The organism is Pseudoxanthomonas sp. LH2527, from assembly GCF_022539275.1.
Taxonomy (GTDB): Bacteria; Pseudomonadota; Gammaproteobacteria; order Xanthomonadales; family Xanthomonadaceae; genus Pseudoxanthomonas_A.
Genome location: NZ_JAKZBW010000024.1, coordinates 1 through 53527, shown reverse-complemented (window position 1 = coordinate 53527; position 53527 = coordinate 1). Strand labels below are relative to the sequence as shown.

The window sequence follows — 53527 nt, the reverse complement described above, 5'->3', positions numbered from 1 at the left end:
TGCCCGATGGCAGTGGGGCGACCCTGTTGCAGCAGCTGCGCGCCTCCGGCGCCTCGACGTGCGCGCTGGCGCATACCGCCGACACCGGCCTGGCCATGCGCGCGCACCTGTTGCAGGCGGGCTTTGCCGATGTGCTGGTCAAGCCGCTCTCGGCCCAGTCATTGCGGGACGCGGTACGTGCGGCGCTGGCCGGGGCCGGAAAAAACCTGCCGTCGGCGCCCCCGGACTGGGACGACGCCGCGGCGCTCGCCGCCTTGGCCGGCAACCGGGAGCACGTGGCGACACTGCGGCAACTGTTCCTCTCCGAGCTGCCGGCGACGCGTAACGCCTGCCTGGAGGCGTTCGCCCGCACAGACGAGGCGACGCTGCGCGCCCAGCTTCACCGGCTGCAGGCCAGCTGCGGCTTCGCCGGCGCCACGGCCCTGGCGGACATCGCTTCGCGCTGGCATGCCGCGCCGACCGACGCGAACTTGCACAAGGCATTCGTGGCCGCCTGCGAACGCCTGCTCGCGCCGCCGCCCTGACAGCTTTAATCGGTCGCCTTGTCTGGGCGCTTCAGCCGGCCCAGTTCACCGATCATTTCCCACGATTTCAGTCCGCGCGGTCCCAGGTGGTGGGCCAGCACCGACCGCATCGGCAGCCGCAGGCTCGCCAGGTCGTCGGGCGGGGGCAGCACGTCTTCGGCCAAGGCCAGCAGCGCACGGCCGGTCGCCGCCTGGCTGCGCTCTTCGTGGCCGCGATCGCTGCGCAGCCGTCGCGGCCCGTGCTCGGGATCCAGCCGGTAGCGCGCCGCCGGATCGATAGGGTCGCCGTCGCCATCGCAATCGAGCGCGAAGCCGAACCCCAGCGCTTCGACCAGGTCGCGCTCGAAGAGGCGTAGCGACCACGCCAGTCCCTCACGCTGCCGCAGCTGCTCGCGTGCACGCGCGTAGGCATCGAACAGGTCGGGCACGGGATCGTGGCGCGGCGCCAGACGCAGCACCAGTTCGTTGAGATAGAACGCGGCCAGCATGGCGTCGCCGGCGGGCTGGGGCGCGGCATCGAGCGCTTCGGCGCCGACCAGTCGTGCCAGTTCACCACGCAGATCGCCATCGAGGCGGATCAGCTGCAGCGGCTGCAGGGCTGCGCGCAGGACGTGCTTCTTCGGTCCCTGCACGCCGCGCGCGATCAGGCCAAGCCGGCCGTGCTCGCGGCCCAGCACTTCCACCAGCAGGCTGGTCTCGCGCCAGGGGCGCGCATGCAGGACAAAGGCGGTGTCGCTCAGGCGCATGCAACCGGGCCCGACCGGTGGCTCACTCGTACCCGAAGGCCTTCAGCGCGGTCTCGTCATCGGACCAGCCCTCGCGCACGCGCACCCAGGTCTCCAGGAAGACCTTGCGGCCGAACAGATGCTCCATCTGCTGGCGCGACTTGCTGCCGATCTCCTTCAGCCGTGCGCCGCCCTTGCCGATCACGATGGCCTTCTGGCTCTCGCGCTCCACCCAGATCACCGCACCGATGCGGGCCAGTTCGCCCTTGGGCGACGCCTCAGTGGTGAAGTTCTCGATCTCGACGGTGGTGGCGTACGGCAGTTCCGCGCCGAGCTGGCGCATCAGTTGCTCGCGCACCAGTTCGGCGGCGAGGAAACGCTCGCTGCGGTCGGTGATCTCGTCCTCGCCGAACATCGGCGGCTGCTCCGGCAGCAACGCCAGGATGTCCTTCACCAGCGCCTCCAGACCGTTGCGCTTCAGCGCCGACACCGGATGCACCGCCGCGAACGCGCGGTCCTGCCCGACCTCCGCCAGGAAGGGCAGCATGGCTGCCTTCTCCTTGATGCGGTCGACCTTGTTGACCACCAGCACCACCGGGATGCCGGCATCGCGCAACACGTTGTAGGCCAGCGTGTCCTCCTCGTCCCAGCGACCGGCTTCGACCACCATCAGGGCGGCGTCGACCTCCTCCAGTGCGCCACGGGCGGCCCGGTTCATCACCCGGCTCATCGCCGAGGCGGAGAACTTGCCCTGCTGTTTGTGCAGGCCGGGCGTGTCGACCAGCACGATCTGCCCGGCCGGCCGGTCCTTGCCCGCCGCGAACGTCGCGATGCCGAGCAGGCGATGCCGCGTGGTCTGCGGCCGGTTGGAGGTGATGCTGACCTTGGCGCCGACCAGGGCGTTGGTCAGGGTGGACTTGCCCACGTTGGGGCGACCGATGACGGCGACACTGCCGCTGCGGTAGGAGGGGGATTTACTCACGGGGGGGACTCACTTCGAGATATCGAGCTTGTCGAGCAGCGCCGCGGCGGCGACCTGCTCGGCGTTGCGGCGCGAGGTGCCCTCGCCGTCGGCCGCCAGCGGCGGATCCAGCGTGGTGCAGCGCGCGAGGAAGAGTTTGGCGTGGTCGTCGCCGCTTTCCGACACCAGTTCGTACACCGGCAGCGGACGCTGGCGTCCCTGCAGCCATTCCTGCAGCCGGGTCTTGGCGTCCTTCTCGGGGCGCCCGACCGGCAGCGCCGCCAGCGATTCCTCGAACCACGGCAGCACCACGGCGCGGCAGACCTCGAAACTGCTGTCCAGGTAGATCGCCGCGACCACGGCTTCCAGCGCGTCGGCCAGGATCGAGTCGCGGCGGTGGCCGCCGGATTTCATCTCGCCCGGCCCCATCGTCAGGCGCTCGCCCAGTTGCAGGTGGCGCGCGATGGTCGCCAGCGAGGCTTCGCGCACCAGTTCGGCGCGCGCGCGGGTCAGGGCGCCTTCGTCGGCCTTGGGCCAGCGTTGGAACAGGGTCTCGGCGACCAGGAAGTTGACGATGCTGTCGCCGAGGAATTCCAGGCGCTCGTTATGCGGTGCCCCCGCACTGCGATGGGTCAGGGCCTGCGCAAGCAGGCCCTGGTCCGCGAACACATGACCGATGCGGTCAACCGCCAAGCCCTTAGTCCGCGCCGCGACGCGTCATCGCCTGCTCGGCGTTGAAGTTGCCCACCACGTCGAGGTTGCCCACCAGCGGGCGACGCACTTCATAGGCGACCTTCATGCTCCAGCCGCCTTCCATGCGCTCGATCTTCACGTCCGCGGGCTTGATGCTGTTCGAGTAGTTCATGTTCAGCCGACGGAAGAACAGCTCCTTCATCCGCGCCGGGTCCATGTCGGCCACGCCCTGCTCGTTGGCCAATCCCTTCAGCGAGGACTTGACCGCGTAGTACTCCTGGTACATCGGGAACAGCCGCATCGCGACGTAGGCGGTGAAACCCACCACGCCCAGCACCACCACAAAGCTCAACAACGTCATGCCACTCTGCTTGCGCTTCATCGTCATCCCCCGTCCGTCCCCGTTAGCGTTGATCGATCACTCGATGCCGTTGCCGATGCGCGAAGCATCGAAGCCATTCTTGCAGAACCAGCCCTCGCAGTTCAGCCAGACCAGGAAAGCCTTCCCGCGCAGGTTCTGCTCGGGCAGGAAATGGGTCTGGGTCCAGAAGCGGCTGTCCTCGCTATTATCCCGATTGTCGCCCATGACGAAATACTGGCCCTGCGGGACCACCCAGTCACCCTGCCCCTCCGGACGGCTGCGGTCCAGCCATTCCAGCACGGTATGCGGGCGCCCGGGCAGGTTTTCGCGCAGCAGGGCGGCCCCGGTCTCGCCAGCGCCACTACCATGCCCCACGTAGCTGCCCATCTTCTCGTAGGTCAGCGGCTGGCCGTTGATGTACACCGTATCGCCATGGAAACCCACGCGGTCGCCCGGCAGGCCGATCACGCGCTTGATCCAGTTGTTCTCCGGGTCGTGCGGCGGCTTGAACACCACCACGTCGCCGCGCTTGGGCTCGCCGATGGCCAGGAACTTGCGGTTGTTGATCGGCAGGCGCAGGCCGTAGGAGAACTTGTTGACCAGGATGAAGTCGCCGATCAGCAGGTTCGGCATCATCGAACTGGACGGGATCTTGTAGGGCTCGGCGATGAAGCTGCGCAGCACCAGCACCACGGCCAGCACCGGGAAGAACGCGCGCGAGTAGTCGACCAGCACGGGCTCCTCGTCCAGCAGCCCTCCCCTGGCCTGGCGGCGCTTGGCCAGGAACAGCCTGTCGGCCAGCCACACCACGCCGGTGAGCAGCGTCAGCACTACGAGGATCGTTTCAAACCAGACCATCTGTGTTCCTTCGGAACGGGATTCGATATTAGGGAGTCGGGATTCGCAAAAGCGGGGCCGGAGCGGCTGTTCCGAATCCCGAATCCCGAATCCCCATTCCCGGCTTCACTACTTGCTATCCACCTGCAGCACCGCGAGGAAGGCCTCCTGCGGAATCTCCACGCGGCCCACCTGCTTCATCCGCTTCTTGCCCTCTTTCTGCTTCTCGAGGAGCTTCTTCTTGCGGGTGATGTCGCCACCATAGCACTTGGCCAACACGTTCTTGCGCATGGCCTTGACCGTGCTGCGGGCGATGATCTGCGAGCCCACGGCGGCCTGGATCGCCACGTCGAACATCTGCCGCGGGATCAGCTCCTTCATCTTCTCGCACAGCTCGCGCCCGCGCCGGTCGGCGTGGCTGCGATGCACGATCAGACTCAGGGCATCGACCTTGTCGCCGTTGATCAGCGTATCCAGACGTACGAACGGACCGGGCTGGAAGCGCAGGAACGAATAGTCCAGCGACGCATAGCCGCGGCTGACCGACTTCAGCTTGTCGAAGAAATCCAGCACCACTTCGGCCATCGGCAGCTCGTAGCTGATCTGCACCTGGCTGGCCAGGTACTGGATGCCGATCTGCGCGCCGCGCTTTTCCTCGCACAGCTTGATGATCGCGCCGATGTAGGTTTCCGGGGTGAGGATGTTGGCGCGGATGATGGGCTCGCGCACCTCTTCGATCAGGTTGGATTGCGGCAGTTTGGCCGGATTGTCCAGCGAGAGCACCGTGCCATCGGTCCTGAGGACTTCATACACCACGGTCGGGGCGGTGCTGATCAGGTCCAGGTCGTACTCGCGCTCCAGGCGCTCCTGCACGATCTCCATGTGCAGCATACCGAGGAAGCCGCAGCGGAAGCCAAAGCCCATGGCCTCGGAGCTTTCCGGCTCGAACCGCAGCGCGGCATCGTTCAGGCGCAGCTTCTCCAGCGCCTCACGCAGCGCCGGGTAGTCCTCGGCGTTGACCGGGAACAGGCCGGCGAACACGCGCGGCTGCATTTCCTGGAAACCCGGCAGCGGACCCGGGGCGGGGTCGCCGGCCAGCGTCAGCGTGTCGCCGACCGGGGCGCCATGGACGTCCTTGATGGAGGCGGTGATCCAGCCCACTTCGCCGGCACCGAGCTTCTTCAGCTCCTTGCGCTTGGGGGTGAACACGCCGACCTTGTCCACCTCGTGGGTGCGGCCGGTGGACATCACCAGGATCTTGCTCTTCGGCCCGATCTCGCCCTGCATCACGCGCACCAGCGAGACCACGCCCAGGTAGTTGTCGAACCACGAGTCGATGATCAGCGCCTGCAGCTTGTCGGTGTCGCGCGGCTGCGGCGGCGGGATGCGCTGGACGATGGCTTCCAGCACCAGGTCGACGTTGAGGCCGGTCTTGGCGCTGACGGCGACGGCATCGTCGGCGTCGATGCCGATGACGGCCTCGATTTCCCGCTTGGCACGTTCGATGTCGGCGGTCGGCAGGTCGATCTTGTTGAGCACCGGCACCACTTCCAGGCCCTGCTCCACCGCGGTGTAGCAGTTGGCGACCGACTGGGCTTCCACGCCCTGGGCGGCGTCCACGACCAGCAGCGCGCCCTCGCAGGCGGCCAGCGAGCGGCTGACTTCGTAGCTGAAGTCGACGTGGCCGGGGGTGTCGATGAAGTTGAGCTGGTAGACCTGCCCGTCCTTGGCCTTGTACGGCAGGGAGACGGACTGGGCCTTGATGGTGATGCCGCGCTCGCGCTCGATGGGATTGGAGTCGAGCACCTGCGCTTCCATCTCGCGCGCCTCGAGGCCGCCACAGAGCTGGATGATGCGGTCGGCCAGGGTCGACTTGCCGTGGTCGACGTGCGCGATGATGGAGAAGTTGCGGATATTCCGCATGGAATCGGAAGACATGGGGAGTGCGCGGCGGCCTGTGCGGTCGTCAGGAATAACGGGACATTATCGCACGGACGGCGGGCGGGCTTGCCGATCCATATCCCGGACCGGGAAACGCCGTCGCCCCGCTCAGGCGGGGCGACGGGGGTCACTCAAGATCGCGAGGTGGTTCAGCCTTTTTCAACCGTCACCGCAATGAAGCGGGTCACGCCCCGATGACGCACAAGCAGCATCACCGTATCTCCCGGCTTGGCGGCCGCCAGCTCCCGGTCCAGCGCCGCGGGGCTGTCGACCTTGGTGCGGCCTACCTGCAGGATCACCATGCCCGGCGCCAGACCCGCCTCCCGGGCAGCGGCGCTGTCCACGCGCGCCACCAGGACGCCGTCGGTTCCCTCCACACCCAGTTGCCTGCGGGCGCTCGCGTCCAGCGACTGGGTCTGGATGCCCAGCGCGTTGCGCCCGGCCGGAGCGGCCGGGCTGTCGGGCGAGGCCGGAGCGACGCTCGCACCCGCCTCACCTTCGTCCAGTTCACTGAGCGTCACCGTCAGGTCACGCGGCTTGCCATCGCGCAGCACACTCAGGGTGACCTTGGTCCCGGGCGCCATCGCACCGATGATCGGCGGCAAATCGCTCGAATCGTTGATCGCGCGACCATTGACCGAGCGGATGACGTCCCCGGGACCGATGCCGGCCTTCGCCGCAGGACTGCCGACCACCACGTCGTTGACCAGCGCACCCCGGTTGTCGGGAAGCCCAAAGCCCTTGACAGCATCGGAGGTCACCGCGCCCACCTGCACGCCCAGCTGCCCACGACTGACCTTGCCGGTGGTCTTGAGCTGCTCCACAGCCCCCATCGCCAGGTCGATCGGGATCGCGAAGCTGATGCCCATGTACCCGCCGGACACCGAGAAGATCTGCGAATTGATGCCGACCACTTCGCCGCGCGTGTTGAGGAGCGGACCGCCGGAATTGCCCTGGTTGATCGCCACGTCGGTCTGGATGAACGGCACGTAGCGCTGTTCGGGGGACGCGCTGCGACCGACGGCACTGACGATGCCTGCCGTGACGGAATGGTCGAGCCCCAGCGGCGACCCGATCGCCACCACCCACTGGCCCGGCTTGAGCGTGGTCGAGTTGCCGATGCGCACGGTCGGCAGCCCCTTGGCGTCCACCTTCAGCAGCGCCACGTCGTACTGCTGGTCGCTGCCGACCACCTTGGCGGTCAGCTCGCGGCGGTCCGGCAGGGTCACCTTGACCTCGTCGGCACCGTCGACGACGTGATGATTGGTCAGTACGTAGCCGTCGGCGGAAATGATGAAGCCCGAGCCCATCGAGGTACCGCGACGCTGCGGGCCCTGCTGGCCGGGACCCGGCATCTGGAAGCCCGGCGGCAGCATGCGGCGGAAGATTTCGGGAATCTCGACCTCTTCATCGGCCTGCGCGCTGCGGCGCGAGCCGACGGTCGCCTCCACGTTCACCACGCCCGGGCCGACCTGTTCCACCAGCTGGGTGAAATCGGGCAGTCCGGTGACCAGTTGCGGCGCGGTCGATTGCGCCACGGCGGGAGCGGCGGACGCCACGGGCGCGGGCGCGTCGGCCTGCTGCGCGCAGGCGGCCAGCGGCGTGGTGAGCATCAGCAGGGCCAACAGGGGGTGACGGACGTGGGGAGTCATCGAATGCATGCCTCGATCAGAAAAGGAACAAGGAAGTCGCGCGCGTCCGCACCGGGGCCGGACGCGCGGAGGTCAGTCGCGCGGGGCGTCGACCGGCGCCGCGATCGGCGCGCTGGAAGGCAGACGGGGCTCGAACGGATAGAACGTCCGCGCCGCCGAATCCGCGCTGTAGCCGGTGGCCAGGCTGCCGCTGGCCGACGGATAGGCCGACAGTGCGGAGCGTGGCCAGGGGCGTGATGCCACGACACCGGCCTCCTGCGGGCGATGCGAGAACGGATTGGACGCCGCCGCCGGCACCGGCGCGGCAGCCACCAGCGTCGTGGCATCCACACCCCGTGGCGCGCCTTGCGCCGTGCCGTTCGCCCGCGCGGGGACGTCGGCACGGGCCACACGTTGCGCACTGCGCGCCGCCTGCTGGCTGCGGGTCGCACTGCGGCGTGCCGCCTCCTGCCGGCGCGGCACGCTCGCCGCCACGGCCACCGCCGCGGCGGCATAGGCTTCGGCGTCAGGGGCCGGCGCGGGCGGCGCTTCCGGCCTCACCTCGGGCGATGTCGCCTGGGTCGACGCCATCTGCGTGCCCTCGCCCACCGGCATGTCCTGCGGCGATTGCTGGCGCGCCATGAACAAGGCCACCAACGCCACCGAGGCCGCCAGCGCACCGCCGCCCCAGCGGGCAAGCAGGTTGCGCGGACGCGTGGCCTGCGCGTGCGGCGCCGAGCTCGCAGCAGGGGCCGACGATTCGGCCGCGATCGCCTGCGCCACGCGCTCGGCGAAACCGGCGGGTGCGGGGGCATGGCCCTTTCCGCGCAGCACGTCACCGCACAGCTGCCAACGCTCCCAGCGACCGGCCAGTTCGTGGTCATGCTGCAGGCGGCGTAGCAGGAAGCGCGCTTCGTCGGCGGCCAGTTCGCCGTCCACCAGGGCGGACAGCTGCTGGCGGTGATGGATGTCGAGCTTGTCGATGGTCGGTGTCTCGTTGCGGGCGGTCATGAGCGGGCACGCTCCCGGGTTGCACTGTCGGTGTCCAGCAAGGGACGCAGTTGTTCGTCGATGGCTTCGCGCGCACGGAAGATGCGCGAACGCACGGTGCCGATCGGGCAGTCCATCTTCTGCGCGATCTCCTCGTAGCTGAGGCCTTCGACCTCGCGCAAGGTGATCGCGGTCCGCAGTTCCTCGGGCAGGCCGTCCACCGCGCGCATCACCGTCGCCTCCATTTCCTGGCGCATCAGTTCGCGCTCGGGGGTGTCGGTGTCGCGCAGCCGCGCGCCGATGTCGTACTGCTCGGCGTCGGCGGCGTCGACGTCCGCGGTGGGCGGACGCCGGTTGTGCGCGACCAGGTGGTTCTTGGCGGTATTCACGGCGATACGGTGCAGCCACGTATAGAACTGGGAATCGCCCCGGAAATTGCCCAGCGCGCGGTATGCGCGCAGGAAGGTTTCCTGGGCCACGTCCTGGCACTCGCTCCAGTCATGGATGTAACGCCCGATCAGCGCCACCACGCGATGCTGGTACTTGCGCACCAGCAGGTCGAAGGCCGCGCTGTCGCCGCGTTGCACGCGCCTGACCAGCTCGAGGTCCAGCTCCTGGGTTGGATCAACTTCGGCCATGCCGGGCCGCACTCCTGTCGGCTCGGCGTTGGCCGGGCCCTGTGACCGCGCTAGCGGAGGAAAGTTCAACGCCTTGTCCAAACCGTTGCCCTATCAAGAATTTAACCGGCGCAGCGGGAACATCCCCTGCTGCCGGTCACGCCCGTGACGACGTTCACCCGGATATGTGGATTTGACGGGGATGAAACAACCTCGGGATGATAGCGGCCTTATCCATACGTGAACGGATGGTCCCCTGCATGGCCACGAACTTCGATGGGCTGCGATTCAGTCATTGGCAGACCGAGCTGCGCGACGACGGTATCGTCGTGCTGGCCTTCGACCGTCAGGGCGCCAGCGTCAACGCGTTCTCGCAGGATGTGCTGATCGAACTGGCCGACATCATCGAGCGCCTGTCCATCGATCCACCGAAGGGCGTGGTGCTGCGCTCGGCCAAGAGCAGCGGCTTCATCGCCGGCGCGGACCTGAAGGAGTTCCAGGAATTCGACCGCAAGGGCACCGTCAACGACGCCATCCGGCGTGGCCAGAGCGTGTTCCAGAAACTGGCCGAGCTGCCCTGCCCCACGGTGTCCGCGATCCACGGCTTCTGCATGGGCGGCGGCACCGAGATCTCGCTGGCCTGCGATTACCGCGTGGCCAGCAGCGATCCGTCCACGCGGATCGGCCTGCCCGAGGTGAAGCTGGGCATCTTCCCCGGCTGGGGCGGCAGCGCGCGCCTGCCGCGGCTGGTGGGCTCGCCGAAGGCGATGGACATGATGCTCACCGGCCGCACGCTGTCGGCGAGTTCGGCCAAGGCGATGGGCCTGGTGGACAAGGTGGTGGAACCGGCCGTGCTGGTCGACGCCGCCGTCGCACTGATCGGCGCGCGGCCGCAGCGCGCGTTCAAGCAGCGCTTCACCGGCTGGATCAGCAACAGCTGGCTCGCCCGCCAGATCCTGGCGCCGCAGATGACCAAGCAGGTCGCGCGCAAGGCACCGAAGGCGCACTACCCCGCGCCGTATGCGCTCATCAACGTGTGGAAGATCGCCGGCGGCAAGGGCATCCAGGCCCGCCTGGACGCCGAGCGCAGGGCGGTGGTGAAGCTGGCCGGCACGCCGACCGCGCGCAACCTGATCCGCATCTTCTTCCTCACCGAACGTCTCAAGGGCCTGGGTGGGAAAGACCACGGCATCGCGAACGTGCACGTCGTCGGTGCCGGCGTGATGGGTGGCGACATCGCGGCGTGGTCGGCCTACAAGGGCTTCAACGTCACCCTGCAGGACCGCGAGCAGCGCTTCATCGATGGCGCCCTGACGCGCGCGCAGGAGCTGTTCGCCAAGAAAGTTAGGGACGAGAGCAAGCGTCCAGCCGTGGCCGCGCGCCTGAAGGGCGACCTGGCCGGCGACGGCGTGCCGCAGGCCGACCTGGTGATCGAGGCGATCATCGAGAACCCCGAGGCCAAGCGCGACCTCTACCAGACCGTCGAGCCGCGCCTGAAGGCCGATGCCTTGCTGACCACCAACACCTCCTCGATCCCGCTGACCGAGCTGCGCGAGCACATCCAGCGTCCGGCGCAGTTCGCCGGCCTGCACTACTTCAACCCGGTGGCGATGATGCCGCTGGTGGAGATCGTGCAGCACGACGCGCTGGACGAGGCCAACGTCAAGCGCCTGGCTGCGTTCTGCAAGGCGCTGGACAAGTTCCCGGTGCCGGTCGCCGGCACGCCGGGCTTCCTGGTCAACCGCGTGCTGTTCCCGTACATGCTGGAAGCGGCGACCGCCTACGCCGAAGGCATTCCCGGCCCGGTGATCGACAAGGCAGCAGTGAAGTTCGGCATGCCGATGGGTCCCATCGAGCTGATCGACACCGTCGGCCTGGACGTGGCGCAGGGCGTGGGCGCGGAACTCTCGCCCTTCCTGGGCCTGACGTTGCCGGCGGCGCTGGCGACGGTGGAACCCGGCAAGCGCGGCAAGAAGGACGGCCAGGGCCTGTACAAGTGGGAAAACGGCAAGGCGGTGAAACCGCAGGTCCCGCAGGACTACAAGGCGCCGGACGACCTGGAGGACCGCCTGATCCTGCCGCTGCTCAACGAAGCCGTGGCCTGCCTGCACGATGGCGTGGTGGCCGATGCCGACCTGCTGGATGCCGGCGTGATCTTCGGTACCGGCTTCGCCCCGTTCCGCGGCGGCCCGATCGAACACGTCAAGGCGGTCGGTCCCGACGTGCTGCTGGAGAAACTGAAGTCGCTGCAGGCCCGCCACGGCGACCGCTTCGCGCCGCGTCCCGGCTGGGACAACCCGGTGCTCCGACAGCCGACGGTGTGACCCGCGCACGAAAAAGGCCGCTCTCAGAGCGGCCTTCTTTTTCCCGCGCCCCGCGCCTGTGCGCGGGCGTCAGCCCTCCGGCAATGCCTGCGTCATGACCCAGTCTTCCTTCGGATCGTCGCCGATGTAGAAGATCGAGCGACCGACGCTCTGGAACCCGTGCTTGCGCCAGAAGCGGATCGCCTGCGGGGCTTCCTGCCAGACGGTGAGCCATGCCGAACGCGAGCCGCGCAGCTTGGCCGCGGCCAGCAGGTGCGAGACCAGCACGGCGGCGATGCCCTTGCCGTGGAAGGCCTCGTCCAGATAGATGCGCGCCAGTTCCACCGTGGGCCGCAGCACGACTTCGGTCGGCGGCACCGTGGCCCAGCGCAGTTGCGCATAGCCGGCCCAAACGCCGTCCTGCTCGACGATCAGGGTCAGCGTATCGGGGTCGCGGATCTCTTCGGCCTGGCGTTCGGGCGAATACATCGCCGCCACGTGCGCGGCCACGTTCTCGGGCGTGCTGCAGTGGCCGTTGGTGGCCAGGAAGGTGCGCCGCATCATCGCGGACAGGGCGGCGGCTTCGGAGGGACGTGCGGGGCGGACAGTGATACCGGCTTTCATGCCGTAAGTCTTGCCTGTTTCCATGCACAAGACAACGCAGACGCGCGCGCGAAGAGGTCAGCGCACCCTCACGATGCCCTGCCAAGGTCGCGCAGGACCGCGCGCTAGCGTCGTGCGAACACGTCCGGCGGCGCGCGCACCGGGCTGCGCTCGGCGGCGAGGTCGGCCATCACGCCGAGCTGCGCGGAGAAGTCGGTCAGCCGTGCCCAGACGTAGGGCTGCAGGTCGTCGGGCGCGCGGTCGTAGACCTGCCGCCACAAGGCGTCCATGAACTCGCGCGGGTCCTCGCGCAGCGCACCGCGTTCGATGCGCTGTCCGGCGGCGGCCAGGATGGCCCGGATGTCAGCCAAGGTGTCCATGCGGCGAGCCTAAGCCGCCTGGATGCCCATCGTGTGACACGAGACGTCGATTTCCGACGATCGGTGCGGTTCTGTGAAGCCGGTTACGGATCGCGCCCGGCGATGCCTCCGCATCGCGACCGCGGCACGCCTGCATGACGCGCTGCGCCACGCCGGGGCATCGCGGTCACGGCGTAGGGATGTCCTCGCGGAACAGCCACAGCATTGCGCGCCGGTAGGTTTCCCCGATCGTCGCCGCATGGGTGCCGTCCTGGAGCATCAGCAGGGTCACCTGCCATGGCGCATCCATCGACGCTGCGGACCAGTGCGTGGTCCAGTCGCGCGCGATGCGCTGGCGCTCGGCGGTGTCGCGCGTGCCGCTGGCGACCGCCACGCGCAGGTCGGTGCGCGTATGCGGGCGCGCTGCGACAAACAGCGCGTCGCGCGCCGGCCCGGGTGAAGGATTGCTGGCGATCCGTCCCCAGAACAGGTCCGGATCCTGCAATGCGGACCACAGCACGAAGTAGCCGGCGCGCGACTGTCCCACCAGCACGCGCCGCGTGGGGTCGGCGGCATAGCGACGCTCGACTTCGGGCACCAGCTGCGCGCGCAGGAACGCGAGGAAGCCCGGCGCTCCACCCTGCTCTGCGGCGGTGTCGCTGCCCGGCGCAGTGAAATCGACATGGCGCTTGTTGATGGCCGGATCAAAACCACCGTAGGCGATGCCGACGATGATCGCTTCCGGCAATCGCTCGTCGTAATGCAGGAACAGGTGCGTCGGCGCCAGCAGCGGAAACAGGCTGTCGCCGTCCAGCACGTACACCACCGGGTAGCGCGTGGCCGACCGGGCGTCGTAGCCCTCCGGATAGCGGACGTAGACGTGGTGCACGCGACCGGAACCCGGATCGGTCAGCGGAAAGTAGTCGCCCTTCAAGGCCGGCAGGTGTTCCAGCGGAGTCGCCGCGGGATGGGACGCGGCCGCGGGAGGCGCTGCGCGGGCCGTCGACACCGCCAGCGTCAGCAGCCCTGCAAACAGGAGGATCGTGCAGCGGATCATGCGGAATCTCCATCACGGCCGGGTCCTGCCGCGGCGCCCATTATGGCGACCGCCGACCGCTTCGAGCGACCACGAGGAGCGGGCAGACTATGCGCAGCCATCACGTCTGACCACCCTCGCCTCGTGACGACCCGCAGGAGCATGTTGCCCGTGACCCAGAGCCCAGAACTGCTGCGCCGGCTGTTGCGCGCCAGGGACCGGATGGATGCCTTCCCCGACCAGCCGTGGCCGGTCGAGCGGCTGGCGGAGGTCAGCGCCGTCTCGCCCGCGCACTTCGCGCGTTCGTTCAAGCAGGCCTTCGGCCTGCCCCCGCACCGCTACCTGCTGACGCGGCGCATCGAACGCGCGGCGTCCCTGCTGCGCGATACCGACGCACCGGTCATCGACATCGCCCTGAAGACCGGCTGGACCAGCATCGGCACCTTCGGCCGCATCTTCCGCGACATCACCGGTGAAAGCCCGCGCGCGTGCCGCCAGCGCGCACGCGCATCCGCCACCCTGGCCGGCGCCATCCCCGAGTGCGTGCTGCGCGCAGCCGAACGTCCGGACCTGAAGACCGCAGTTTTGGAGAAGCGCAGGCAGGCCGCCGCGGCTACGGTGGCGCCACCAACGAAGGAGATCCCATGATCCAGGGCATCGATGTGATCGGCGTGTACGTCCGCGACCAGGACGAGGCGCTGGCGTTCTACGTGGACAAGCTCGGCTTCCGTGTGCAGGCGGACGTGCGCAACGGCGACTACCGCTGGCTGACGGTGCAGCATCCCGAACAGCCCTCGGTGCAGCTCGGTCTGTTCAAGCCAGGCCCGCCCATGCACGACGCCGCCACCACCACCGCGCTGGACAGTCTGGTCGCCAAGGGCGCGATGCCGCCGCTGGTGCTGACGGTGAAGGACTGCAAGGCCGCCTACGAAGCGCTGAGCGCGAACGGCGTCGAGTTCATCCAGGCGCCCATCGGCCGCTACGGCCAGGTCGACGCGGGCTTCCGCGATCCGTCCGGCAACGGCTGGAAGATGATCGAAGGCCAGCACAAGGAGAGGCCGTGAGCATCGCGCGTCTTTCCCGCCGGAGCCATCGCGGGCTGTCCATCGTGTTCACCCTGACTGTCGTGCTCAACTTCGCCTGGCGCGCGGCGGTGGCGGGCGAACCGCCGGCATGGGTGACGTACTCGCCCCTGCCGCCGTTGTTCCTGCAGTTGATCACCGGGCTTTACCTGTTCGCCCTGCCCTGGCTGGGCAACGAACGCGCGAGCGCCGCGGGGCGGTGACGAGGGCAGTCAGGCGTCAAGCGCAAAGCCGCTGGTGAAACAGCGCTCGATACCACGGACGGGATCGACGAACGCAAGCCGCTCGGCCAGCAGCTGCAAGGGCGCCGCATGGTCGCCGGCAGCGCGATGACGCAACGACGGATACAACGGATCACCGGCGATCGGCGCGCCCAATGCCGCCATGTGCACGCGCAGCTGGTGCTTGCGGCCGCTGACCGGCGTCAGCGCATAGCGCCAGCGATCGCCGACGCGCGCGATGACATCGATCCGGGTTTCGCTGTTCGCCACCCCTTCGACTTCCTGCATGCGGAAGAACGGTTCGCCGGCGACGATCCGGCTGGTGCGAGCGCAGGGGAACACGAGGTGCGGCAGCGCCGGCGCCGTCGCCTGGTAGCGCTTTTCGATCCGCCGCTCGTGGAACAGCGCCTGGTAGTGCGCGCGGCTGTCGGGGTTGGTCGAGAACATCACCAGTCCGGCGGTCTCCCGATCGATCCGGTGCAGCGGCGCCAACACCGGGTTGCCGGTGCGGCGGATCAACCGCCCCAGCAGGGTTTCATGGACGTGGACGCCCGTCGGCGTCACCGGCAAAAAATGCGGCTTGTCGGCCACCAGCAGGTCGGCATCCAGGTGGAGGATGGTTTCCTCGAACGGAATCCGTGGTTCGTCCATGACTTCGCGGAAGTAATGGATGTCCAGCCCGACGCGATACGGCGATGCGGGCGTCACCGCATGTCCGGCGCCGTCCACGACCCGGCCGCGCGCCATCCGCTCGATCCATTGCGCGCGGGGGACCGACGGAAACCGCGCGCACAGGCCGTCCAGCACCGTCGGCCAGGCGCCGGGCGGCAACTGCAGTGTGCTGGCCGCCAGTCCATCGACGTGCGGCGGACGGATGCGGGTGGAACGGCGCGAACCGCTTCCGCGCATCGCGCCGGCTTACTTGGTCAGGCCCGCGACGACTTCCGACACGCTCAGCCCCAGTTCGAGCTGCAGGCGCACGTATTCGCGCTCCTTGCGCGACAGGGCGCGGCCCAGGGCGATGCGCACGTCTTCGGCCTCCAGGATGCGCAGGATCCTCGGCATGGCCGAGCCGATGGCGTCCTGCCCGTAACCGGCTTCGCGCAGGGCGGCACTCAAAAGGTCTTCAATCTCCATGCGACATCCCGATCTGTTCAATGGTGCATTGTGCACCGGCACGGGAACGGGCGAAGAACATTCGTATCCGAGCCGTCAATACGCGCGTCATCCGCAGCCGCAGCCTCTTCAACATCCCATCGGCGGCAGGAACGTCACCGTCGACACCACCACCCACGATCCCTGCCGCAACACCTCCACCCGTACACGTACCGCGCTGATCGCCACGAACGGCAACACCGTGCCCAGCGCGTCACCCTGGCCGATGCGCGGAATCCATGCGTCGGCCTGCGCCGCGTCCCCTTGCGCCGCCGTGTGCGCACGCACCGCCGCGTCCAGTTCCGCTCGCGTGTAATCGGGGAAGCAGGCGTGCTGCTGCGCTGACGGCGTCGGCAGCACGAACGACACCGCGTCCAGCGCCGTGGCGGTCTGCCAGTCGGAGCGGCAATGCTTCCAGTCGGTCAGGTCCAGGTGCGGACCTTCCGCACTCAGGCCCAGGCTGGTTTCGTACTGCACGCGCACGCGCCAGTGTTCGCCCGCCACGGCCGGCTGCAGTTGCAGCGTTGCCCCGTAGACCTCGTCGCCCAGGTCCAGCGGCACTTCCAGCGATGCCGGCGCCTCGCCTTCGTGCGTCCATCCGGTGAACGAATACTCGGTCCCCACGTGCGGCAGCACGCGGATGCCGGACAGGGCCTGCGCCTGCAGCGGTGCGCACAGGAGGAGCAGCCACAGCAGCACGACCGCGCGCCGCATCGACGTGATTCCCTGCATTTTCTCCATCCCCGCGTCCCCGGAGTCCGACACCCCGGCGCAATGGTAGCGCCGCGTCGAGAAGATCGCGTGCGCCGACGCCGCATCCTGAACACATCACTGCCGCAGACGGACCGGCTTCACGGCCGCGTGACTCCGCGCGCTCTAGCGTCGCCTCGACGACATGCGCGCGAAGCGCGGAGGAACACGATGACGATGATCAGACTGCGGGCCACCGGCCCGCGCAGCGGATTCGACGCCCTGCTGGCGGCCCTGCACGGGGTGGACGGCGTGGAGCACGTGGAGGAGGTCGCCGACCTGATGCCGCACATGGACGACGACGATTCCAGTTCCGCCGGCCTGTCCGATGCCATGCCCGGCGGCGATGTCCTTGCCGTGGAAGTGGAAGCCGCCTCGGCGCGTACCGACAGCGTGCGCGAGGCCGCCGACGATATCGCCGCCCGCTACGGGCTGGTGATCGAATACGTCGATGCCTTCTGAGTCGCCTTGGCCGGCCTGCACTACACCTCCGATGCGATGCCCGGCCTGCGCCGGCAGCGTCGCGGACGCGGCTTCGCCTACCTCGATGCGCGCGGCCGGCCCGTCCGCAACGCGACCACCCTTGCCCGCATCCGCCAACTGGCCATTCCGCCGGCCTACACCGACGTGTGGATCTGCGCCGACGCACGCGGCCACCTGCAGGCCACCGGTCGCGATGCGCGCGGTCGCAAGCAGTACCGCTACCACACCGCGTGGCAGGCCGAGCGCGGCGCCCGCAAGTACGACCGCCTGATCGCCTTCGCCGAAGCCCTGCCCCGCCTGCGCCGGCAGGTGCGCGCCGACCTCGCCTTGCCCGGCTTCCCGCGCCCGAAGGTGGTCGCGATGGTGGTGGCGCTGCTCGGCCACACGCTGCTGCGCGTCGGCAATGCGAGCTACCAGAAGGAGAACGGCTCGTACGGCCTGACCACGCTGCGCAACGTGCATGCGCGCTTCGTGGCCGGCAGCGAGGTGCGCTTCGCCTTCCGCGGCAAGGGCGGCAAGGCGCTCGAATCCCGCGTGTCCGACGCGCGCCTGGTGCGGCTGGTGCGCCAGTGCCGGCAACTGCCCGGACAGGCGCTGTTCCAGTACCGCGAGGACGGGACCGTCCACCGCATCACCTCCGGCGACGTCAACGCGTACCTGCAGCAGCACATGCAAGGCCCGTATACCGCGAAGGACTTCCGCACATTCGGGGCCACCCTGCTCGCCTTCCGCACGCTGGCCGGCGCGGCGCCTCCCGCCGAAGGCGACGACGCGCAACGCACGCAGGTGAAGCTGGCGGTGCTGCGCGCCGCCGCCGACCTGCTGGGCAACACCCCGCGCATCTGCGAGAAAAACTACGTGGACCCGCGCGTCTTCGCCGGCTGGGAAGCCGGCCTGCTGCAGCGTGCCGCGCGCGGCGCCAGCGGACCGCGGCAATGGGAGAACGCCGCGATCCGCTACCTGCGGCGGGCCCGGAGCGGCGCCCTGCCCCGTCCCTGACGGCCGCGATGCGGCACGCGCGGGACAGCCGGGCCGACCCGTCGTGTCAGCGGGGTCGGGCTGTCCGCCTTGAAAGTGGCCTGACAGTGGCGGCGGCACCTGCGTGCCCCATGGCCACCGGTGACCCCGATGGCGCGCCCCGGCGCCGCGCGCAGCGCCCAAGGGGAGGCGCCTCGTGTCACATTAATAAAGTGACCTGCGTTGTCGTGAAATGGGAATTTCACTACGATATGTGACGCATAGCGTCATTCCTGTCCGCGACTCATCACTGTTGCATCCGCCTGACAGGCCGTTACGTAACCACGATTCTTTGGCACGGTTCCTGCTCGAGCAGGAGCCAACAGGAGAGTACGCCTTGCACACCGCCACCGTAGAGAAGGTTCTCAGCGTCATGGGTGACAGAAGCCGCGAAGTGCCGCCGGTCGACAAGGACGTGCTGCTGCAGGAGTTCCGTCGTGCCAAGGAACGTACCCCCGGCATTTCGATGCTGCTGCTGACCACCGCCGACGGCAGGGCCCTGGCCGAGCTCGATGAGCGCGGAAGCGACCCGCGCCGGCTGGCCGCGATGACCAACTCGTTCCTCACTCTGGGCGAAACCGTGGCCAAGGAGCTCGGCCTGGCCTCGGCCGACTACGCGACCATCGCCACCCGCCAGGGCAACATGGTGCTGATCCGCATGGACCACGCCAAGCCGATGACGCTGGCCGCGCTCGGCACCTTCGACACCAACGTGGCCACCCTGCTGTTCGCCGCGCGCGAATGCGCCACCCGCATCTCGGCCCTGCTGCCGAACTGATTCGCTTCATCCGCACGACCCTTCCGGTGTGCCGGGAGGTCCCTTCATTTACCCCAAGGAAAGAAGAACGATGTCGAAGTTGAATCTTGAAGGCCTGAGCCAGATCGCCGGTTTCGTGGGCGTTGCCCTCGTGGACAGCGACAGCGGCATGGCGATGGCCACGCTCGGCGGCGGCAATCTCAATCTGGACGTCGCTGCCGCCGGCAACAGCGATGTCGTGCGCAGCAAGCGTCGCGTCGCCGAACAGCTGGCGCTGGACGACACCATCGAGGACATCCTGATCTCGCTGAGCAAGCAGTACCACATCATCCGTCCGCTGGAGAGCAACCCCACGCTGTTCCTCTACGTGGTGCTGGACCGCGCGCGCGCCAACCTGGCGATGGCCCGCCACGAACTGAAGAGCTTCGAGAAGACGCTGGATTTCAGCTGATCCTCCGCCCCCCACCGGTCGCCATGGCGGCCGGTGGACAGGCTTGTCGCACACCCGCTGCACCCCCTCCCCCTGTCTTCCCGATGCTGCCCTCCTCTCCCTCCGATGTCACCGTCGCGATGGCCGGCCTGGAGTTGTTGCCTGCCACACGCCTGAAGATGGCGTGCTCGCTGCTGGCGGCCGACCGCCTCACTGTCCGCCTCATCGAATGGGGCGCCGAACCGGCGACGCTGCTGGTGGCCGACGAAACCAGCTACGCGGGTCGCCATGCGATCCAGTCGGCGCAGCAGGACCGTGTCCCCTCGATCCGCTTGAATGGCGCGCCGCACGCGTCCGCTGCCATGCCGGTGCTGCCGCGGCTGGCGACCGTCCGCGAATTCGTCGACGCCCTCAAGGCGAGCCTGCAGGACGGCCCCACCGCCGCGCCTGAAACGGCAACGGCCTGGGACGCACCGCTGCCCTATCCGATGCTCGAACAGCTGCGCCTGGATCGCCGCCGCGATACCCGGGTGCTGCTTGAACTGGGCCTGTTCCGGGTGGTCAGCGACACCCGCAGCGGACAACTGCACATGCTGCGCCGGATGCCGCTGGAGGAATTGCTGGAGCGCGCGTTCAAGCCCGACTGGCGGGTCACCGAGGTATCGGACAGGGAATGGCAGTCGGTGTACCAGCCCGATGTCACCCGCAGCTACGCCATCGAAACCCTGTGGTGGCGCCTGCCGCTCGACGCCCAGGACGAGGACCTGCCGCGCATGGCCGACACGTCGCGCCTGCGTACCTGGCCGGATCTCGATGCGGGCGCGACGCCTGCCTCCTGGCCGCTGGTGCTGGCTTACATGGCCAGCCGCTCCTGGCGTGCGGAGGCACTGGCGGCCGCCACGGCGGCGCCGATGGACGATGTCCAGCGGGTCATGGCACGGGTGCGCCTGAGCGGCCTGGAAGCATCGTTGTCCGATCCCCCCACCGGCGTTCGCGCCTCCGCCACGCGTCACGCCGGCACCCTGCTGAAAATGGCAAAGCGCTTCGGCCTGAAACTGTTTGGAAAGGCTCATGGATAACTACGGCAACAAGCTGGTCTTCGTCGGCGGCATGGGAGCGGGCAAGACCACCGCGATCCGGGCGATCTCTGACACCGAACCGGTGAGCACCGACATGCCGTTGAGCAGCGACGCCACCGAGGAAAAGTCGCTGACCACCGTGGCGCTCGACTACAGCAGCGTGGACCTGGACGAAGGCGAACTGCTGCATGTCTACGGCGTGCCCGGCCAGAAGTACCTGAACTTCATGTGGCCGATGGTGTGCACGGGTGCGATCGGCATCATCGTGCTGGTCAACGCCTGCCAGGACGATGCGGTCGACAGCACGGCGGAACTGCTGAAGGACTTCGGCGTGCTCGCGCCGGACGCCAGCTTCGTGGTCGGCGTCACCAAGAGCGACCTGGCGCCGGACTTCCAGCTCACCACGTTCCGCGACGCACTCAATGCCAGCGGCTACCAGGCGCCGGTGATGAAGGTGGACGCGCGCGTGACCACGCAGGTGGAATTCCTGATCAAGACGCTGCTGTCGTACCAGCATGCAGGATCGCAGTTGGCGCAGGTCCACGCCGTCTGACGGCGTAGCGCCCGACAACGGGTGGCCTCGCCTCGCCGGCGAGGATGACCGCTACGTGCGCGGGGTATACAGCGACACCGCCGCGAGGCCGAGGCCGAACAGCACCCGTGCCACGCCGTAGCCCTGCACCGTCCGCTTGCCGGCTGCTTCCACGTGCATGCGCCGCGGGAACGATCCGGCATGGCTCGGAGAATTGGAATGCACCAGTACCCGCGGTTCGGCGGTGACGAACACCGCCGACACGAACAGGCCCGGCACGCCGGGCTGCAGTCGTTTCATGGGGACGGCCGCCGGCAGCAAGGCCGGGACGTCGGACGGGCGCGGCCTGCGGCCGTCGCGTGCCTCACATCGTATGCGTGGGCTTCTCGCCGCCGAGGCTGCCGGCCAGCATGGTTTCGATGCGGTTCTTGATGGCTTCGCCTTCGCCATTGTCGGCGAACTGCACGCCGATGCCGGCGGCGCGGTTGCCCTGCGCGCCGACCGGCGTCACCCACACCACCTTGCCGGCCACCGGCAGGCGGTCGCTGGATTCGGGCAGGGTGAGCAGCAGGAACACTTCATCGCCCAGGAAATAGCGCTTCGGCGTGGGCACGAAGATGCCGCCGCCTTTCACGAACGGCATGTAGGCGTTGTACAGCGCGGCCTTGTCCTTCACTGCCAGCGACAGGATGCCCTGCCGTCCACCTGCTGCATTCATTCCCGTCTCCGTGTTTCGGTCATCGGCGCGCCCCGACAGCGCGTCCGCGATCGCTGCCGGCCCAGGCCAGCAGCAGTTCCACCATGGCCAGGTCGCCGCGTACCGTGGTCCGCAACAGGTCGCGGGTGCGGTTGGCGGCGTCGAACCAGGTAGCCAGCTTGTTCAATCGGGCTGGATCGGTCAAGCCAACGGTGCCGGCCTGCGCCAGCGCGAGGTCCGCCGCATGGCGCAGGCGCGCATCGGCCAGTTCGTCGTTGGCCCAGCGCTGCGCGGTCTCGACGACGCCGATCTCGCCCTTCTCCAAACGCTGCAAATCACGTGCCACGGCTTCGCGCAAGGCGAGTCCGTCGTTGCGCAGCCAGTCGTCCGCCAGCCCGGGATGACCGCGTGCGGCCTCCAGCGCGCGTGATGCATCGGCGGCGGCATAGCCCTGCGCCTGCAGCCAGGCCAGTGCTTCGTCGCGCGGCGGCAGGCGGAACTCGATGCGCTGGCAACGGCTGCGGATGGTGGCGGGCAGGCGCGCAGGCTGCGCGCTGACCAGCCAGAGGTAGCGGTCCGGCGCGGGTTCTTCCAGCGTCTTCAGCAAGGCGTTGCAGGCCGAGCGGTTGATCGCATCGGCCGGGTCGATCAAGGCGACCTGCGCACCGCCGTACTGCGGCGTCAACGCCAGCTTCTGCGAGACCTCGCGGATCTGGTCGATGACGATCTCGGTGCGCAGCTTGCTGCCGTCCTTGGTGGCGACGAACGAGATGACCTGCAGGTCCGGATGCGTGCCCGCATCGATCAGTCGCGTGCTGCGGTCGCCGGGCGCCGGTTCGCCGTCCGCGTCGCGCTGCTGCGCCAGCACGCGTCGCGCCAGGCGATCCAGCACGGCACGCTTGCCGAGACCGGCAGGACCGCAGACCAGCAGGCCGTGGCCAAGGCGACCCGACGCCAGCGCCGCGACCGCGTGGTCATAGGCGCGCTGCTGCCAGGGCGAGAACACGGTGCTCATGCCAGGTCGCTGTCGGTCAGCGTGCGCAGGTAGGCGCTGATCGCCGTGTCGACCGCCGCGCCCACGTCCGCGGGCGGCTGCGCGGCATCGATCACGCGGAAGCGCTGCGGTTCGGCGGCGGCGCGCGCACGGAAACCGGCACGCACGCGCTCGAAGAAATCGTCCTGCTCGCTTTCAATGCGGTCCGGCCACAGGTCGCGGCCGGCAGTCCGCGCGCGCCCTTCGCGCACGTCGAGATCGAGCAGCAAGGTCAGACCGGGCTTCAGGCCGACCGCACGGCGCTCCAGCGCGGCGATCCACTCGGGATCCAGTCCGCGGCCGGCGCCCTGGTAGGCATAGCTGGAATCGGTGAAGCGGTCGCTGATGACGAACGCACCGCGCCGCAGCGCAGGACGCACCACTTCGCGCACATGCTGCGCGCGCGAGGCGAACATCAGCAGCAGCTCGCTCTCGGCGGCGAGCGGCTCGTCCTGTGCGCCCAGCAGCAGCTCGCGGATGCGCTCGGCCAGCGGCGTGCCACCGGGCTCGCGGGTCAGCACCACCTCGTGGCCCGCGGCCAGCAGGCGGTCGCGGATGGCGGCGAGGGCGCTGGTCTTGCCCGCACCTTCGCCGCCTTCCAGGGTGATCAGGCGCGGCTGCGACAGCAGGGCTTCGCTCATGGCGCTTCCGCCTTGCGCAGCGTCTCGCGGCGCGTGACCAGGTAACGCGCCACCGCCGCGTTGTGCTCGGCCAGCGTGGTCGAGAAGATGTGCCGTCCGCTGCCATCGCCCACTGCGACGAAGTACAGCGCGGTGCCGTCGGCCGGATTCACCGCCGCCTTCAGCGCGTCCACGCCGGGCATGGCGATGGGGGTCGGCGTCAGGCCGCGGCGGGTGTAGGTGTTGTAGGGCGTGTCGGTGGTCAGGTCGCGACGGCGGATGTTGCCGTCGTAGCTGCTGCCGATGCCGTAGATGACGGTGGGATCGGTCTGCAGCGGCATGCCGATCTTCAGGCGCCGCGCGAACACGCCGGCAATGGCCGGACGTTCTTCGGCGATCCCGGTTTCCTTCTCGATGATCGACGCCAGGATCAGCGCCTCTTCAGCCGATTGCAGCGGAATGTCCTGCGCACGCGCCTGCCAGGCGGCATCGACCGCCTTCTCCATCGCCGCGTAGGCGCGCTTGAGCACGTCCAGGTCGGTTTCGCTGCGCGTGTAGACGTAGGTCTCGGGCAGGAAGCGGCCTTCCGGATGCTGTCCGGCATGGCCGAGCGCCGCCATCAGTTCCACATCGCTGAGATCGGCGGTCTTCTGCTGCAGCGGCGTGGCGTTGCGCAAGGCAGCTCGCAGCTGGCGGATGTTCCAGCCTTCGACGATGGTGAAGCGGTACTGCAGCGTGCGGCCCTCGCGCATGCGCTGCAGCAATTCGCGCGGGGTCAGGGCAGGATCCAGCGCGTACTCGCCTACCTTGAGCTGGCTGGCGGTACCGGTCTGGCGGGCCAGCAGGCGCCATTGCAGGTCGGTGCCGTGCGACACGCCCGTCTCGCGCAGCTTGCGCAGCACGGTCGGGAAGGCATCGCCACTCACCACCTCGACGGTGGCGTCGGCCGCCACGCCGCCGATCGGCATGTCCGCGAACCCGCGATGGCCCTGCCACAGCCAGAACGCCGCGCCGGCCGCCAGGGCCAGCAGCAGGAAGAAGGTGATGACGATGAAGCGGCAACCGCGCTTGAGAGCTGACGCCACGTAGTCCTCGGTGCTTGAAGCAGGCCGTGCAGGATACCCGGTCGCCGTCTCAGGCTGTAGGCGCGCGCCTGACCTCCCGGCGGACGCACGCCCCAACCTGCGCCCCGAAGGAGCCACCCTCGCCAGGAGCGGATTCAGCGGCAGCGGTGCGGTCAAAAAAAATCCCAAGACACGGATCACGGCAGATCAACGCAGATCAGACATGTAGCGCGCACGGAGCTTCTGTGTGCGATCCGCTTTTTTCGCCTTTATCCGTGTCAAACCGCTGCTCGAAGGCGCTTGCAAACCCGTGACGGCGGCTGGACGCCGTTCCAGGCGGGGCCTCAGCCTTCCAGCGCCCGCAGCACGCCGCGGGCCTTGGCGCGGGTCTCGTCCAGTTCCTTGTCGGGGATCGAATCGGCGACGATCCCGGCCCCGGTGCGGAAGCGGGCCACGCTGCCGGCGCCGTCGGCCACGACCTCGGCGCTGCGGATCAGGATGTTCAGGTCCAGGTCGCCGTCGCGGTTGAGCCAGCCGAAGGCGCCGGTGTAGGCGCCGCGCGGCACCTGTTCCAGCTCGGCGATGATCTGCATGCAGCGCACCTTCGGACAGCCGGTGATGGTGCCGCCGGGGAACGTGGCGCGGATCACCTCGCCCGGGGTCGCATCGCTGCGCAGATGGCCGCGCACGTTGCTGACGATATGGTGTACGTGCGCGTAACTCTCGACCGTCATCAGTTCGTCCACCTGCACGCTGCCGGGCGTGCAGACGCGGCCCAGGTCATTGCGCTCCAGGTCGATCAGCATGACGTGCTCGGCGCGCTCCTTCGGATGACCGACCAGTTCGCGGATGCGGGCGGCATCGTCATCGCCCTCGAAGCGCGGGCGCGTGCCGGCGATGGGGCGGGTTTCGACCACCTCGCCGCGCACCGACACCAGCCGTTCCGGTGACGAACTCACCACCGTCCAGTCCGGCGTGGCGAACAGGCCCGCGAACGGCGCGGGATTGGCCGTGCGCAGGCGTGCGTACAGCGCGGCCGGATCCAGCGGCGCGTCGAACCGCGCCTGCCACGCGCGCGACAGGTTCACCTGGAAGATGTCGCCGGCACGCAGGTAGTCGAGGATGCGCTCGACGCCGTCGGTGAAGCGCTGCGGCGCGTCTTCGTCGATGCGCGCAGGCGGTTGCCAGGCGGGCAGCGGTGGCATGTCGGCGACGCGTGCGACATCGGCCGCGGTGCGCACGATCAGCGCGCCCTGCCCCGCTTCCGCCACGATCACGCAATCGCCCGTGCTGCGGTCGCGCAGTACCGCGGCGGGACAGCGCAATGCGAGCGCGACGGGGTGCGCCGCCGACCCGCGGGGCAGCTGCAACACCGGTTCCACCTGCTGCGCCAGCTCGTAGGCCAACAGCAGGGCCCAGCCACCGCGGAACGGCCAGCGCGGCTCCTCGCGCGTGATGCGCTGCGCCTGCCAGTGGCGGTCGAGCACGGCGAGGAAATCGCCGGGCTCCACGTTGCCGCGCAGATCGCGTGTGATGCCATCGGCATCCAGACGAATGCCGGTGCCGTCGGCGACCAGCAGGAAATCCCACCGGCCTTGCGCGGTCCCCGACGCGACCGATTCCAGCAGCACCGGATAGCGCTGCGGATCCTGCCGGTGCAGGGCCAGCAGGTCGGTATCGGGAGGAAGCGCGCGGGTTTCGATCATGGTGTTCCTGGCCCCTCTCCCGCCGGGAGAGGGGTTGGGGTGAGGGTGCGGAGAAGATGCAATGGTTCAGGGACCGATGATTCCGCCGCACCCTCATCCGGCGCTACGCGCCACCTTCTCCCGAAGGGAGAAGGATGCATCGTCAGATCCGCTTGAACACCCGCGTGCCGTCGGTGCCACCGATGCAGCACCGGATAGCGCTGCGGATCCTGCCGATGCAGGGCCAGCAGGTCGGTATCGGGAGGAAGCGCGCGGGTTTCGATCATGGTGTTCCTGGCCCCTCTCCCACCGGGAGAGGGGGTGGGGTGAGAGTGCGGAGAAGATGCAATGGTTCAGGGGCCGATGATTCCGCCGCATCCTCATCCGGCGCTACGCGCCACCTTCTCCCGAAGGAGAAGGATGCATCGTCAGATCCGCTTGAACACCAGCGTGCCGTTGGTGCCACCGAAGCCGAAGCCGTTGGAGACGGCCACATCGATCTTCTTCTCGCGCGCCGTGTGCGGCACGTAGTCCAGATCGCAGCCTTCGCCCGGTTCGTCCAGGTTGATGGTCGGCGGAATGATGCCGTGATGGATGGCCAGCACGGAGAAGATCGCCTCCGCGCCGCCCGCCGCACCCAGCAGGTGGCCGGTCATCGACTTGGTAGAGCTGACCATGATCTTGTATGCGTGGTCGCCGAGCGCGCGCTTCATCGCCAGCGTTTCGGCCAGGTCGCCCAGCGGCGTGGAGGTGCCGTGCGCGTTGAGGTATTCCACCTGGTCCGCATTCAGACCGGCGTCCTTCAGCGCGGACAGCATGCAGCGCGACGGGCCTTCGCCGTTCTCGCTGGGCGCGGTCATGTGGTATGCGTCCTGCGATGCGCCGAAGCCGGCCAGTTCGCAGTAGATGCGCGCGCCACGCGCCTTGGCGTGCTCGTACTCTTCCAGCACCAGGATGCCGGCACCGTCGCCCAGCACGAAACCGTCGCGGTCCTTGTCCCAGGGACGCGAGGCGCGCGCCGGATCGTCGTTGCGGGTGGACATGGCTTTCATCGCGCAGAAGCCGCCCACCGACGTCGGCGACGACCCGCGCTCGGCGCCACCGGCGACCATCACGTCGGCGTCGCCGTACTGGATGCTGCGCATGGCGATGCCGATCGAGTGGTTCGAGGTGGCGCAGGCCGACACCGCCGAATAGCCGGGGCCTTTCAGGCCCTTCATGATGCTCAGGTGGCCCGGCAGCATGTTGATGATGGTGCTGGGGATGTAGAACGGGGAAATCTTGCGCGGACCGCCTTCGTGCAGCTTCACCGCGGTCTCCTCGATGCCGAGGATGCCGCCGATGCCTGCGCCGATGATGGCGCCGATGCGCTCGGCATTGGCTTCGGTCACTTCCAGCCCGGCGTCGTCCATCGCCATCAGCGACGCGGCCAAGCCGTAGTGGATGAACGAATCCATCTTCTTCACGTCCTTCGGCGGTACGAAGGCGGTGGGATCGAAACCGCGGATCTCGCCCGCGATCTTGGTGCTGTAGCCCTCGGTATCGAAGGTGGTGATCGGACCCAGGCCCGACCGACCGTTGACGATGCCGTCCCAGCTGCTGGCCATGTCATTGCCCAGGGGGGACACCAGGCCCATGCCGGTGATGACGACGCGACGACGCTGGCTCATATCGGATTCCTCGTGGATCTTGGCGGCCCTGCCCGCGGTGCGCGGGCGCAGGCGGGCCGGATACGCGCGGGGCCGCATGCGCGGCCCCGACACGGTTTGCTGCAACTGCCGCCGTTACGCCTTGACGTGCGCCTTGACGTAGTCGATGGCCTGCTGCACCGAAGTGATCTTCTCGGCTTCCTCGTCCGGAATTTCGCATTCGAACTCTTCTTCCAGCGCCATCACCAGTTCAACGGTGTCCAGCGAGTCGGCGCCCAGGTCATCGACGAACGATGCGCTGGTGGTGACTTCTTCTTCTTTCACGCCGAGTTGTTCGACGACGATTTTCTTGACGCGTTCTTCGATGCTGCTCATGGATTCGCTCCAGACGGAGATGGGTGACTTGTTGGATTCTGCCGACGCGGGGCGAAGGCAAACCGGGGATAGTGTAGTGGAAACCGGCGACGGCGGGCAGGTATCGCCAAACGCCACCGAATCAACCACTTACAGCTAATTCTTTAGGGCATGTACATGCCGCCGTTGACGTGCAGGGTTTCGCCGGTGATGTAGCCGGCAGCGGGGCCGGCGAGGAAGGCCACCGCGTTCGCGATATCGGCCGGCTCGCCCAGGCGGCCCAGCGCGATCTGTTCGCCGAGCGCCTTCTTGGTCTCTTCGGGCAGGTCCTTGGTCATGTCGGTGGCGATGAAGCCCGGGGCGACCACGTTGACGGTCACGCCCCGGCTGCCGATTTCCTTCGCCAGCGACTTGGAGAACGCGATGATGCCGGCCTTGGCGGCGGCGTAGTTGGCCTGCCCCGCATTGCCGGTGACGCCGATCACCGAGGCGATGTTGATGATGCGGCCCTTGCGCGCCTTCATCATGCCGCGCATGACCGCCTTGGACGTGCGGTAGACGCTGGTGAGGTTGGTGTCGAGGATGGCCTGCCAGTCCTCGTCCTTCATCCGCATCAGCAGGTTGTCGCGGGTGATGCCGGCATTGTTGACCAGGATCGAGATGGCGCCGAATTCCTTGGCGATGCCATCGATCAGCGCATCGACCGCGGCCGAATCGGTGACATTCAGTTCGCGGCCGTGGCCGCCCGCGGCGGCCAGCCGCTCGCCGATGGCCTGTGCACCGGAAGCGCTGGTCGCGGTACCGATCACCGTCGCGCCCTGGGCGGCCAGCTCATCGGCGATGGCGGCGCCAATGCCGCGGCTGGCGCCGGTGACCAGCGCGATTTCACCCTGCAGGGGCTTGCTCATGATGATGTCCTCGGAACGGTTCGGCATGCAGCGGATCAGGATAAGCGAACGGACGCAGCGTGCGTCAGGCCTGCCAGTCCGCGAGTGCACCCTGGAAATCGCCCACGCCACCGATGGCGCGCACATCCAGGCCCTTGTCGATGCGCTTCACCAGACCGGCCAACACCTTGCCGGGGCCGCATTCGGCGATGCGCGTGGCGCCGTTCGATGCCAGCACCTGCACGCAATCGGTCCAGCGCACGGGCAGGTACAGCTGGCGCACCAGCGCGTCGCGGATCGCATCCACGCCGTCGTGCACCTGGGCGTCGACGTTCTGCACGACCGGCAGCGACGGTGCATGCCATGACAGACCGGCCATGACCTCCGCCAACCGGTTGGCGGCTTCGCGCATCAGCGGCGTGTGCGACGGCACGCTGACCGCCAGTTTCACCACCTTGCGGATGCCGCGTTCGGTGAGCATCGCAATCGCGCGATCGACCGCGTCGGCGTCGCCGCCGATCACGATCTGGCCCGGCGAGTTGTAGTTGGCGGGCACGACGACCTTGCTGTCGGATGCCTGCGTGCAGACCTCCGCCACCATCGCATCCTCGGCACCCAGCACGGCCGCCATCGCGCCGACACCCGCAGGCGCGGCGTCCTGCATCAGCTGCCCGCGCAGGCGCACGAGGTGGGCGCCATCCTTCAGCGACAGCGCGCCTGCGGCGACCAGCGCGGTGTACTCGCCGAGACTGTGGCCGGCCAGCTGCGAAGGCTGCGCGCCGCCCTGCTGCTGCCATGCACGCCAGGTGGCGATGCCGGCCGCGAGCAACGCGGGCTGCGTGTATTCGGTGCGGTTGAGCATCTCCTCGGGGCCGCCCTGCGACAACGCCCAGAGGTCGACGCCGGCGCCTTCCGATGCTTCGGCGAACGTCTCGCGCACGATCGGATGCAGTTCGGACAGTTCGGCCAGCATGCCGACGGACTGCGACCCCTGGCCCGGAAAAACGAAAGCGAGTTGCGTGGAAGTCACTCGGACACCCTGCCTGAAATCAGGCGGCGATGATACGGGCGAACGCGCCGGATTGTCTGTACCGGGGCGTATGCCCTGCAACGCGATGTCGCCGTCACATGCACGTGGATTCTCGCGGTATCGAAGCACGAGGCCTGAAACGAAGAAAGCGATGCTTCGCAGCATCGCCTTCCGTCGGTTCCGCCACGCGGCACTCAGTAGCGCAGCAGCACCGAGCCCCAGGTGAAGCCGCCGCCGAAGGCTTCCAGCAGCAGCAGCTGGCCACGCTCCACGCGACCGGAGCGCACGGCGGTATCCAGCGCCAGCGGCACCGAGCCGGACGACGTGTTGCCATGCTTGTCGACGGTCACGATGACCTGGTCCATCGACATGTCCAGCCGCTTCGCGGTGGCTTCGATGATGCGCAGGTTGGCCTGGTGGGGAATCAGCCAGTCCAGGTCGTGCTTGTCCAGGCCGTTGGCGTCGAGCGTCTCGTCGACCACGCTGTCGAGGGCCTTCACGGCGTACTTGAAGACGTCGTTGCCCTTCATGTGGATGCGGATGCCGTTGTTCGGCTCGTCCGGGTTGAACCCCTTGGACACGCCGACGGGATTCCACAGCAGTTCCTTCTTGCTGCCGTCGGCATGCAGATGGGTGCTGAGGATGCCGGTCTCGCTGTCGGCCTTGAGCACGGCCGCACCGGCGCCGTCGCCGAACAGCACGCAGGTGGTGCGCTCGGTCCAGTCGACGATCCGGCTGAGGGTTTCGGTGCCGATGACCAGCGCGGTCCTGGCATCGCCGCAGCGGATGAACTTCTCCGCCACGCTCAACGCATAGATGAAGCCCGAGCAGGCGGCATTGACGTCCATCGCGGCGCAGCCGGCCGCGCCCAGGCGCGCCTGGATCAGGCAGGCGGTGGACGGGAAAATGAGGTCGGGCGTGGTGGTACCCACCACGATGAGGTCGATCTCGGAGGCATCGACGCCGGCGGCCTCGAGTGCGCGGAGCGCGGCCTGGTAGCCCAGATCGCCGGCGGTTTCACCCTCGGCGGCGATGTGGCGCTCACGGATGCCGGTGCGGGACTGGATCCATTCGTCGCTGGTATCGACCAGCTTCGACAGGTCTTCGTTGGTCAGCACCTTTTCGGGCAGATAGCTGCCCGTACCGGCGATGCGCGCATAAATGCGCCCCTTGTTACCCGGCTCGCTCATGCATGCTCCCATTGCCGGCCCAACGAAGGGCCCTGATTGTCATTGATCATGCGGGAAGCGCGCCCTGCGGGAGGGCGCGCCGCACGGATCAATCTTCCTCGACGGCCGTCGTCTTGGTGGCGATGACCTTCTTGCCACGGTAGTAACCGTCGGCGGTCACGTGATGGCGCAGGTGGATCTCGCCCGTGGTCGGGTCGGTCGACAGCTGCTTGGCGGTCAGCGCGTCGTGCGAACGACGCTGGCCACGACGGGACGGGGTGACGCGGGATTTCTGCACAGCCATGGGATTGCTCCAGCTCTTGTATCTGTTGGTGAACCTTGCGGTTCGTGTTGCCAGACCGCGGTAGCGGCTAGTTCTTCTTCAGCGAGGCCAGCGCCGCGAACGGACTGGTCTTCGCCACCTCTTCTTCGTCCGCGACCCATTCGCGCTCGACGGCCTCGGACGCGGGATCCACCGGCACCACCGGCACGGCGAGGACCAGTTCGTCCTCCACCAGGTCGGCGGCGCGCAGCATGCCATCCTCCGGCACCAGCAGGGCTTCGTAGCCGGGCGGCAGCGCGGACTCCTCATCCTCGCTGCGCACCAGCCCGAGCCGCTGCTCCACCGTCACCGGCAGGACGAACCGCCGCAGGCTGCGCTGGCATACCAGCGGCAACTCCGCCTCGATCCGCAACCCGATGTAAGGCACCTGCAGGGCGTCGCGATCGAATTCGATCGCGTAACGCACCTCGCCTTCGGTATCGACAAGAAGACCCTGCAGGCGCGTCAACGAGGACAACGGCAGGCGACCTTCAAAGCTGCGCCGGGCCGCGACCATGCGCCAAGCATCCAACATCTCGGGCGTATTCGCGGACATAAGCCGCTGAATGTTAAGGATCAAACCCCGAACTGTCAAACCACCCCCACGTATCACGATGGCTTGCCGCCCGACCCGGGGCCGGTCAGACTCCCCCGCCCCGTCCCCTGCCGGTGCTCCACCCCATGCCGCTCATGCTCGCCTCCACCTCCCGCTACCGCCGCGAACTGCTCGAGCGGCTGCGCGTGCCGTTCCATATCGCGCGTCCGGAGGTGGACGAGAGCCCGCTGGAGGCCGAGTCCGTGCCCGCCATGGCGGTCCGCCTGGCCCTTGCCAAGGCCGAGGCCATCGGCCGCCAGCACCCCGGCAGTTGGGTCATCGGCGCCGATCAGGCGGCCGAGCTGGATGGACACGCCCTGGGCAAGCCCGGCCAGCGGGAAGCCGCCATCGCCCAGCTGACCGCCATGTCCGGCCGGCAGGTCCGCTTCCACACCGCGGTGTGCCTGGTCCGCGAGGAGCAGGTCCTGCAGGCCCAGGATGTCACCACGGTCCACTTCCGCACGCTCACGCCCGCCGAAATCGAGCGCTACGTGGATGCCGAGCAGCCGTTCGACTGCGCCGGCAGCTTCAAGTCGGAAGGCCTGGGCATCGCCCTGTTCGACGCCATCGAATCCTCCGACCCGACGGCACTGGTAGGCCTGCCGCTGATCGCGGTCGCCCGCATGCTGCGCGAAGCGGGCTTCGACCTGCCCTGATCGGCCTGCCTCACTGGATGTCGACCGGCTGCTCCGCCCAGGTTTCGACACTGCCGTCGCCGCCGGTCACCCGCAATCCCAGCCAGTGACGGCCCGCCGGCACGTCGCCGGCATCGACCTGCGCCGTGAACTGCACGTTCGGCATGCGCGGATCGCGCGACGCGTCCTTGAGGAAGCTGCGCAGCCATTCGTTCGCGCCGCCGTAGGTGGCCTCGGCGACGACGCGGCCATCGAGCAGCACCTCCACTTTCGACACACCCACCCCGTCCTTCACCGCCCAGCCCCCGACGTTGAAACGGCGCTCCACCCGGGCGCCCGCCTGCGGCACGTCGATGTTGGCGACGACCGGCGTGATGCAATCGCCCTGCCCCCGCTCAGCCGGTAGCGCGAACAGCAGGAACCGGCGCGCGCCATGGTCGATGTTCACCACGCGCGCGGGCGGCAGCGGACCCACCACCCGGCACAGTTGCTGATAGTGAGCGAGCAGCGCACTGAACTTCACGTCGGTTGCGCCGACGACGAGCAGCAACGGCGTATCGCGCGAACCGTCGTGCTGCAGGCCCCAGAGCTGCAGCTGCGGTGCGCGTCCATGCTTGTGGTTGAGCGGATGGTCGAGCACGGCGATCTCCGCGTCGCCCAGGGCGAAGCCCAACTCCGCACCGGTCTTGAAGTTGTCCGCCAGCAGCACGGTTCCTGCCGGCAGCGTCGCGCGCATCGCCTGCACCTCCTCGGCCAACGCATCCCATCCTGCGAAGTTCTCCGGGTAGTACTTGCTGCCGGCGATCTGCGCACGCAGTCCCGGCGATGACACCGCCACGTAATAGCCCAGCATCAGCAGCGTGCCGATGGCGGCGACGCCCCAGGTGGCGCGACGCCACGCCGGCGACCATTCCCGCAACAACAGCGGCACCACCACGAGCAAGGCGAGGTAGCCCGGCAACGGCCAGTGGAAGCTCACCCGTTCGTTGTCGGCAAAGAAGCCCAGCACGAAGAAACCCAGCGTCGAGACCGCGCCCAGCAGCGCGAAATAACGCCACGCAGTGCCGGCCTGCGCGTCGCCGCGGATACCGCGCCTGCACACCACGAGCATGGCCCAGAACAGCAGCGGCGTTGCCATCGCCGCCTGCACAAGCAGGAACCGGAACCCGTCGCCATGGAACGCCCACGGGTGCCGGTCCAGCAACTGGAAGCGCAGACCGGCGTCGGCGTACTCGAGATTCCAGGCCAGCAACGGCGCCCATGCCAGCACGCCCACTGCCAGTGAGACCCACACCCGGGCATCACGCAGCACCTTGCGGCCTTCGGGCAACCACAGCAACGCGAGCAGGCCCACGCCGATCACGCCGACGAAACGGTAGTGGCTGAGCGCACCCAGCATCAGGCCCAGCGCCAGCTCGGTCGCCGACATCGCATCGACTTCGCGCAGCAGGCGCGCGCCGGCATCGGCGCACAGCACCGTCGCCAGCGCCATCGGCACATCCGGCAGGGCGAGCAGGCCCAGCGTGCCCGACAGCGGCATCAGCACGACCAGCAGCGCCGCCTGCCAGCCGATCGCCGGTCCGAACCAGTGCGCGGCGCTGCGGGCGACCAGCCATGGCAGCAGTGCGGCCATCAGCAGGAACGGCGCGCGTACGGCCAGCACGTGGTGTCCTCCCAGTTCGGTGCCCAGCCGCGTCAGCCATGCGGTCAGTCCCGGCAGGTCGGAATAGGCCGCCGCCAGATGCCGGCCCTCCTGCCAGTAGAAGGCTTCGTCCACGAACAGTGGAAGGCGTGCCGCGATCGCGACCTTGACGACCGTCACGATTGCCCACACCGCCAGGAACCATCGTCGCGCGCGTTGTTCTTCTTCCATCTCGCTACACTGCCCTCAACCCACGATCGGAAACCGAGAGCGCGATGTCCGCTATCCCCAGCACCCGCCCTATGCTATCCGAAGGTTTGGCCGACGCTCTCGCCCGCGCACAGGCGCAGGTGAACTCGCTGGTGCTCGGCAAACCGCATGAGGTGCGGCTCGCCTTCGTGGCCCTGCTGTCCGATGGCCACCTGCTGATCGAAGACCTGCCGGGCCTGGGCAAGACGACGCTGGCGCATGCGCTGGCGGCCACCTTGGGGCTGACGTTCCAGCGCGTGCAGTTCACCTCGGACCTGCTGCCCGCCGACGTGCTGGGCGTGTCGGTGTACGACGCGCAGGCACGCGCCTTCACCTTCCATCCGGGCCCGGTGTTCACCAACGTGCTGCTGGCCGACGAGATCAACCGTGCGCCGCCGCGCACGCAGAGCGCGCTGCTGGAAGCGATGGCCGAGCATCAGGTGACGCTGGACGGCGTCACCCATGCGCTGCCGCAGCCGTTCTTCGTGATCGCCACGCAGAATCCGGTGGACCTGTCGGGCACGTATCCGTTGCCGGATTCGCAGCTGGACCGCTTCCTCTTGCGCTTGGCGCTCGGCTATCCCAGCGCCGAATCCGAACGCCAGCTGCTGGCCGGCAGCGATCGCCGCACGATGATCGCGCAGGCGATGCCGCTGCTGTCCGGGGAGGAAGTGCTCGCACTGCGCGATGCGGTGAACGGCGTGCATGCCAGCGATGCGCTGATCGACTACGTGCAGGCGCTGCTGACGCGCAGCCGCCAGCACCCCGGGGTGCGCGTGGGCCTGTCGCCGCGCGCGGGCATCGCCCTGCTGCGTGCGGCACGCGCCTACGCGCTGCTGCTCGGACGAAGCCATGTGCTGCCCGATGACGTCCAGGCCCTGTTCGCGGCGGTCGCGGCGCACCGGCTGGTGCCGGAAGCGGAGGCGGCGTCGGCCGCGGCACTGGCCAAGGCCATCCTGCACGCGGTGCCGGTGGATTGAGCATGGCGCCGACCCTGGCCCGGCGCTTCGCACGCCTGGGACGCCCCCGCCGGCCGGAGTCGTTGCCGGTCGCGCTCGAGCGCAGGCGCATCTACGTGCTGCCCACGCGGTTCGGCCTGTTCTTCGCCGCGCTGGTGTCCGCCATGATGCTGGGGGCGCTGAACTACAACAACAATCCGGCGCTGTTGCTCGCGTTGTTGCTGGGTGCGACGGCCATGGCCAGCCTGATCTTCGCGCACCTGCAACTGGCCGGCCTGCGCGTGGAGGCGCTGTCCGCAGACCCGGTGCCGCTCGGGGAGCCGCTGCGGCTGCATGTCGCGCTCGCCTCGCGCGATGCGCGCGTGCGCCATGGCCTGCGCGTGGACGCCGGCAACGAGCACGCCTTCATCCTGCTGCCTGCCGCCGAAGGGATCGTGGTCGAACTGGCGCTGCCGACCCACCGGCGCGGCTGGTACGACCTGGACCGGGTGCGGCTGTCGACCACCCAGCCGCTCGGACTCGCCCGGGCCTGGGCATGGGTCTGGCCCGATGCGCCGCTGCTGGTCTATCCGGCCACCGAAGTGCAGGGTCCGCCGCTTCCGCACGCCGACAGCGCGGGCACCAAGGCACGCCTGGATCCTGCCGGCGAAGACGTCCACCAGTTGCGCAACTACCGCGCCGGCGATGCGCGCCGCGCCATCGCCTGGAAGCCCTCCGCACGCCGCAACCAGTTGCTGGTGCGCGACTACGAACAACCGCTCGGTCGCGACGTGGAACTGGACTGGGAGGCGCTGCCGACGCTGCCGCACGAACGCCGGATCCAGCGACTGGCGCACTGGGTGGAATCCGCCGAACGCGAAGGACTCCGCTACCGGCTGCGGCTGCCCGGCCACCCCGCACTGGGGCCGGCCAACGGCCCTGCGCATCGCCACCTCTGCCTGCGCGCCCTGGCGCTGCTTCCGCATGAAACCCACTGACGTCCCCACGCTGGACAGCCTCAGCCGCCGCTGGACCCTGGCGGCGGCCGGCGCCTGCCTGCTGCCGCTGCTGATCCAGCTGCCACCGATGCTGGCGTTCGGCATCGGGGCCACGGGCGTGGTGCTGGCGGTGGCGTCGTGGCGTCGCCCCCTGCCCGGCCTGTTGCGCGCGTTGATGGCGCTGGCGCTGGTCGCGGCGGTGATGTCGGTGACCGGCATGCAGTTCGGCCGCGACACCGGCTGTGCGCTGCTCGCCGGCATGCTGGCGATCAAGCCGACCGAGACCCGCACGCTGCGCGACAACCGCAGCCTGCTCGGCTTCGCCCTGTTCGCGCCCTTCGCCGCCTTCCTGCTCGACCAGGGCCCGCTGAGCATGGCGCTGGGCCTGGCCAGCGTGCTGGGTGCCCTGGTTGCGCTGCATCGGCTCGCCGATGCCGAGGCGGTATCGCTGGCGGGCGTGGCGCGCCCGCTGCAGCAGGCGCGGGAGATCGGCAAGCTGGTCGCCATCGGCGTGCCGCTGGTGCTGGCGGCGTTCTGGCTGTTCCCGCGCTTCCCGTCACCGCTGTGGGGCGTACCCGAACGGGCCCTGGCGAAGCCGGGCCTCAGCGACGACATGTCGCCCGGCAGTTATCTCGACCTCATCGCCGACGAGTCGCCGGCGCTGCGCGTTCAGTTCTTCGGCGCCACGCCGCCCACCAGCCAGATGTACTGGCGCGGCCCGGTGCTGACGGATTTCGATGGCCGTACCTGGACACGCCGCGCGTCTTCGCCCGCCATGCCGCCGGCCGCTACGACCCGCGCCGCGGTGAGCTGGGACTACCAGATGGACGTGGAACCCAGCGACCGTCGCGACCTGGTGGCGCTGGATCTGCCCACCGCGACACCCGACGGCGCGTGGATGGCACGCGACTACAGCATGGCGACGCCCGCGCCGCTCAGCTCGCTGACGCGCTGGCGCCTGCAGTCCTCGCGCCCGACCCAGTTCGAAGCGGACCTGCCGGCATGGCGACGCGCCCAGGCCCTGCGGTTGCCCGCGGGCTTCAATCCGCGCACGCGTGCGCTCGGCGCGCAATGGCGCCGCGAGGCCGGCGGCAACGATGCGGCGATCGTTACGCGCGCCCTGCAATGGATACGCGCCGACTTCGCCTACACGCTGGACACGCCGTTTCCAGGCCGCGACACGGTCGACGAGTTCCTCTTCGACCAGCAGCAGGGATTCTGCGAGCACTTCAGCTCGTCCTTCGTGTTCCTGATGCGCGCCGCGGGCGTCCCCGCCCGCGTGGTCACCGGCTATACCGGCGGCACCTACAACCCGCTTGGCCGCTACTGGGTGGTGCGCAACATGGATGCGCATGCGTGGGCGGAAGTGTGGATGCCGCAACGCGGCTGGGTGCGCGTGGACCCGACCGCGGCGGTCGCACCGGAAAACATCTACGACACGCTGGAAGATCGCCTGGGCGCCGGCGGCGCGGTGGGCGCCATGGCCGGCCTGATCGGGGCCGAGAACCTGGGCCAGGTGGGCGACTGGCTGCGCCGTGGCTGGAACGACCTGGTGCTGGGTTTCGACGCCCGGCGCCAGTCGCGCCTGCTGGAGCGTTTCGGCGCCAAGCAGCTCGGTGGCGGCGCCCTGACGGCATTGTTCGGCCTCTTCGCCATGGCGGCGCTGGTCTGGATGGGCTGGCTGCTGGCACGTGGCGAACGGGAACGCGACCCGCTGCTGCGCGCCTGGCATCGTCTCGGTGCGCGTTATGCCCGGCACGGTCTGGGCCGCGAGCCGCACGAGAGCCCGACCGACTGGGCGCGCCGGGTCTCCGCGGGACGTCCGCATGCCGCGCAGGCACTGGCTTCGCTCAGCCGCCGTTTCGCCGATGCGCGCTACGCTCCGAATGAGGGAGACCACCGCGCACTGATCGAAGACCTGCGCCGGCACCGCCCATAACCCGCTGGAGACTGGCCATGAACCTTCGCTTCGCCACCGTCGTCGCAGCCGCCGCGCTGCTTTCCGCCTGCGCCACGGCGCCCGCGCCGTTGCAGGGCAGCTTCACCCAGGTCAATCCGCGCGACTCGGTGGGCGCTCCGCAGGTCGGCGCACCGGTGCGCTGGGGTGGCCGCATCATCAGCACGGCGCCGGGACAGAATTCCACCTGCTTCCAGCTCGTGTCGCGGCCGCTCAATGCGACCGGCCGGCCGATGGCCACGGCGCCGGACGCCACCGACGGGCGCTTCATCGCCTGCCGCGCCGGTTTCTACGACCCTGCGGTGTTCGCCGAAGGACGCGAAGTGACCTTCGTCGGCAAGATCGAGGGCTACGAAAGCACCCGCATCGGCGAGTACGACTACCAGTTGCCGCGCGTCGCGGCCGACGTGGTCTACCTGTGGCCGGAAGTGCGCGAGGTCGAAGTCGTCCGCCCCTATCCGTACTACGACCCCTTCTGGGGTCCGCGCTGGGGCCGCTGGGGCTGGTGGTAAGTCCACGCCGTGGTGAAAGAAAAAAGCCGCTCAATGAGCGGCTTTTTTCTTGTCCGGTCGCCTCCCGTGCGGTCAGCCCGGCGTGCCGAAGCGACCCAGCGGCGCACCTGCCAGCAGGTGCAGATGGATATGGAACACGGTCTGCCCGGCATCCTCGCGGCAGTTCATGACGATGCGGTAGCCGTCCTGCTCGAACCCTTCGCTGCGCGCGTAATGCGCGGCGGCCAGCGCCAGCTTGCCGATCAGGTGCGCCTGCTCCGGGCGCACGTCGTCGAGCGTGGGGATCGCCTCGTTCTTGGGAATGAAGAGCACGTGCACCGGCGCCTGCGGGGCGATGTCCTTGAAGCCGAGGACCTCGTCGTCTTCATAGACGATGGTGGCCGGGATCTCGCGGCGGATGATCTTGGCGAAGATGGTGTCGGTCATGTGGCGGGATTCGGGATTCGGGATTCGGGAGCATAGCGCCTGCCGTGGCCGCGGATGGCCGGGATGCGGCCACGCATCCCGGCGCCGGATCTTCGCCTTCACGCCATTTCGCTGCGGCCACCGAAGGCATGCGCCAGCGTGCCGCGGTCCACGTATTCCAGTTCGCCGCCCAGCGGCACGCCATGCGCCAGCCGGCTGGGGCGCACGCCCTGCTGGCGCGCCAGCTGCGCCAGATAGTGCGCGGTGGCCTCGCCTTCGACGGTGGGGTTGGTGGCGATGATCAGTTCGGTCACTTCGCCCTGCGCCAGCCGCGCCGACAGCGCCTCGAGCCCCAGCTCGCGCGGGCCGATGCCGTCCAGCGGCGACAGCCGTCCGTGCAGGACGAAGTACACGCCGCGGTAGCCGGTGGCCTGTTCGATCGCCAGGCGGTCGGACGGCGACTCCACGATGCACAGCTGGTGACGGTCACGGCTGCCGCTGGCGCACAGCGCGCAGATCTCGCTTTCGGTGAAATCGCGGCACTGCGCGCAGTGGCCGATGTGGTCCAGCGCCTCGGCCAGCACCGCGGCCAGGCGCTTGCCGCCGTCCCGCTCGCGGTCGAGCAGGTGGTAGGCCATGCGTTGCGCGGTCTTCTGGCCGACACCGGGCAGGACGCGCAGCGCCTCGATGAGCTGTTCGAGCAGCGGACTGGACATGGTTGTCCGGGAACCGTGGGCGGACGCGCCGCCGTCATCCGGTTCCCGCCGGCATCAGAACGGCATCTTCATGCCCGGCGGCAGCGGCATGCCGGCCGTGGCCGCGCCCATGCGCGACTTCGATTCCGCGTCGACCTTGTTGGACGCGTCGTTGAACGCGGCCGCGATCAGGTCCTCCAGCATCTCCGCATCGGACAGCAGCGAAGGATCGATGCGGATCTTGCGGCACTCCTTGGCGCCGGTCAGGGTCACGCTGACCATGCCGCCACCGGCGTTGCCGGTGACTTCCAGCTTGGCGAGTTCTTCCTGGGCGCGCTGCAGGTTCTCCTGCATCTTCTGCGCCTGCTGCATCAGTTGGGCGATGTTTCCACGCATGTCGTGATCACTCTTCGTAAGGTCGGATGGAGTCCGGCACGAGCCTGGCGCCATGCTGCTGCATCAGCTGCCGCACGTCCGGATGGTTCATGAAGGTTTCCTCGGCCTCGCTCTGGCGCTCGTCGCGCTGCCGGTGGCTGCGCTGCTTCAGCGTCTCGGCGTCGGAGGTGGTCGCGGCGAAGGCAAGCCGCGGTGCCACGCCGTAGCGGCTGGCGATGGCCTCGCCGAGTTCGCCCAGGGTGCGCTCGGAGCGCAGGTAGTCGAAGCCGCTGTCCAGCGCCAGCGTCAGCGTGCCGTTCGCGTAACCGGCGAAGGCGACGTTGTCGACCAGTTGCTTGCCCACGCCCTTGAGCCCGCAGGTGCCGGCGAAATGCAGCCAGGTCTCGGCATCGGTGATGCCGATGTCGACCGGCATCGTGGTCGACGCCACCGGCGCGGCAACCGGGGCGGCCACCGCCGCCGGTTCGGCAGGACGCCAGGGCGGCACGTCGTCGTCGGCGGCGCGCGACGGGGCGGGACGTTCTTCGCGCGCCATCTGCTGCGGCGGCATCACCGGTTCCGCTGCCGCCACCTTCGCCTGCACCGGCACGGGCGTGCTGGCGGCGGACGGCGCCGCCGTCGGCGCCGATGCCGGCACGGCGGTAGCAGGCGATGTACGCGCCTCGCCACGCATCTCGCCGGCCTGCGCCGGGCGGAACGCCAGCATCCGCAGCACGCTCATCTCGAAACCGGCGCGCCCACTGGGTGCCAGGTGCAGGTCGCGGCGGCCGTTGATCGCCATCTGGTACCAGAGCTGCACCACTTCCGGCCGCAGCTGTCCGGCGAAGGCGTCGACATCGACCCCTTCCGCGTCCACATCGGCCGACGGCACCAGCTGGCGCACCTGGATGCGGTGCAGTGCTTCGGCCACTGCGTCGAGCACGCCGGCCCAGTCGGGCGAGAACTCGGCCAGCCGCGCCACCACCTGCAGCAGCGCCTCGCCGTCGCCCTGTGCCAGCGCCGCCAGCATGGCGCTGACCTGGGTGCGGTCGACCGTGCCCAGCATGGTGCGCACGCCGTCCTCGCGCAGCGCGCCGCCGGCATAGGCGATGGCCTGGTCAAGCAGCGACAGGCCGTCGCGCAGCGAGCCGTCGGCCGCGCGTGCGAGTTGGACGATGGCGGCGGTATCGGCCTCGATCGCCTCGGCACTGAGGATCTTGGTCATCTGGCCGCGGATCTGTTCCTCGTCCAGCCGCTTGAGGTTGAACTGCAGGCAGCGCGACAGCACGGTGACCGGCAGTTTCTGCGGGTCGGTGGTGGCGAGCAGGAACTTGACGTGTTCCGGCGGCTCCTCCAGCGTCTTCAGCAGCGCGTTGAACGCCGCCTTCGACAGCATGTGCACTTCGTCGATCAGGTAGACCTTGAACTTGCCGCGCGAAGGCATGTACTGCGCGTTCTCGATCACCTCGCGCACGTCGTCCACGCCGGTGTTCGACGCGGCGTCGATCTCCAGCAGGTCGATGTAGCGGCCGGCATCGATGTCCAGGCACGCCGGGCACTGGCCGCAGGGATCGGCGCTGGTGCCCTTCTCGCAGTTCAGCGACTTGGCGAAGATGCGGGCGATCGTGGTCTTGCCCACGCCACGCGTGCCGGTGAACAGGAAGGCATGGTGCACGCGGCCGCTGTCCAGCGCATTGGTCAGCGCGCGGACCACGTGCTCCTGGCCCACCAGCTCGGCAAAACGCTTGGGACGCCACTTGCGGGCGAGGACGAGGTAGGACATGCCGACATTGTGCCACGCCCCGCCCGTCGTCCCTCCGCCCGGCGCGGGCCCGTCGACTTCGCTTGTGGCCGCCCCCCTGCGAAGGCTAGAATCCACGACCCTGAAAGCAGCCCCGGCCGCATTCAGGTCCCGGAGAGGTGTCCGAGTGGTTGAAGGAGCACGCCTGGAAAGTGTGTAAGCGTCTAAACCGCGCTTCGGGGGTTCGAATCCCCCTCTCTCCGCCAGTTTCAAGACGTAGCGATGGCTCCATGTCCGTGATGTTTCGCCGGGACGTGGAGAGGGGGTGAGAACCCCCGGGTTCGACAAACCGCTTAGCGGTTTGCACGGCGAAGCCGCCCGCAGGGCGAGGCGCGCAGCGCCGAGTGAATCCCCTCTCTCCGCCAGTTTCATCGCGTTCTGCTTAGGCGGAACGACGACGAACCGCGCTCCGGCGCGGTTTCGTGTCTATGGTGGCCCCGTCGGCCCCTCGCGACGCTAGGTTGAAAATCCCGCCAGGGCCGGAAGGCAGCAACGGTATCGACTGATGCGGGCGCCGAGGTCAGCCGGCGGGGCTACCGCCTTTTGGGCGATTGCCTATCTGCTGACTCCTGCCATTGCGACGGCATCATTGCCATGGCGTCGGACATGTTGCGGGGCGCTGGCTACCGCCCTTTCAAGCATTGGCTATTCACTGATTCATGCCGTTGCGACGGCATCACTGCGATCGTGGCGGGAACATCGCGGGGCGCGGCAGCAACGGTATCGACTGATGCGGGCGCCGAGGTCAGCCGGCGGGGCTACCGCCTTTTCGGGGGTTGGCTATTCGCTGACTCCTGCCATTGCGGCGGCATCATTGCCATTGCGTCGGACATGTCGCAGAGCGCGGGCTACCGCCTTTTCAAGCATTGGCTATTCACTGATTCGTGCCGTTGCGACGGCATCATTGCCACCGTACCGGGAACATCGCGGGGCGCGGCAGCAACGGTATCGACTGATGCGGGCGCCGAGGTCAGCCGGCGGGGCTACCGCCTTTTCGGGGGTTGGCTATTCGCTGACTCCTGCCGTTGCGACGGCATCATTGCTATTGCGTCGGACATGTCGCGGGGCGCGGGCTACCGCCTTTTCGGGCTTTGGTCATTCGCTGTCCCCTGCCGTTGCGACGGCATCACTGACATCGTGGCGGAAACATCGCGGGGCGCGGCTCCACTACTCCGCGACGATCCCCAGCGCATCCGGTTCGCGACCGGTGACCCAGTAGTCGATCACCTGCCAGCGCTGCGTGTCGATCACCGCGATACGGTCGCCGCCGCTGATGGCCACGTAGGCACGCGGCCGGTCGGCCGCGACCGCCACGCCGATCGGCAGTGCCGCATCGCCCAGCATCGTGGGCTGATAGGTCACGTCATCGCGCGACAGCGGCACGGTGGCGACCGGCACCTTGGTCCTTGCGTTGAACACGGCCAGCGTTGCCGCGCGCGCATTGGTGACGAAGGCCAGCGCGCCGTCGGCCGAGAACACCACGCGGATCGGAAACCCCTTGCTGCTCATCCGCCGCTTGACCGCGAGCGTGCGCGGATCGTGCACGGTGAGGGTGCCGTCTTCGCGATTCGTCACCCACACTTCGGCGCCATCCGGACGGACCGCCACGCCTTCGGCACCCTTGCCGGCGGGGCGCTCCACCGTCTTCGTGCCGGTCTCCAGATCGATCCGGCTCAGCGTGCCGGACTGGATCTTGGTCAGATACGCGACCTGGCCATCCGGCGATACCGCGATCATGTGGCCGGTGCCGGCGCCAACGTCGATCTCGCGTTCGATCTCCCCGGTCCCGACATCCACGATCAGCACGCTGGCCGAGGCTTCCGTCGTCACCAGCACGCGGCGGCCATCGGGCAGGAAGCGCAGGCCGTGCGGCGCGCCGTGCTGGCCCAGGTCGATCGAACGCGTCGGCGTGCCGCCGACCAGGTCCAGCACCGACAGCGTGCTGCCGGATTTCGCCTCGCCATAGTTGGTCACCACCGCCGACCGGCCATCCGGTGCGACCGCGATCTCGTGCGGTGCCTCGCCGGTGCGGAACTCACCGACCCGACGCCCGTCGCGCAGCGACAGGCGCCAAACCGTATCGGCGGACTTGTTGCCGACCAGCAGCTCGGCGGCGCGCACCGTGGGAGGCAGCGCGCAGACCAGTCCTGCCAGCAGCAGCGCGAACGGCAACGTCCGGCTCATGGTCCCGCATCCTCCGCCATCGGGTGCAGCCAGTCCGCATCGCCTTCGCGATAGTGCTCGCGCTTCCAGATCGGCACGCGCAGCTTCACTTCATCGATGATGTAGCGGCAGGCATCGAAGGCCGCGCCGCGATGCGCCGCGCTTACGCCGACCCAGACCGCCAGGTCACCGATGGCCAGCGTGCCCACGCGATGCGTGCAGCCGGCTTCGATCACGTCGAAGCGCGCCTTCGCCTCCGCGAGGATGCGTCCGCCTTCGCGTTCGGCCAACACCGCATAAGCCTCGTAATCCAGCCCATCGACGGCGCGGCCACCGTGATGGTCGCGTACCCAGCCCTCGAAGCTGGCGTAGCCGCCGGCGCGCGGATCGAGCACCTGCGCACGCAGCGAAGCGATATCCAACGGTTCATCGGACAGCAGGAAGCCCGGCATGCTCAGCCTCCGCTCACGGGGGGAATGAAGGCGATCTCGCTACCCGCCCGCACCGCGTCGCCCCAGCGCGCGAACTCGCCGTCCACCGCCACGCGCAGGTGTTCGCGCGGCCAGGTGAAACCATGCCGCGCCTGCACTTCGTCGTAGAGGCCGGCCAGATCCACTGCCGTCGTCGAGATCGTTTCGCTGGCGATGCCGGCACGCTCGCGCAGGCTGGCGAAGTAGAGCAGCGTCACCGTCGTCATCGCACCTGCCCCACGTCGCGCTTGCCGCCGCGCTTGCCCACCAGCTTGGCCGGCCCCAGCACGATCGCGTGCGACAGCGCCTTGCACATGTCGTAGACCGTGAGCGCGGCTACCGTGGCGCCGGTCAGCGCCTCCATTTCCACGCCGGTGCGGTGCACGGTGCGCACGTGGCAGTCGATGCGCAGCGTGGCATCGCCATCCCAGTCCACCGACAGCCGGCAGCCGTCGATCGGCAGCGGATGGCAGAACGGGATCAGTTCGTGCGTGCGCTTCACCGCCAGGGTGCCGGCGATGATGGCGGTATCCACGATGCCGCCCTTCGCACTGCGCAGCCCGTTGCGCTTCAGTTCGCGCGCCACCTCGGCGGGAAAGCGCACGCGGCAGGTGGCGAGCGCCTCGCGCGGGGTCGCGGCCTTGCCGGACACGTCGACCATGGCGGGACGGCCGTTCGCATCGAGATGGGTCAGGGCGTTGCGGGGCATGAAGGTCCTGGGCGATTCAACCGCCGATAAGATACATCTCGACACGTCGGCGGTCCCGCACTTCCGGGCTGCCACGCAGTTCGCTGTAGCGGTCGCCGCGCGCCGCCCACAGCTGCGCCACGTGGGCGACCAGGGCATCCTCGCCATGCGCGAGCACGCTGCGCAGATCGGCACCCTCCCCGGCGAACAGGCAGGTGAACAGTCGTCCATCCGCCGAGACGCGCGCACGATGGCAGTCGCCGCAGAACGGCGTGCTGACGGAACTGACGAAGCCGACTTCGCCGCCGCCATCGTCGAACCCATACCGTTCCGCGACCTCGCCCCGATAGTCCGCCTGCAGCGGATGCAGCGGCCAGCGGGCGGCGATACGGTCGCGCAGCACCGACGACGGCACCATCCGGTCCTGGCGCCAGTCGTTGCTGTCGCCCACGTCCATGAATTCGATGAAGCGGACCACATGGCCCGTGCCGCGGAAGCGTTCGACCAGTGGCAGCACCTGGTCCTCGTTGAGTCCGCGCTGGACCACGGCATTGATCTTGAGGCGCGCGAAACCGGCTGCCATCGCGGCGTCGATGCCGGCGAGCACGGTGCCTACCTGCCCTCGCCGCCCCGACATCTCGGCGAAGATGTCCGGATCCAGCGCATCCAGGCTCACCGTGATCCGGCGCAGGCCGGCGTCGTGCAGCGCCTGCGCCTGCGACGCAAGCAGCATGCCGTTGGTGGTCAGGGCGATGTCGTCCAGTCCCGGAATGACCGCCAGGCGACGGACCAGTTCCGGCAGCCGCTTGCGCAGCAGCGGCTCGCCGCCGGTCAGGCGCAGCTTGCGCATGCCCAGCCGCACGAAGGCGCGCACCAGGGTGTCGATCTCGTCGAACGACAGCCGCTGCGACGCGTCGGTGCCGTAATCCTCGGGCACGCGGTCGGCGGGCATGCAGTAGCCGCAGCGGAAGTTGCAGGCATCGATGACCGACAGCCGCAGGTCATGCAGCGGACGCCCCAGCCGATCGCGCGGCGGCACGGCGGCATTCATGGCAGCGCGGTCGGCAAGGGCGTGGCGAGCGCAAGCCCATCGCCCGCCGCCGCAACGCGATGACCGCGCGCGCGCAGGGCCTCGGCATCGGCCGCACTGGCGTAGTGATAGAGCACGCAGCGGGCCAGCAACGCGGCCGGATACTCGCGTTCCAGGTCATCGATGCCGCTGTGCGAGGGGTTGCCATGCAGGGCGCAGTCGTGGGCGATGACCTCGCCGGCATCGGCATGGCGCGCCAGCATTTCGGGAATCGGCCGCGTATCGCCGGTCCACACCACGCTGCCGCGCAGGCGCAGGCCGAACGCGGTGTCAGGCCAGTGATGGCGGACGGGAAACACGTCGAGCCGCTGCCCGTCATGCCAGAACGCGTCGCCTACCGGGATCAGTTGGAACGCATCCCAGAAGTTAGCGCCCCCTTCGGCCAGCACGTTCGGATAGCTGGCGATGCGCTGGTGCAGCACCGGCACCAGCGGCGCCGGCACGTACAGGCGCACCTGGCCGCGTCGCGTCGCATCGAAGTAACTCGCCACGAACAGCCGTTCCATGCCGGCGACGTGATCGAGATGCACGTGGGTGATGAAGACGGCATCGGGCATGCCGTCGTAGCGGGCCTGGTAGGCGGTGAGCCCTTCGCCACCGCAGTCGATGGTCAGCCATGGCGCACCGTCGCGCTCCAGCGTCGCCATCGCCGAGCCGAGCTCGACGGCACCGGCATTGCCCACGCCCAGGAAGCGTAGTGTCCAGCCCACCTCAGTAGCCCCGCGACCAGGCGTGGTCGTAGGCGCGACGCAGGTGGGCGAAGTCGTGGCCGACCGCCTCCACGCTGCGCTTGCCGCGCAACTTGAGCAGGGAACGCCGCAACCGCGCGAGGTTCTGTTCGCGCCAGGCGGTGGCGGGGATGCGCAGCCGGCCACGGTCGAAGTCGATCAGCCAGCCATGACCGCTGGCATCGAACAGGATGTTCTGCGCATTGAGGTCGGCATGGTCCAGGCCGGCGCGATGGAAGCGCGCCACCAGTCGCCCGGTGCTTTCCCACGGCGCCTGCGCCTCCGCCTGGCCGGCGATGTCGGCCAGCGTGCGCACCTCCAACAGCCGTTCCAGCAGGATCGCGGCGCGGTAGAACATGCCGTCGCGCACGTAACTGGCCGCCACCGGACGCGGCACCGGCAGTCCACGCGCCAGCAGCGCGCGGGTCAGCCGGAACTCGGCGAAACTGCGCGTCCGGTCCGGCCCGTGCCACAGGTAGCGGTCTTGGCTGAAGCGCGCGGCGAACCCGCCACGCCGGTAATGGCGCAGCACGCACTGGCTGGACGGCGCCTCGATGAACCAGGCGCTGCCGCGGCCACCGCTCTCGACCGGCCGGGCCCGCTCGCCCCACTTGTCCGGGTCGAACCAGTCAGGATCCGCTTGCCGCAGGTGTTTGCGGTCGAACAGAATCGCACCGTATCCGCTGCCTTCGCGGAACGGCGTCAGGGATTCCGAAGCGTCAAAACCGACCATCCAGCGAGTCTAACAACACTTGTCCACGATTCCCCACTCACTGTGCCTGCTGCGCCTGTCCGCCCTCGGCGACGTGACCCATGTCGTGCCGCTGGTGCGCACGCTGCAGCGGCACTGGCCGCAACTGCAAGTGCACTGGGTGATCGACAAGGGCGGCTTCAAGCTGCTCGACGGGCTGGAAGGCGTGACCTTCCACACCTACGACAAGCAGACCGGACTGGCCGGCATGCGGGCGCTGCGCCGCGAACTGCCCGGCCGTTTCGATGCCCTGCTGCAGATGCAGGTGGCGCTGCGCGCGAACCTGCTGTCGGCCTTCATCCCGGCGCGGCGCCGCATCGGTTACGACCGCAGCCGCTCCAAGGACCTGCATGGGCTGGTGATCAACGAGCGCATCCCAGACCGTCCCGGCATCCATGTGCTGGACGCGATGGGCAGCTTCTGCGAACCGCTCGGACTGAAACAGACCGAAGTTGTGTGGGATCTGCCGGTGCCTGCGGACGCGCACGCGTGGGCCGCCGCGCAGTGGCCTGCCGACGGCAAGCGCACGCTGGTGATCTCGCCCTGTTCCAGCCATGTGCGCCGCAACTGGTTCGCCGACCGCTACGCCGCCGTCGCCGACCATGCCGCCGCCCAAGGCTGGCGCGTGGTGCTGTGCGGCGGCCGTAGCGAACTGGAACGGCAGACGGCCGACGCGATCATCGCCGCCATGCAGGCACAGGTGCTGGACCTCGTCGGCAAGGACACCCTGAAGCAACTGCCGGCCCTGCTGGCGCGCGCCGACCTGGTGATGACGCCCGACTCCGGCCCCATGCACATCGCCAATGCCATGGGCGCGGCCGTGCTCGGCCTGCACGCGGCCAGCAACCCGCGGCGCAGCGGGCCCTACTCGAGCGTCCGCTACTGCGTGGACCGTTACGAGGATGCCGCGCGCCGCTACAAGGGCAAACCGGCCGCCGAACTGAAATGGGGCACCAAGATCGAGCACGACGGCGTGATGGAACTGATCACCGTGGAAGACGGCATCGCCGCGTTCGAGCGGCGGCGGAGCGATCTGGCGGGTTGATCGTGGAGCGTCAGGGCGTGCCGGCGGTCCGGTAGTCCTGGTAGGACTTCTCTTCCACGTAACTGGAACCCAGCGCCAGGTTGATGGCCTTCTTGATGCGGGCGCGCTCGTCGTTCTCGATGTAGACGCTGCGGGCCAGGCGGACGAAGTCGTCGTCGAACGCCTGCGCCTTCTCCTTCAGCCGGACGTCGTCCTCGATGACCCACAGCCGCTCGTTGACGGCTTTCAGCTGGGCGCGCAGCTCGACGATGTCGTGCCCGGCGACCGGGTGGGCCATCCAGGTCTTCTCCAGCGCGGACAGTTCGTCGCGCACGTGGGCCAGCTTGGCCGGATCGCTCATGCGCTCGGACTTGATCTGCAGGATGGCGATCTTGTCCAGCAGCTCACCGAAGGACACGGGGACGAGGATCTCGGACATGGAAGGCTCCGCTGAAAGAGCGTCATTCTAGCGCTGCCGTCGCCGCGGACTTCTTCACGGCACGCCGCCGCAAACGCAAAAGCCCCCTTGCGGGGGCTTTCTTGAAACTGGCGGAGAGGGAGGGATTCGAACCCTCGATACGCTATTAACGTATGCCTGATTTCGAGTCAGGTACATTCAACCACTCTGCCACCTCTCCGGTGGCCCCGGGCTTCCCCGGGGGCGTGAATGATACGTGGCGGACCGCATCCGGACAAGCGCGCCGACGCTTTGGCCCGTCCGCGGCATCACCTCGCTTCCACGTCGATGAACCCCGGCAGGCCCTTCAGGGGGCGCCGACCTTGCCCGATGTCCTGTCCAACCGGATCATTGCGTATGACCGGATAGGAAAAAGCCGTCCGCACAGACAGGGCACCATGATCGAATTCGGCCACATCTCCCACGTCGGCCTCAGGCGCGAGCTGAACGAAGACACCTACTACGGCGACAGCGAGCTGGGCCTGTGGCTGGTGGCCGACGGCATGGGTGGCCACGCCTGCGGCGAAGTGGCCAGCGCGCTGGCGCGCGAGACCATCGTCCGCGAGATCCGCGATGGCACGCCGCTGGCCCAGGCCATCCGCATCGCCGACGAGGAAATCATCCGCACGTCGCGTCGCCGCAACGACACCCTGCCGATGGGTACCACCGTGGTGGCCGCGCGCATCCAGGGCAACCGCTTCGAGGTGGCCTGGGTCGGCGACAGCCGTGCCTATCTCTGGCGCGAAGGCCAGCTGGCGCAACTGAGCCAGGACCACAGCTACGTGCAGGAGCTGATCGCGCAGGGCGCGCTGACCAGCGAACAGGCGCGCACCCATCCGCACCGCAACGTCGTGACCCAGGCACTGGGCGTCACCGATCCCAACCACCTCAACGTGGAAACGATGACCGGGGAACTGCGTCCCGGCATGCAGTTGCTGCTGTGCAGCGACGGCCTGACCGAGGAGGTGGACGATCCCAGCATCGCCGCCACGCTCAAGCACGACGACTGCAGTGCGCAGGAATGCGTGGACACGCTGATCGCCGCGGCGCTGGACGGCGGCGGCTCGGACAACGTCACCGCCATCCTGGTGCGCTGCCACTGACCTGCCTCCCTGCCGGGGCGGCATCCCGCCCGCCACACTGCGGGAAGGAATGAAGACACGGATCAAAGCGGATCAACGCAGATAAGACAGGGCACCCAAGCTCTACTTCGCTTGATCAGCTTTGATCCGCTTTGATCCGTGTCGTAAAGGCTTTCCGCTCTGCCCCGCGTGATCCGCCTTGTCCGGTGTCGTGACTGCTTTTCGTCGCGTCCGCCGCGATCAGGAAGCTTCCAGCGCCGGTGGGTCCCACAGACAGCGGCCGCCGGCCTTCTTCCGCAATGTCGCCAGACGCGCCTCATGCGCCGCCAGTTCGTCGGCGGACGCGGTGACGCGCGGGCGCGCGCCTGCAACCGCAGGATCGAAGGACAGGGTCGCCGCCGCCGTCGCGCCGGGCGCCGCGTCCTCGGCCCCGCCGAAGCCGATTTCGCGCTGGCCGGCGGTCAAGTTGAGGTAGACCTCGCACAGCAGTTGGGCGTCCAGCAACGCACCGTGCAGCTGACGGTGCGTGTTGTCCACGCCCAGGCGCTTGCACAGCGCATCCAGCGAGTTGCGCTGGCCGGGGAAGCGCTGCCGTGCCAGCAGCAGCGAATCCTCCACGGTGACGCGGTCGGCCAGCCGGCCGTACTGTTCGCCGAGCCGCGACAGTTCGTAATCGAGGAAGCCGACGTCGAAGGCGGCGTTGTGGATCACCAGTTCGGCACCGTCGATGAAGGCCAGGAATTCGTCGGCGATGGCCGCAAACAGCGGCTTGTCGGAGAGGAATTCCAGGCTGAGTCCAGTCACCTCCGCCGCGCCCTGCTCGAACTCGCGCTGCGGATTGATGTACTGGTGGTAGGTCCGACCGGTCGGCCGGCGTTCCAGCAGCTCCACGCAACCGATTTCGACGACGCGGTTGCCCTTCTTCCACTCCAGGCCGGTGGTTTCGGTGTCGAGGATGATCTGGCGCATCAGGCGGCGGCTTCCGTGGGCAGGTGCAGGTGGAACAGGTCGAGCGGGTGCGCGACATGCGGCAGCACGACCATTCTGTCGAATTCGAATCCCAGTTTCTGCAACAGGCCGATCGAGGCCACGTTGTCCGGGTTGACGATGGCGCGCAGGCGGGTGAGCGCGAGCCGTCCGCCGGCATCGGCGATCACCGCCCGTGCCGCCTCGAGCGCGAAGCCCTGGCCGGCGTGCCCGGGCAGCAATGCGTACCCCAGGTCGGGAGCGTCCAGTCCCTCGCGGCGGATCAGGCCGCAGTTGCCGATCAGGGCGCCGGTGTCCCTGCGCCGGATCGCGTACATGCCGAAGCCGTGCTCCGCGTAGCTGCGCACGGCGCCGTCGCGCAGGTAGTCGCGCGCCTGGTCCAGCGTGCGTACGCCGCGGTCGGCGATATGGCGGATGAAGGCGGGATCGTTGAGCAGCGCGAGCATCAGCGCAGCGTCGGCGTCATCGCGATCGGACATCGCGTGGAGTTGCAGGCGCGGTGTCTCGGCGATGACCTTGCCCGGCAGGATCGCCACCGTCACGCCACCGCCCCGTGGCGGAAGCGCACGGCGGCGTTGCGTGCCAGCACGTCCACACGTTCGTTGTCGGGGTCGCCGTTGTGGCCCTTCACCCACTTCCAGTCGATCTTGTGGCGGGCGGTGGCCGCGTGCAGGCGCTCCCAGAGATCGCGGTTCTTGACCGGGTCGCCGCCGGCGGTCTTCCAGCCGCGCCGCACCCAGCCGGGCATCCACTCGGTGATGCCCTGGCGGACATACTGCGAATCGATGTGGAGCGTGACCTCGCAACCTTCGGTCAGCACCTCCAGCGCGGCGATGGCGGCCATCAACTCCATGCGGTTGTTGGTGGTCTGCGCTTCGCCGCCGACCACTTCGCGCTCCTTCTCGCCATAGCGCAGGAGCGCGGCCCAGCCCCCCGGGCCGGGATTGCCCAGGCAGGAGCCGTCGGTGTGGATGCTGACGTGTTTCATGAAACCTCTTGGTCGGATGTCAGGCGGCGGGCGCCGCGCGCCACGCGCGCGCCACGGGCGCAGGGGGAATCAGGCCGGCCACGCGCTTCTCCGCCTCCAGCAGGCGCGCAGCGCGGAAAGGGGCCGGTCCATGGCCGGGCGCGTCGGGCACGCCCCGCCAGACCGGGCCGTAGTGCAGCACGTGCTGCGAGGCCACTAGGCCGGCCGCCGCCAACTGCAGCTGCCACTGGCCAAGCCCGCGCGGCACCAGCCCGGCGCCGCGCCAGCGCAGGCGATACGGGCTCCACGGATTCAGCACGAACAGCCACAGGCGTCCGCCGGGTTCGAGCACCCGCGCGCATTCCTGCAACAGCGGCTGGGGGTCGCCGGCATCCAGCACGTGCTGCAGCACGATCGCCCCCACGGCCTCGGTGGGCAGCGGCAGCGGCAATCCGCACTGCACGTGACCGGTCAGGCGGTGGGAGGTGGCGGTGGCCAGCAGGCGCACGCCGCGCGTGGCCGGTATGGCGCCATGGGCGGGGTCGCCCCCCAGCGGCGACACCCACAGCCAGGGCTGCGGGGAGCGGCTGGTGAGGGCCTGGCTCACCCGGGCATGCTCGGACGCCAGGATCGGTCCGCCGTGGCCCGACCCGAACCACGCCAGGGCATCGGGTTGACGGGTAAACGCGAACGCAGGCATGTTCGGATTGTAGAGGACGCC

The 53527-nt window shown here is 68.7% G+C and carries 63 protein-coding genes, 2 tRNA genes and 2 other RNA genes (1 of these 67 cut by a window edge); 21 read left to right on the top strand and 46 right to left on the bottom strand.

The genetic code is table 11. From position 1 onward, the window contains the following. A protein-coding gene (locus tag MMG85_RS13555) for a response regulator (protein ID WP_241046518.1) crosses the window boundary here: on the top strand, nt 1–524 show its 3' portion. Its footprint begins 178 nt before the window's first position; only the last 524 of its 702 coding nucleotides appear in the window; its start codon lies beyond the left edge, outside the window; its stop codon occupies nt 522–524. A 5-nt stretch (nt 525–529) separates the two neighbouring features. Here MMG85_RS13555 and recO read toward each other — a convergent pair whose 3' ends face one another. The 9 genes from recO to rpoE form a co-directional block, all read right to left on the bottom strand. Continuing rightward, nucleotides 530–1270 (bottom strand): DNA repair protein RecO, encoded by a 741-nt coding sequence (gene recO / locus MMG85_RS13550; RefSeq protein ID WP_241046517.1) that lies wholly within the window; start codon nt 1268–1270, stop codon nt 530–532. Between the two features lie 22 nt (nt 1271–1292). Next, nucleotides 1293–2231, bottom strand: coding sequence for a GTPase Era (gene era / locus MMG85_RS13545; RefSeq protein WP_241046516.1), 939 nt, complete (start codon nt 2229–2231; stop codon nt 1293–1295). 9 nt (nt 2232–2240) lie between these two features. Then, the gene (gene rnc, locus MMG85_RS13540) at nt 2241–2903 is read right to left on the bottom strand and encodes a ribonuclease III (RefSeq protein ID WP_055942173.1); all 663 of its coding nucleotides are present in this window, start codon (nt 2901–2903) and stop codon (nt 2241–2243) included. 4 nt (nt 2904–2907) lie between these two features. Further along, a complete protein-coding gene (locus tag MMG85_RS13535) occupies nt 2908–3285 on the bottom strand; it encodes a DUF4845 domain-containing protein (RefSeq protein ID WP_241046515.1) in 378 nt (125 codons plus the stop codon). Between the two features lie 36 nt (nt 3286–3321). Next, complete coding sequence (gene lepB, locus MMG85_RS13530; RefSeq protein ID WP_055942170.1) at nt 3322–4122, bottom strand: signal peptidase I; 801 nt, start codon at nt 4120–4122, stop codon at nt 3322–3324. A gap of 108 nt (nt 4123–4230) precedes the next feature. Further along, nucleotides 4231–6024: a translation elongation factor 4 gene (gene lepA / locus MMG85_RS13525; protein WP_241046532.1), complete on the bottom strand. Its 1794-nt coding sequence runs from the start codon at nt 6022–6024 to the stop codon at nt 4231–4233. Nucleotides 6025–6191: 167 nt separating this feature from the next. After that, nucleotides 6192–7694 carry a DegQ family serine endoprotease gene (locus MMG85_RS13520; RefSeq protein WP_241046514.1) on the bottom strand — a complete coding sequence of 501 codons (1503 nt, stop codon included), beginning with the start codon at nt 7692–7694 and terminating at the stop codon, nt 6192–6194. 72 nt (nt 7695–7766) lie between these two features. Continuing rightward, nucleotides 7767–8684: a sigma-E factor negative regulatory protein gene (locus MMG85_RS13515; protein ID WP_241046513.1), complete on the bottom strand. Its 918-nt coding sequence runs from the start codon at nt 8682–8684 to the stop codon at nt 7767–7769. Further along, on the bottom strand, nt 8681–9301 hold the full coding sequence (gene rpoE, locus MMG85_RS13510; protein WP_055942165.1) for an RNA polymerase sigma factor RpoE: 621 nt from the start codon (nt 9299–9301) through the stop codon (nt 8681–8683). The genes MMG85_RS13515 and rpoE overlap by 4 nt, the downstream gene beginning before the upstream one ends. A gap of 239 nt (nt 9302–9540) precedes the next feature. Between rpoE and MMG85_RS13505 the strand changes: the two genes are divergently transcribed. Continuing rightward, nucleotides 9541–11604, top strand: a complete 2064-nt coding sequence (locus MMG85_RS13505) for a 3-hydroxyacyl-CoA dehydrogenase NAD-binding domain-containing protein (protein ID WP_241046512.1) — start codon at nt 9541–9543, stop codon at nt 11602–11604. 69 nt (nt 11605–11673) lie between these two features. Here MMG85_RS13505 and MMG85_RS13500 read toward each other — a convergent pair whose 3' ends face one another. The 3 genes from MMG85_RS13500 to MMG85_RS13490 form a co-directional block, all read right to left on the bottom strand. Then, entirely contained in the window at nt 11674–12207 is a 534-nt protein-coding gene (locus tag MMG85_RS13500) for a GNAT family N-acetyltransferase (protein ID WP_055942158.1), read from the bottom strand. 104 nt (nt 12208–12311) lie between these two features. Continuing rightward, on the bottom strand, nt 12312–12566 hold the full coding sequence (locus MMG85_RS13495) for a hypothetical protein (RefSeq protein WP_241046511.1): 255 nt from the start codon (nt 12564–12566) through the stop codon (nt 12312–12314). 166 nt (nt 12567–12732) lie between these two features. Further along, nucleotides 12733–13602 carry an alpha/beta hydrolase-fold protein gene (locus tag MMG85_RS13490; protein WP_241046510.1) on the bottom strand — a complete coding sequence of 290 codons (870 nt, stop codon included), beginning with the start codon at nt 13600–13602 and terminating at the stop codon, nt 12733–12735. 150 nt (nt 13603–13752) lie between these two features. On the opposite strand from MMG85_RS13490, the gene MMG85_RS13485 reads away from it, so the two are divergent. The 3 genes from MMG85_RS13485 to MMG85_RS13475 are packed head-to-tail and all read left to right on the top strand — an operon-like array spanning nt 13753 to nt 14866. Further along, complete coding sequence (locus MMG85_RS13485) at nt 13753–14229, top strand: helix-turn-helix transcriptional regulator (protein WP_241046509.1); 477 nt, start codon at nt 13753–13755, stop codon at nt 14227–14229. Continuing rightward, on the top strand, nt 14226–14645 hold the full coding sequence (locus MMG85_RS13480; protein ID WP_241046508.1) for a VOC family protein: 420 nt from the start codon (nt 14226–14228) through the stop codon (nt 14643–14645). Before MMG85_RS13485 ends, MMG85_RS13480 begins: the two co-directional genes overlap by 4 nt. Continuing rightward, a complete protein-coding gene (locus MMG85_RS13475) occupies nt 14642–14866 on the top strand; it encodes a hypothetical protein (protein ID WP_241046507.1) in 225 nt (74 codons plus the stop codon). The genes MMG85_RS13480 and MMG85_RS13475 overlap by 4 nt, the downstream gene beginning before the upstream one ends. A 9-nt stretch (nt 14867–14875) precedes the next feature. Here the strand turns inward: MMG85_RS13475 and MMG85_RS13470 are convergent, their stop codons facing one another. From MMG85_RS13470 to MMG85_RS13460, 3 genes are all read right to left on the bottom strand, one after another. After that, entirely contained in the window at nt 14876–15793 is a 918-nt protein-coding gene (locus MMG85_RS13470; RefSeq protein ID WP_241046506.1) for a pseudouridine synthase, read from the bottom strand. A 9-nt stretch (nt 15794–15802) separates the two neighbouring features. After that, entirely contained in the window at nt 15803–16021 is a 219-nt protein-coding gene (locus MMG85_RS13465; RefSeq protein ID WP_055942148.1) for a hypothetical protein, read from the bottom strand. A gap of 108 nt (nt 16022–16129) precedes the next feature. Beyond that, nucleotides 16130–16771, bottom strand: coding sequence for a hypothetical protein (locus tag MMG85_RS13460; RefSeq protein WP_241046505.1), 642 nt, complete (start codon nt 16769–16771; stop codon nt 16130–16132). 189 nt (nt 16772–16960) lie between these two features. Between MMG85_RS13460 and MMG85_RS13455 the strand changes: the two genes are divergently transcribed. The 6 genes from MMG85_RS13455 (at nt 16961) to MMG85_RS13430 (ending at nt 21108) form a co-directional block, all read left to right on the top strand. After that, nucleotides 16961–17251: a hypothetical protein gene (locus MMG85_RS13455; RefSeq protein ID WP_241046504.1), complete on the top strand. Its 291-nt coding sequence runs from the start codon at nt 16961–16963 to the stop codon at nt 17249–17251. 6 nt (nt 17252–17257) lie between these two features. Continuing rightward, nucleotides 17258–18271 (top strand): DNA topoisomerase IB, encoded by a 1014-nt coding sequence (locus MMG85_RS13450; RefSeq protein WP_241046503.1) that lies wholly within the window; start codon nt 17258–17260, stop codon nt 18269–18271. Between the two features lie 391 nt (nt 18272–18662). After that, entirely contained in the window at nt 18663–19067 is a 405-nt protein-coding gene (locus tag MMG85_RS13445; protein WP_241046502.1) for a roadblock/LC7 domain-containing protein, read from the top strand. 70 nt (nt 19068–19137) lie between these two features. After that, nucleotides 19138–19497 (top strand): roadblock/LC7 domain-containing protein, encoded by a 360-nt coding sequence (locus tag MMG85_RS13440; RefSeq protein WP_241046501.1) that lies wholly within the window; start codon nt 19138–19140, stop codon nt 19495–19497. Between the two features lie 83 nt (nt 19498–19580). Further along, nucleotides 19581–20555 carry a hypothetical protein gene (locus MMG85_RS13435; RefSeq protein ID WP_241046500.1) on the top strand — a complete coding sequence of 325 codons (975 nt, stop codon included), beginning with the start codon at nt 19581–19583 and terminating at the stop codon, nt 20553–20555. Then, nucleotides 20548–21108, top strand: coding sequence for an ATP/GTP-binding protein (locus tag MMG85_RS13430; RefSeq protein WP_241046499.1), 561 nt, complete (start codon nt 20548–20550; stop codon nt 21106–21108). Before MMG85_RS13435 ends, MMG85_RS13430 begins: the two co-directional genes overlap by 8 nt. A 51-nt stretch (nt 21109–21159) precedes the next feature. Here MMG85_RS13430 and MMG85_RS13425 read toward each other — a convergent pair whose 3' ends face one another. The 13 genes from MMG85_RS13425 to MMG85_RS13365 all read right to left on the bottom strand — a co-directional run bounded on the left by MMG85_RS13425 (nt 21160) and on the right by MMG85_RS13365 (nt 32153). Next, a complete protein-coding gene (locus MMG85_RS13425) occupies nt 21160–21387 on the bottom strand; it encodes a hypothetical protein (RefSeq protein WP_241046498.1) in 228 nt (75 codons plus the stop codon). A 64-nt stretch (nt 21388–21451) separates the two neighbouring features. Then, nucleotides 21452–21805: a PilZ domain-containing protein gene (locus MMG85_RS13420; RefSeq protein WP_055942136.1), complete on the bottom strand. Its 354-nt coding sequence runs from the start codon at nt 21803–21805 to the stop codon at nt 21452–21454. Nucleotides 21806–21824: 19 nt separating this feature from the next. Then, entirely contained in the window at nt 21825–22799 is a 975-nt protein-coding gene (locus tag MMG85_RS13415; protein WP_241046497.1) for a DNA polymerase III subunit delta', read from the bottom strand. After that, nucleotides 22796–23458: a dTMP kinase gene (gene tmk, locus MMG85_RS13410; protein ID WP_241046496.1), complete on the bottom strand. Its 663-nt coding sequence runs from the start codon at nt 23456–23458 to the stop codon at nt 22796–22798. Before tmk ends, MMG85_RS13415 begins: the two co-directional genes overlap by 4 nt. Beyond that, nucleotides 23455–24522, bottom strand: a complete 1068-nt coding sequence (gene mltG, locus MMG85_RS13405; protein WP_241046495.1) for an endolytic transglycosylase MltG — start codon at nt 24520–24522, stop codon at nt 23455–23457. The genes tmk and mltG overlap by 4 nt, the downstream gene beginning before the upstream one ends. Nucleotides 24523–24845: 323 nt before the next feature. Then, on the bottom strand, nt 24846–26207 hold the full coding sequence (locus MMG85_RS13400) for an aminodeoxychorismate synthase component I (protein ID WP_241046494.1): 1362 nt from the start codon (nt 26205–26207) through the stop codon (nt 24846–24848). 407 nt (nt 26208–26614) lie between these two features. After that, on the bottom strand, nt 26615–27856 hold the full coding sequence (gene fabF / locus MMG85_RS13395) for a beta-ketoacyl-ACP synthase II (RefSeq protein WP_082563279.1): 1242 nt from the start codon (nt 27854–27856) through the stop codon (nt 26615–26617). 114 nt (nt 27857–27970) lie between these two features. Then, entirely contained in the window at nt 27971–28210 is a 240-nt protein-coding gene (gene acpP, locus MMG85_RS13390; RefSeq protein ID WP_014161144.1) for an acyl carrier protein, read from the bottom strand. A 143-nt stretch (nt 28211–28353) separates the two neighbouring features. Next, nucleotides 28354–29097 (bottom strand): 3-oxoacyl-ACP reductase FabG, encoded by a 744-nt coding sequence (gene fabG, locus MMG85_RS13385; protein WP_241046493.1) that lies wholly within the window; start codon nt 29095–29097, stop codon nt 28354–28356. A gap of 64 nt (nt 29098–29161) precedes the next feature. After that, on the bottom strand, nt 29162–30106 hold the full coding sequence (gene fabD, locus MMG85_RS13380) for an ACP S-malonyltransferase (RefSeq protein ID WP_241046492.1): 945 nt from the start codon (nt 30104–30106) through the stop codon (nt 29162–29164). 194 nt (nt 30107–30300) lie between these two features. Continuing rightward, nucleotides 30301–31296, bottom strand: coding sequence for a beta-ketoacyl-ACP synthase III (locus MMG85_RS13375; RefSeq protein WP_241046491.1), 996 nt, complete (start codon nt 31294–31296; stop codon nt 30301–30303). Nucleotides 31297–31384: 88 nt separating this feature from the next. Beyond that, nucleotides 31385–31579, bottom strand: a complete 195-nt coding sequence (gene rpmF / locus MMG85_RS13370; RefSeq protein WP_055942113.1) for a 50S ribosomal protein L32 — start codon at nt 31577–31579, stop codon at nt 31385–31387. Nucleotides 31580–31646: 67 nt separating this feature from the next. After that, nucleotides 31647–32153, bottom strand: coding sequence for a YceD family protein (locus MMG85_RS13365; RefSeq protein ID WP_241046490.1), 507 nt, complete (start codon nt 32151–32153; stop codon nt 31647–31649). A 125-nt stretch (nt 32154–32278) separates the two neighbouring features. Here MMG85_RS13365 and MMG85_RS13360 point away from each other — a divergent pair, with 125 nt between their 5' ends. After that, nucleotides 32279–32848 (top strand): Maf family nucleotide pyrophosphatase, encoded by a 570-nt coding sequence (locus MMG85_RS13360; protein ID WP_241046489.1) that lies wholly within the window; start codon nt 32279–32281, stop codon nt 32846–32848. 10 nt (nt 32849–32858) lie between these two features. Here MMG85_RS13360 and MMG85_RS13355 read toward each other — a convergent pair whose 3' ends face one another. Further along, nucleotides 32859–34700, bottom strand: a complete 1842-nt coding sequence (locus tag MMG85_RS13355) for a glycosyltransferase family 39 protein (protein WP_241046488.1) — start codon at nt 34698–34700, stop codon at nt 32859–32861. 71 nt (nt 34701–34771) lie between these two features. On the opposite strand from MMG85_RS13355, the gene MMG85_RS13350 reads away from it, so the two are divergent. Genes MMG85_RS13350 through MMG85_RS13335 form a run of 4 tightly spaced genes read left to right on the top strand, consistent with a single transcriptional unit; the run spans nt 34772 to nt 39123 of the window. Continuing rightward, nucleotides 34772–35698 carry an AAA family ATPase gene (locus MMG85_RS13350; RefSeq protein WP_241046487.1) on the top strand — a complete coding sequence of 309 codons (927 nt, stop codon included), beginning with the start codon at nt 34772–34774 and terminating at the stop codon, nt 35696–35698. Nucleotides 35699–35700: 2 nt separating this feature from the next. Further along, on the top strand, nt 35701–36654 hold the full coding sequence (locus MMG85_RS13345) for a DUF58 domain-containing protein (protein WP_241046486.1): 954 nt from the start codon (nt 35701–35703) through the stop codon (nt 36652–36654). Beyond that, the gene (locus tag MMG85_RS13340) at nt 36641–38593 is read left to right on the top strand and encodes a DUF3488 and transglutaminase-like domain-containing protein (protein WP_241046485.1); all 1953 of its coding nucleotides are present in this window, start codon (nt 36641–36643) and stop codon (nt 38591–38593) included. Before MMG85_RS13345 ends, MMG85_RS13340 begins: the two co-directional genes overlap by 14 nt. Before the next feature lie 17 nt (nt 38594–38610). Beyond that, nucleotides 38611–39123 (top strand): Slp family lipoprotein, encoded by a 513-nt coding sequence (locus MMG85_RS13335; protein ID WP_241046484.1) that lies wholly within the window; start codon nt 38611–38613, stop codon nt 39121–39123. Nucleotides 39124–39195: 72 nt separating this feature from the next. Here MMG85_RS13335 and MMG85_RS13330 read toward each other — a convergent pair whose 3' ends face one another. From MMG85_RS13330 to dnaX, 4 genes are all read right to left on the bottom strand, one after another. Continuing rightward, entirely contained in the window at nt 39196–39549 is a 354-nt protein-coding gene (locus MMG85_RS13330; protein ID WP_055942087.1) for a histidine triad nucleotide-binding protein, read from the bottom strand. A gap of 98 nt (nt 39550–39647) precedes the next feature. Next, entirely contained in the window at nt 39648–40244 is a 597-nt protein-coding gene (gene recR, locus MMG85_RS13325) for a recombination mediator RecR (RefSeq protein ID WP_241046483.1), read from the bottom strand. 54 nt (nt 40245–40298) lie between these two features. Next, nucleotides 40299–40619, bottom strand: coding sequence for a YbaB/EbfC family nucleoid-associated protein (locus tag MMG85_RS13320; RefSeq protein WP_055942081.1), 321 nt, complete (start codon nt 40617–40619; stop codon nt 40299–40301). A 7-nt stretch (nt 40620–40626) separates the two neighbouring features. Next, nucleotides 40627–42381, bottom strand: a complete 1755-nt coding sequence (gene dnaX / locus MMG85_RS13315; protein WP_241046482.1) for a DNA polymerase III subunit gamma/tau — start codon at nt 42379–42381, stop codon at nt 40627–40629. 131 nt (nt 42382–42512) lie between these two features. Here dnaX and MMG85_RS13310 point away from each other — a divergent pair. The 3 genes from MMG85_RS13310 (at nt 42513) to ffs (ending at nt 42933) form a co-directional block, all read left to right on the top strand. Then, nucleotides 42513–42605, top strand: a tRNA-Ser gene (locus MMG85_RS13310). A gap of 39 nt (nt 42606–42644) precedes the next feature. After that, a non-coding RNA gene (locus MMG85_RS13305) (RtT sRNA) lies at nt 42645–42764 on the top strand. A 72-nt stretch (nt 42765–42836) separates the two neighbouring features. Next, an RNA gene (gene ffs, locus MMG85_RS13300) (signal recognition particle sRNA small type) lies at nt 42837–42933 on the top strand. Nucleotides 42934–43566: 633 nt separating this feature from the next. Here ffs and MMG85_RS13295 read toward each other — a convergent pair. From MMG85_RS13295 to MMG85_RS13265, 7 genes are read right to left on the bottom strand one after another with little or no spacing between them, the layout of a single operon-like run. Beyond that, entirely contained in the window at nt 43567–44583 is a 1017-nt protein-coding gene (locus MMG85_RS13295) for a beta-propeller fold lactonase family protein (protein WP_241046481.1), read from the bottom strand. After that, nucleotides 44580–45014 carry a molybdenum cofactor biosynthesis protein MoaE gene (locus MMG85_RS13290; protein WP_241046480.1) on the bottom strand — a complete coding sequence of 145 codons (435 nt, stop codon included), beginning with the start codon at nt 45012–45014 and terminating at the stop codon, nt 44580–44582. The genes MMG85_RS13295 and MMG85_RS13290 overlap by 4 nt, the downstream gene beginning before the upstream one ends. A gap of 2 nt (nt 45015–45016) precedes the next feature. Next, nucleotides 45017–45259, bottom strand: a complete 243-nt coding sequence (locus MMG85_RS13285) for a MoaD/ThiS family protein (RefSeq protein WP_241046479.1) — start codon at nt 45257–45259, stop codon at nt 45017–45019. Next, complete coding sequence (gene moaC, locus MMG85_RS13280) at nt 45256–45741, bottom strand: cyclic pyranopterin monophosphate synthase MoaC (protein ID WP_241046478.1); 486 nt, start codon at nt 45739–45741, stop codon at nt 45256–45258. Before moaC ends, MMG85_RS13285 begins: the two co-directional genes overlap by 4 nt. Before the next feature lie 16 nt (nt 45742–45757). Next, nucleotides 45758–46771: a GTP 3',8-cyclase MoaA gene (gene moaA / locus MMG85_RS13275; protein ID WP_241046477.1), complete on the bottom strand. Its 1014-nt coding sequence runs from the start codon at nt 46769–46771 to the stop codon at nt 45758–45760. Further along, complete coding sequence (locus tag MMG85_RS13270) at nt 46768–47520, bottom strand: MBL fold metallo-hydrolase (RefSeq protein WP_241046476.1); 753 nt, start codon at nt 47518–47520, stop codon at nt 46768–46770. Before MMG85_RS13270 ends, moaA begins: the two co-directional genes overlap by 4 nt. Before the next feature lies 1 nt (nt 47521). Next, the gene (locus MMG85_RS13265) at nt 47522–48271 is read right to left on the bottom strand and encodes a 3-deoxy-D-manno-octulosonic acid kinase (RefSeq protein WP_241046475.1); all 750 of its coding nucleotides are present in this window, start codon (nt 48269–48271) and stop codon (nt 47522–47524) included. Between the two features lie 19 nt (nt 48272–48290). Between MMG85_RS13265 and MMG85_RS13260 the strand changes: the two genes are divergently transcribed. Beyond that, nucleotides 48291–49334 (top strand): glycosyltransferase family 9 protein, encoded by a 1044-nt coding sequence (locus MMG85_RS13260; protein WP_241046474.1) that lies wholly within the window; start codon nt 48291–48293, stop codon nt 49332–49334. Between the two features lie 10 nt (nt 49335–49344). Here MMG85_RS13260 and MMG85_RS13255 read toward each other — a convergent pair whose 3' ends face one another. Together MMG85_RS13255 and MMG85_RS13250 are read right to left on the bottom strand one after the other, a co-directional pair. Next, complete coding sequence (locus MMG85_RS13255; RefSeq protein WP_241046473.1) at nt 49345–49752, bottom strand: DUF6165 family protein; 408 nt, start codon at nt 49750–49752, stop codon at nt 49345–49347. A gap of 108 nt (nt 49753–49860) precedes the next feature. Further along, a tRNA-Ser gene (locus MMG85_RS13250) sits at nt 49861–49951 on the bottom strand. Nucleotides 49952–50168: 217 nt separating this feature from the next. Between MMG85_RS13250 and MMG85_RS13245 the strand changes: the two genes are divergently transcribed. Then, on the top strand, nt 50169–50873 hold the full coding sequence (locus tag MMG85_RS13245; RefSeq protein ID WP_055942014.1) for a PP2C family serine/threonine-protein phosphatase: 705 nt from the start codon (nt 50169–50171) through the stop codon (nt 50871–50873). A gap of 219 nt (nt 50874–51092) precedes the next feature. Here MMG85_RS13245 and dnaQ read toward each other — a convergent pair whose 3' ends face one another. From dnaQ to MMG85_RS13225, 4 genes are all read right to left on the bottom strand, one after another. Next, complete coding sequence (gene dnaQ / locus MMG85_RS13240) at nt 51093–51821, bottom strand: DNA polymerase III subunit epsilon (RefSeq protein WP_241046472.1); 729 nt, start codon at nt 51819–51821, stop codon at nt 51093–51095. Continuing rightward, complete coding sequence (locus MMG85_RS13235) at nt 51821–52381, bottom strand: GNAT family N-acetyltransferase (RefSeq protein ID WP_345778855.1); 561 nt, start codon at nt 52379–52381, stop codon at nt 51821–51823. Before MMG85_RS13235 ends, dnaQ begins: the two co-directional genes overlap by 1 nt. Beyond that, on the bottom strand, nt 52378–52827 hold the full coding sequence (gene rnhA, locus MMG85_RS13230; RefSeq protein ID WP_241046471.1) for a ribonuclease HI: 450 nt from the start codon (nt 52825–52827) through the stop codon (nt 52378–52380). The genes MMG85_RS13235 and rnhA overlap by 4 nt, the downstream gene beginning before the upstream one ends. Nucleotides 52828–52846: 19 nt before the next feature. Continuing rightward, the coding region (locus MMG85_RS13225; protein ID WP_345778854.1) for a methyltransferase domain-containing protein at nt 52847–53527 on the bottom strand (681 nt) is incomplete at its 5' end.

What these genes read in the sequence shown, in the direction of transcription:
- MMG85_RS13425 (WP_241046498.1), bottom strand. Translation starts at nt 21,387, where the DNA reads ATGAAACGACTGCAGCCCGGCGTGCCGGGCCTGTTCGTGTCGGCGGTG.
- acpP (WP_014161144.1), bottom strand. Translation starts at nt 28,210, where the DNA reads ATGAGCAGCATCGAAGAACGCGTCAAGAAAATCGTCGTCGAACAACTC.
- tmk (WP_241046496.1), bottom strand. Translation starts at nt 23,458, where the DNA reads ATGAGCGAAGCCCTGCTGTCGCAGCCGCGCCTGATCACCCTGGAAGGC.
- MMG85_RS13455 (WP_241046504.1), top strand. Translation starts at nt 16,961, where the DNA reads ATGACGATGATCAGACTGCGGGCCACCGGCCCGCGCAGCGGATTCGAC.
- MMG85_RS13430 (WP_241046499.1), top strand. Translation starts at nt 20,548, where the DNA reads ATGGATAACTACGGCAACAAGCTGGTCTTCGTCGGCGGCATGGGAGCG.
- MMG85_RS13320 (WP_055942081.1), bottom strand. Translation starts at nt 40,619, where the DNA reads ATGCGTGGAAACATCGCCCAACTGATGCAGCAGGCGCAGAAGATGCAG.
- MMG85_RS13500 (WP_055942158.1), bottom strand. Translation starts at nt 12,207, where the DNA reads ATGAAAGCCGGTATCACTGTCCGCCCCGCACGTCCCTCCGAAGCCGCC.
- MMG85_RS13285 (WP_241046479.1), bottom strand. Translation starts at nt 45,259, where the DNA reads ATGACGACGGTGACGCTGCTCTACTTCGCCAGCCTGCGCGAGCGTGCC.
- MMG85_RS13340 (WP_241046485.1), top strand. Translation starts at nt 36,641, where the DNA reads ATGAAACCCACTGACGTCCCCACGCTGGACAGCCTCAGCCGCCGCTGG.
- MMG85_RS13415 (WP_241046497.1), bottom strand. Translation starts at nt 22,799, where the DNA reads ATGAGCACCGTGTTCTCGCCCTGGCAGCAGCGCGCCTATGACCACGCG.
- lepA (WP_241046532.1), bottom strand. Translation starts at nt 6,024, where the DNA reads ATGCGGAATATCCGCAACTTCTCCATCATCGCGCACGTCGACCACGGC.
- MMG85_RS13290 (WP_241046480.1), bottom strand. Translation starts at nt 45,014, where the DNA reads ATGCCGGGCTTCCTGCTGTCCGATGAACCGTTGGATATCGCTTCGCTG.
- MMG85_RS13295 (WP_241046481.1), bottom strand. Translation starts at nt 44,583, where the DNA reads ATGAGCCGGACGTTGCCGTTCGCGCTGCTGCTGGCAGGACTGGTCTGC.
- rpmF (WP_055942113.1), bottom strand. Translation starts at nt 31,579, where the DNA reads ATGGCTGTGCAGAAATCCCGCGTCACCCCGTCCCGTCGTGGCCAGCGT.
- MMG85_RS13375 (WP_241046491.1), bottom strand. Translation starts at nt 31,296, where the DNA reads ATGAGCGAGCCGGGTAACAAGGGGCGCATTTATGCGCGCATCGCCGGT.
- dnaQ (WP_241046472.1), bottom strand. Translation starts at nt 51,821, where the DNA reads ATGCGCCAGATCATCCTCGACACCGAAACCACCGGCCTGGAGTGGAAG.
- MMG85_RS13355 (WP_241046488.1), bottom strand. Translation starts at nt 34,700, where the DNA reads ATGGAAGAAGAACAACGCGCGCGACGATGGTTCCTGGCGGTGTGGGCA.
- MMG85_RS13515 (WP_241046513.1), bottom strand. Translation starts at nt 8,684, where the DNA reads ATGACCGCCCGCAACGAGACACCGACCATCGACAAGCTCGACATCCAT.
- MMG85_RS13445 (WP_241046502.1), top strand. Translation starts at nt 18,663, where the DNA reads ATGGGTGACAGAAGCCGCGAAGTGCCGCCGGTCGACAAGGACGTGCTG.
- MMG85_RS13465 (WP_055942148.1), bottom strand. Translation starts at nt 16,021, where the DNA reads ATGGAGATTGAAGACCTTTTGAGTGCCGCCCTGCGCGAAGCCGGTTAC.
- recR (WP_241046483.1), bottom strand. Translation starts at nt 40,244, where the DNA reads ATGTCCAGTCCGCTGCTCGAACAGCTCATCGAGGCGCTGCGCGTCCTG.
- MMG85_RS13505 (WP_241046512.1), top strand. Translation starts at nt 9,541, where the DNA reads ATGGCCACGAACTTCGATGGGCTGCGATTCAGTCATTGGCAGACCGAG.
- rnhA (WP_241046471.1), bottom strand. Translation starts at nt 52,827, where the DNA reads ATGAAACACGTCAGCATCCACACCGACGGCTCCTGCCTGGGCAATCCC.
- MMG85_RS13480 (WP_241046508.1), top strand. Translation starts at nt 14,226, where the DNA reads ATGATCCAGGGCATCGATGTGATCGGCGTGTACGTCCGCGACCAGGAC.
- MMG85_RS13335 (WP_241046484.1), top strand. Translation starts at nt 38,611, where the DNA reads ATGAACCTTCGCTTCGCCACCGTCGTCGCAGCCGCCGCGCTGCTTTCC.
- MMG85_RS13350 (WP_241046487.1), top strand. Translation starts at nt 34,772, where the DNA reads ATGCTATCCGAAGGTTTGGCCGACGCTCTCGCCCGCGCACAGGCGCAG.
- MMG85_RS13440 (WP_241046501.1), top strand. Translation starts at nt 19,138, where the DNA reads ATGTCGAAGTTGAATCTTGAAGGCCTGAGCCAGATCGCCGGTTTCGTG.
- rpoE (WP_055942165.1), bottom strand. Translation starts at nt 9,301, where the DNA reads ATGGCCGAAGTTGATCCAACCCAGGAGCTGGACCTCGAGCTGGTCAGG.
- MMG85_RS13365 (WP_241046490.1), bottom strand. Translation starts at nt 32,153, where the DNA reads ATGTCCGCGAATACGCCCGAGATGTTGGATGCTTGGCGCATGGTCGCG.
- MMG85_RS13470 (WP_241046506.1), bottom strand. Translation starts at nt 15,793, where the DNA reads ATGCGCGGAAGCGGTTCGCGCCGTTCCACCCGCATCCGTCCGCCGCAC.
- lepB (WP_055942170.1), bottom strand. Translation starts at nt 4,122, where the DNA reads ATGGTCTGGTTTGAAACGATCCTCGTAGTGCTGACGCTGCTCACCGGC.
- MMG85_RS13490 (WP_241046510.1), bottom strand. Translation starts at nt 13,602, where the DNA reads ATGATCCGCTGCACGATCCTCCTGTTTGCAGGGCTGCTGACGCTGGCG.
- MMG85_RS13460 (WP_241046505.1), bottom strand. Translation starts at nt 16,771, where the DNA reads ATGCAGGGAATCACGTCGATGCGGCGCGCGGTCGTGCTGCTGTGGCTG.
- MMG85_RS13535 (WP_241046515.1), bottom strand. Translation starts at nt 3,285, where the DNA reads ATGAAGCGCAAGCAGAGTGGCATGACGTTGTTGAGCTTTGTGGTGGTG.
- MMG85_RS13245 (WP_055942014.1), top strand. Translation starts at nt 50,169, where the DNA reads ATGATCGAATTCGGCCACATCTCCCACGTCGGCCTCAGGCGCGAGCTG.
- fabF (WP_082563279.1), bottom strand. Translation starts at nt 27,856, where the DNA reads ATGAGCCAGCGTCGTCGCGTCGTCATCACCGGCATGGGCCTGGTGTCC.
- MMG85_RS13420 (WP_055942136.1), bottom strand. Translation starts at nt 21,805, where the DNA reads ATGAATGCAGCAGGTGGACGGCAGGGCATCCTGTCGCTGGCAGTGAAG.
- dnaX (WP_241046482.1), bottom strand. Translation starts at nt 42,381, where the DNA reads ATGTCCTACCTCGTCCTCGCCCGCAAGTGGCGTCCCAAGCGTTTTGCC.
- moaA (WP_241046477.1), bottom strand. Translation starts at nt 46,771, where the DNA reads ATGAATGCCGCCGTGCCGCCGCGCGATCGGCTGGGGCGTCCGCTGCAT.
- MMG85_RS13495 (WP_241046511.1), bottom strand. Translation starts at nt 12,566, where the DNA reads ATGGACACCTTGGCTGACATCCGGGCCATCCTGGCCGCCGCCGGACAG.
- MMG85_RS13265 (WP_241046475.1), bottom strand. Translation starts at nt 48,271, where the DNA reads ATGGTCGGTTTTGACGCTTCGGAATCCCTGACGCCGTTCCGCGAAGGC.
- recO (WP_241046517.1), bottom strand. Translation starts at nt 1,270, where the DNA reads ATGCGCCTGAGCGACACCGCCTTTGTCCTGCATGCGCGCCCCTGGCGC.
- moaC (WP_241046478.1), bottom strand. Translation starts at nt 45,741, where the DNA reads ATGCCCCGCAACGCCCTGACCCATCTCGATGCGAACGGCCGTCCCGCC.
- MMG85_RS13345 (WP_241046486.1), top strand. Translation starts at nt 35,701, where the DNA reads ATGGCGCCGACCCTGGCCCGGCGCTTCGCACGCCTGGGACGCCCCCGC.
- MMG85_RS13520 (WP_241046514.1), bottom strand. Translation starts at nt 7,694, where the DNA reads ATGACTCCCCACGTCCGTCACCCCCTGTTGGCCCTGCTGATGCTCACC.
- MMG85_RS13400 (WP_241046494.1), bottom strand. Translation starts at nt 26,207, where the DNA reads ATGATCGAAACCCGCGCGCTTCCTCCCGATACCGACCTGCTGGCCCTG.
- MMG85_RS13360 (WP_241046489.1), top strand. Translation starts at nt 32,279, where the DNA reads ATGCCGCTCATGCTCGCCTCCACCTCCCGCTACCGCCGCGAACTGCTC.
- MMG85_RS13435 (WP_241046500.1), top strand. Translation starts at nt 19,581, where the DNA reads ATGCTGCCCTCCTCTCCCTCCGATGTCACCGTCGCGATGGCCGGCCTG.
- MMG85_RS13255 (WP_241046473.1), bottom strand. Translation starts at nt 49,752, where the DNA reads ATGTCCGAGATCCTCGTCCCCGTGTCCTTCGGTGAGCTGCTGGACAAG.
- fabG (WP_241046493.1), bottom strand. Translation starts at nt 29,097, where the DNA reads ATGAGCAAGCCCCTGCAGGGTGAAATCGCGCTGGTCACCGGCGCCAGC.
- MMG85_RS13330 (WP_055942087.1), bottom strand. Translation starts at nt 39,549, where the DNA reads ATGACCGACACCATCTTCGCCAAGATCATCCGCCGCGAGATCCCGGCC.